Annotated in this window: 52 protein-coding genes and 3 tRNA genes (2 of these 55 running past the window's edge); 17 read left to right on the top strand and 38 right to left on the bottom strand. The window is 65.7% G+C overall.

Annotated features, from left to right (window positions below; translation table 11 throughout):
- Together U858_RS0109665 and U858_RS0109660 are read right to left on the bottom strand one after the other, a co-directional pair.
- Positions 1-941, bottom strand: partial view of a pyridoxal phosphate-dependent aminotransferase gene (locus U858_RS0109665; RefSeq protein ID WP_369797650.1) — the 5' portion only. Its footprint begins 265 nt before the window's first position; only the first 941 of its 1,206 coding nucleotides appear in the window; it begins with the start codon at positions 939-941; the stop codon falls past the left edge of the window.
- A gap of 35 nt (positions 942-976) precedes the next feature.
- Positions 977-1,771, bottom strand: a complete 795-nt coding sequence (locus U858_RS0109660) for an HpcH/HpaI aldolase/citrate lyase family protein (protein WP_025136954.1) — start codon at positions 1,769-1,771, stop codon at positions 977-979.
- A 158-nt stretch (positions 1,772-1,929) separates the two neighbouring features.
- On the opposite strand from U858_RS0109660, the gene U858_RS0109655 reads away from it, so the two are divergent.
- Positions 1,930-2,409 carry an Lrp/AsnC family transcriptional regulator gene (locus U858_RS0109655; protein ID WP_025136953.1) on the top strand — a complete coding sequence of 160 codons (480 nt, stop codon included), beginning with the start codon at positions 1,930-1,932 and terminating at the stop codon, positions 2,407-2,409.
- A 94-nt stretch (positions 2,410-2,503) separates the two neighbouring features.
- Here U858_RS0109655 and U858_RS0109650 read toward each other — a convergent pair whose 3' ends face one another.
- Positions 2,504-3,103, bottom strand: coding sequence for a nitroreductase family protein (locus U858_RS0109650; RefSeq protein WP_025136952.1), 600 nt, complete (start codon positions 3,101-3,103; stop codon positions 2,504-2,506).
- Between the two features lie 307 nt (positions 3,104-3,410).
- On the opposite strand from U858_RS0109650, the gene U858_RS0109645 reads away from it, so the two are divergent.
- The gene (locus U858_RS0109645) at positions 3,411-3,716 is read left to right on the top strand and encodes a hypothetical protein (RefSeq protein ID WP_025136951.1); all 306 of its coding nucleotides are present in this window, start codon (positions 3,411-3,413) and stop codon (positions 3,714-3,716) included.
- A gap of 69 nt (positions 3,717-3,785) precedes the next feature.
- Here U858_RS0109645 and U858_RS0109640 read toward each other — a convergent pair whose 3' ends face one another.
- From U858_RS0109640 to U858_RS0109600, 9 genes are all read right to left on the bottom strand, one after another.
- Positions 3,786-4,787, bottom strand: coding sequence for a hypothetical protein (locus U858_RS0109640; protein ID WP_157838792.1), 1,002 nt, complete (start codon positions 4,785-4,787; stop codon positions 3,786-3,788).
- 203 nt (positions 4,788-4,990) lie between these two features.
- Positions 4,991-5,075 (bottom strand) — tRNA-Leu (locus U858_RS0109635).
- Positions 5,076-5,178: 103 nt separating this feature from the next.
- Positions 5,179-6,168 carry a tripartite tricarboxylate transporter substrate binding protein gene (locus U858_RS0109630; RefSeq protein WP_025136949.1) on the bottom strand — a complete coding sequence of 330 codons (990 nt, stop codon included), beginning with the start codon at positions 6,166-6,168 and terminating at the stop codon, positions 5,179-5,181.
- A 133-nt stretch (positions 6,169-6,301) separates the two neighbouring features.
- Positions 6,302-7,477, bottom strand: coding sequence for an alpha-hydroxy acid oxidase (locus U858_RS0109625; RefSeq protein ID WP_025136948.1), 1,176 nt, complete (start codon positions 7,475-7,477; stop codon positions 6,302-6,304).
- Complete coding sequence (locus tag U858_RS0109620) at positions 7,474-8,871, bottom strand: VOC family protein (protein WP_025136947.1); 1,398 nt, start codon at positions 8,869-8,871, stop codon at positions 7,474-7,476. The genes U858_RS0109625 and U858_RS0109620 overlap by 4 nt, the downstream gene beginning before the upstream one ends.
- Before the next feature lie 80 nt (positions 8,872-8,951).
- A complete protein-coding gene (locus U858_RS0109615; RefSeq protein ID WP_025136946.1) occupies positions 8,952-9,893 on the bottom strand; it encodes a LysR substrate-binding domain-containing protein in 942 nt (313 codons plus the stop codon).
- Positions 9,894-10,046: 153 nt separating this feature from the next.
- Entirely contained in the window at positions 10,047-10,532 is a 486-nt protein-coding gene (gene secG, locus U858_RS0109610; RefSeq protein ID WP_025136945.1) for a preprotein translocase subunit SecG, read from the bottom strand.
- 21 nt (positions 10,533-10,553) lie between these two features.
- Positions 10,554-11,300: a triose-phosphate isomerase gene (tpiA, locus tag U858_RS0109605; RefSeq protein ID WP_025136944.1), complete on the bottom strand. Its 747-nt coding sequence runs from the start codon at positions 11,298-11,300 to the stop codon at positions 10,554-10,556.
- Positions 11,301-11,428: 128 nt separating this feature from the next.
- Positions 11,429-12,406, bottom strand: a complete 978-nt coding sequence (locus tag U858_RS0109600; protein WP_025136943.1) for an NAD(P)H-quinone oxidoreductase — start codon at positions 12,404-12,406, stop codon at positions 11,429-11,431.
- Between the two features lie 121 nt (positions 12,407-12,527).
- On the opposite strand from U858_RS0109600, the gene U858_RS0109595 reads away from it, so the two are divergent.
- Both U858_RS0109595 and U858_RS0109590 read left to right on the top strand, forming a co-directional pair.
- Positions 12,528-12,617: transfer RNA gene (locus U858_RS0109595), tRNA-Ser, on the top strand.
- A 178-nt stretch (positions 12,618-12,795) separates the two neighbouring features.
- Positions 12,796-13,428 (top strand): class I SAM-dependent methyltransferase, encoded by a 633-nt coding sequence (locus U858_RS0109590; protein WP_025136942.1) that lies wholly within the window; start codon positions 12,796-12,798, stop codon positions 13,426-13,428.
- Here U858_RS0109590 and U858_RS0109585 read toward each other — a convergent pair.
- The 4 genes from U858_RS0109585 to U858_RS0109570 form a co-directional block, all read right to left on the bottom strand.
- Entirely contained in the window at positions 13,395-14,330 is a 936-nt protein-coding gene (locus U858_RS0109585) for a hydroxymethylglutaryl-CoA lyase (RefSeq protein ID WP_025136941.1), read from the bottom strand. The genes U858_RS0109590 and U858_RS0109585 overlap by 34 nt on opposite strands.
- A gap of 28 nt (positions 14,331-14,358) precedes the next feature.
- Positions 14,359-15,318, bottom strand: coding sequence for a tripartite tricarboxylate transporter substrate binding protein (locus U858_RS0109580; protein WP_025136940.1), 960 nt, complete (start codon positions 15,316-15,318; stop codon positions 14,359-14,361).
- Between the two features lie 72 nt (positions 15,319-15,390).
- A complete protein-coding gene (locus U858_RS0109575) occupies positions 15,391-16,611 on the bottom strand; it encodes a CaiB/BaiF CoA-transferase family protein (RefSeq protein ID WP_042884664.1) in 1,221 nt (406 codons plus the stop codon).
- A gap of 195 nt (positions 16,612-16,806) precedes the next feature.
- Positions 16,807-17,727 carry a LysR family transcriptional regulator gene (locus tag U858_RS0109570; RefSeq protein ID WP_025136938.1) on the bottom strand — a complete coding sequence of 307 codons (921 nt, stop codon included), beginning with the start codon at positions 17,725-17,727 and terminating at the stop codon, positions 16,807-16,809.
- A gap of 288 nt (positions 17,728-18,015) precedes the next feature.
- Here U858_RS0109570 and U858_RS0109565 point away from each other — a divergent pair, with 288 nt between their 5' ends.
- Positions 18,016-18,948, top strand: a complete 933-nt coding sequence (locus tag U858_RS0109565; RefSeq protein ID WP_232786521.1) for an RDD family protein — start codon at positions 18,016-18,018, stop codon at positions 18,946-18,948.
- A 59-nt stretch (positions 18,949-19,007) separates the two neighbouring features.
- On the top strand, positions 19,008-20,543 hold the full coding sequence (locus tag U858_RS0109560; protein ID WP_025136936.1) for a tetratricopeptide repeat protein: 1,536 nt from the start codon (positions 19,008-19,010) through the stop codon (positions 20,541-20,543).
- 32 nt (positions 20,544-20,575) lie between these two features.
- On the opposite strand, the gene U858_RS0109555 is transcribed toward U858_RS0109560, so the two are convergent.
- Positions 20,576-21,499, bottom strand: coding sequence for a LysR family transcriptional regulator (locus tag U858_RS0109555; protein WP_025136935.1), 924 nt, complete (start codon positions 21,497-21,499; stop codon positions 20,576-20,578).
- A gap of 80 nt (positions 21,500-21,579) precedes the next feature.
- Between U858_RS0109555 and U858_RS0109550 the strand changes: the two genes are divergently transcribed.
- The 4 genes from U858_RS0109550 to U858_RS0109535 all read left to right on the top strand — a co-directional run bounded on the left by U858_RS0109550 (position 21,580) and on the right by U858_RS0109535 (position 25,006).
- Positions 21,580-22,503, top strand: a complete 924-nt coding sequence (locus tag U858_RS0109550; RefSeq protein WP_025136934.1) for a carbon-nitrogen hydrolase family protein — start codon at positions 21,580-21,582, stop codon at positions 22,501-22,503.
- A 576-nt stretch (positions 22,504-23,079) separates the two neighbouring features.
- Positions 23,080-23,634, top strand: a complete 555-nt coding sequence (locus U858_RS0109545) for a hypothetical protein (RefSeq protein WP_025136933.1) — start codon at positions 23,080-23,082, stop codon at positions 23,632-23,634.
- Positions 23,635-23,649: 15 nt separating this feature from the next.
- On the top strand, positions 23,650-24,237 hold the full coding sequence (locus U858_RS0109540) for a hypothetical protein (RefSeq protein WP_029953685.1): 588 nt from the start codon (positions 23,650-23,652) through the stop codon (positions 24,235-24,237).
- 154 nt (positions 24,238-24,391) lie between these two features.
- The gene (locus tag U858_RS0109535) at positions 24,392-25,006 is read left to right on the top strand and encodes a PIN domain-containing protein (protein ID WP_029953684.1); all 615 of its coding nucleotides are present in this window, start codon (positions 24,392-24,394) and stop codon (positions 25,004-25,006) included.
- Positions 25,007-25,020: 14 nt separating this feature from the next.
- Here the strand turns inward: U858_RS0109535 and U858_RS0109530 are convergent, their stop codons facing one another.
- The 4 genes from U858_RS0109530 to rpsO form a co-directional block, all read right to left on the bottom strand.
- The gene (locus U858_RS0109530; RefSeq protein WP_025136930.1) at positions 25,021-26,238 is read right to left on the bottom strand and encodes a threonine ammonia-lyase; all 1,218 of its coding nucleotides are present in this window, start codon (positions 26,236-26,238) and stop codon (positions 25,021-25,023) included.
- A gap of 15 nt (positions 26,239-26,253) precedes the next feature.
- Complete coding sequence (locus U858_RS0109525) at positions 26,254-26,988, bottom strand: hypothetical protein (RefSeq protein WP_025136929.1); 735 nt, start codon at positions 26,986-26,988, stop codon at positions 26,254-26,256.
- Positions 26,989-27,196: 208 nt separating this feature from the next.
- Positions 27,197-29,359: a polyribonucleotide nucleotidyltransferase gene (gene pnp, locus U858_RS0109520; RefSeq protein WP_025136928.1), complete on the bottom strand. Its 2,163-nt coding sequence runs from the start codon at positions 29,357-29,359 to the stop codon at positions 27,197-27,199.
- A gap of 90 nt (positions 29,360-29,449) precedes the next feature.
- Positions 29,450-29,719 carry a 30S ribosomal protein S15 gene (gene rpsO / locus U858_RS0109515; RefSeq protein WP_006223612.1) on the bottom strand — a complete coding sequence of 90 codons (270 nt, stop codon included), beginning with the start codon at positions 29,717-29,719 and terminating at the stop codon, positions 29,450-29,452.
- Positions 29,720-29,990: 271 nt separating this feature from the next.
- On the opposite strand from rpsO, the gene U858_RS0109510 reads away from it, so the two are divergent.
- Positions 29,991-30,509 carry a hypothetical protein gene (locus U858_RS0109510; RefSeq protein WP_025136927.1) on the top strand — a complete coding sequence of 173 codons (519 nt, stop codon included), beginning with the start codon at positions 29,991-29,993 and terminating at the stop codon, positions 30,507-30,509.
- A 67-nt stretch (positions 30,510-30,576) separates the two neighbouring features.
- Here U858_RS0109510 and pssA read toward each other — a convergent pair whose 3' ends face one another.
- The 4 genes from pssA to U858_RS0109490 all read right to left on the bottom strand — a co-directional run bounded on the left by pssA (position 30,577) and on the right by U858_RS0109490 (position 34,894).
- Entirely contained in the window at positions 30,577-31,350 is a 774-nt protein-coding gene (gene pssA / locus U858_RS0109505; RefSeq protein ID WP_025136926.1) for a CDP-diacylglycerol--serine O-phosphatidyltransferase, read from the bottom strand.
- A gap of 181 nt (positions 31,351-31,531) precedes the next feature.
- Positions 31,532-32,548 (bottom strand): ketol-acid reductoisomerase, encoded by a 1,017-nt coding sequence (gene ilvC / locus U858_RS0109500; protein ID WP_025136925.1) that lies wholly within the window; start codon positions 32,546-32,548, stop codon positions 31,532-31,534.
- A gap of 74 nt (positions 32,549-32,622) precedes the next feature.
- Positions 32,623-33,114: an acetolactate synthase small subunit gene (gene ilvN / locus U858_RS0109495; RefSeq protein WP_006217868.1), complete on the bottom strand. Its 492-nt coding sequence runs from the start codon at positions 33,112-33,114 to the stop codon at positions 32,623-32,625.
- A 10-nt stretch (positions 33,115-33,124) separates the two neighbouring features.
- Positions 33,125-34,894, bottom strand: a complete 1,770-nt coding sequence (locus U858_RS0109490; RefSeq protein ID WP_255358781.1) for an acetolactate synthase 3 catalytic subunit — start codon at positions 34,892-34,894, stop codon at positions 33,125-33,127.
- Between the two features lie 520 nt (positions 34,895-35,414).
- On the opposite strand from U858_RS0109490, the gene U858_RS0109485 reads away from it, so the two are divergent.
- Positions 35,415-37,637, top strand: coding sequence for an FUSC family membrane protein (locus tag U858_RS0109485; protein WP_025136923.1), 2,223 nt, complete (start codon positions 35,415-35,417; stop codon positions 37,635-37,637).
- Between the two features lie 73 nt (positions 37,638-37,710).
- Here U858_RS0109485 and yaaA read toward each other — a convergent pair whose 3' ends face one another.
- From yaaA to U858_RS0109470, 3 genes are all read right to left on the bottom strand, one after another.
- Entirely contained in the window at positions 37,711-38,481 is a 771-nt protein-coding gene (gene yaaA / locus U858_RS0109480; protein ID WP_025136922.1) for a peroxide stress protein YaaA, read from the bottom strand.
- A 14-nt stretch (positions 38,482-38,495) separates the two neighbouring features.
- Positions 38,496-39,278, bottom strand: a complete 783-nt coding sequence (locus tag U858_RS0109475; RefSeq protein ID WP_025136921.1) for a 3-hydroxybutyrate dehydrogenase — start codon at positions 39,276-39,278, stop codon at positions 38,496-38,498.
- A gap of 149 nt (positions 39,279-39,427) precedes the next feature.
- Positions 39,428-40,699: a cation:proton antiporter gene (locus U858_RS0109470; RefSeq protein WP_025136920.1), complete on the bottom strand. Its 1,272-nt coding sequence runs from the start codon at positions 40,697-40,699 to the stop codon at positions 39,428-39,430.
- 251 nt (positions 40,700-40,950) lie between these two features.
- On the opposite strand from U858_RS0109470, the gene U858_RS0109465 reads away from it, so the two are divergent.
- Positions 40,951-41,041, top strand: a tRNA-Ser gene (locus U858_RS0109465).
- Between the two features lie 75 nt (positions 41,042-41,116).
- On the opposite strand, the gene U858_RS0109460 is transcribed toward U858_RS0109465, so the two are convergent.
- From U858_RS0109460 to U858_RS0109445, 4 genes are all read right to left on the bottom strand, one after another.
- Complete coding sequence (locus tag U858_RS0109460; RefSeq protein WP_025136919.1) at positions 41,117-42,745, bottom strand: methyl-accepting chemotaxis protein; 1,629 nt, start codon at positions 42,743-42,745, stop codon at positions 41,117-41,119.
- Positions 42,746-43,130: 385 nt separating this feature from the next.
- Entirely contained in the window at positions 43,131-44,108 is a 978-nt protein-coding gene (locus tag U858_RS0109455) for a tripartite tricarboxylate transporter substrate binding protein (protein WP_025136918.1), read from the bottom strand.
- 118 nt (positions 44,109-44,226) lie between these two features.
- The gene (locus tag U858_RS0109450; RefSeq protein WP_025136917.1) at positions 44,227-45,135 is read right to left on the bottom strand and encodes a dihydrodipicolinate synthase family protein; all 909 of its coding nucleotides are present in this window, start codon (positions 45,133-45,135) and stop codon (positions 44,227-44,229) included.
- A gap of 14 nt (positions 45,136-45,149) precedes the next feature.
- Complete coding sequence (locus U858_RS0109445) at positions 45,150-46,277, bottom strand: mandelate racemase/muconate lactonizing enzyme family protein (protein ID WP_025136916.1); 1,128 nt, start codon at positions 46,275-46,277, stop codon at positions 45,150-45,152.
- A 157-nt stretch (positions 46,278-46,434) separates the two neighbouring features.
- On the opposite strand from U858_RS0109445, the gene U858_RS0109440 reads away from it, so the two are divergent.
- Positions 46,435-47,298 carry a LysR family transcriptional regulator gene (locus tag U858_RS0109440; protein WP_025136915.1) on the top strand — a complete coding sequence of 288 codons (864 nt, stop codon included), beginning with the start codon at positions 46,435-46,437 and terminating at the stop codon, positions 47,296-47,298.
- Here the strand turns inward: U858_RS0109440 and U858_RS0109435 are convergent.
- A complete protein-coding gene (locus tag U858_RS0109435) occupies positions 47,295-48,494 on the bottom strand; it encodes an amidohydrolase family protein (RefSeq protein ID WP_025136914.1) in 1,200 nt (399 codons plus the stop codon). The two genes, U858_RS0109440 and U858_RS0109435, sit on opposite strands and share 4 nt — an antisense overlap.
- Before the next feature lie 55 nt (positions 48,495-48,549).
- Positions 48,550-48,750 carry a hypothetical protein gene (locus U858_RS33635; RefSeq protein WP_042884660.1) on the bottom strand — a complete coding sequence of 67 codons (201 nt, stop codon included), beginning with the start codon at positions 48,748-48,750 and terminating at the stop codon, positions 48,550-48,552.
- 190 nt (positions 48,751-48,940) lie between these two features.
- Here U858_RS33635 and U858_RS0109425 point away from each other — a divergent pair, with 190 nt between their 5' ends.
- Positions 48,941-49,444: a PmgT domain-containing protein gene (locus U858_RS0109425; protein ID WP_025136913.1), complete on the top strand. Its 504-nt coding sequence runs from the start codon at positions 48,941-48,943 to the stop codon at positions 49,442-49,444.
- 304 nt (positions 49,445-49,748) lie between these two features.
- The gene (locus U858_RS0109420; protein ID WP_025136912.1) at positions 49,749-50,090 is read left to right on the top strand and encodes a virulence factor; all 342 of its coding nucleotides are present in this window, start codon (positions 49,749-49,751) and stop codon (positions 50,088-50,090) included.
- Between the two features lie 253 nt (positions 50,091-50,343).
- On the opposite strand, the gene U858_RS34745 is transcribed toward U858_RS0109420, so the two are convergent.
- The 4 genes from U858_RS34745 to U858_RS0109405 form a co-directional block, all read right to left on the bottom strand.
- Positions 50,344-50,592 carry a hypothetical protein gene (locus tag U858_RS34745; protein ID WP_081821581.1) on the bottom strand — a complete coding sequence of 83 codons (249 nt, stop codon included), beginning with the start codon at positions 50,590-50,592 and terminating at the stop codon, positions 50,344-50,346.
- A 298-nt stretch (positions 50,593-50,890) separates the two neighbouring features.
- On the bottom strand, positions 50,891-52,237 hold the full coding sequence (gene serS / locus U858_RS0109415; RefSeq protein ID WP_025136911.1) for a serine--tRNA ligase: 1,347 nt from the start codon (positions 52,235-52,237) through the stop codon (positions 50,891-50,893).
- Between the two features lie 42 nt (positions 52,238-52,279).
- Entirely contained in the window at positions 52,280-53,620 is a 1,341-nt protein-coding gene (locus U858_RS0109410; protein ID WP_025136910.1) for a replication-associated recombination protein A, read from the bottom strand.
- 159 nt (positions 53,621-53,779) lie between these two features.
- Entirely contained in the window at positions 53,780-54,571 is a 792-nt protein-coding gene (locus U858_RS0109405; protein WP_025136909.1) for a deaminated glutathione amidase, read from the bottom strand.
- A gap of 186 nt (positions 54,572-54,757) precedes the next feature.
- Here U858_RS0109405 and U858_RS0109400 point away from each other — a divergent pair, with 186 nt between their 5' ends.
- Positions 54,758-55,855: the 5' portion of an amino acid deaminase gene (locus U858_RS0109400; RefSeq protein WP_025136908.1), read on the top strand. It continues 171 nt past the right edge of the window; 1,098 of the gene's 1,269 nt are visible here — the first part of the coding sequence; its start codon is at positions 54,758-54,760; its stop codon lies beyond the right edge, outside the window.

The following is a 55,855-nucleotide window of genomic DNA, read 5'->3' as shown; positions in this document are numbered from 1 at the left end:
AGGCGCGAGGCCAGGTGGTCGCGCGCGGTGCGCAGGCGCGCCACGGTCCGCGCGATGACCGGCTCGCCCTGCTCCAGCGCGCACTGCGCGGCGGTCTGCACGAAGCCGGGGGTGCAGGTGTTGCTGTATTCGATCAGCTTGCCGATCTCGGACAAGAGCGCGCGCGGCACCGTCAGCCAGCCGATGCGCCATCCCGTCATCAGCCAGGCCTTGGAAAAGGAATTGCAGCTGACGACCCGGTCATCGGGTTCGGCGATGTCCAGGAACGTGGGCGCCGCCGCGCCGTCGTAGTAATAGCGCTCGTAGACGTCGTCGGCGATGATCCAGATGCCGTGCTTGCGGCAGTGCGCCAGCACTGTGCGCTGCTCGTCGGCGGACAGCACCCAGCCGGTGGGATTGTTCGGCGAATTCACCAGCAGTGCGCGCACGTCGGGCGTCAGGGCGCGCAGCAGCGCGTCCAGGTCCAGGCGCCAGCCGGATTCGGCAAACTCCAGCGCCACCGTGGTGACGCGGGCGCCCAGCACCTTCGGCATTTCCACCAGATTGGGCCACAGCGGCGTCACCGCCACGACGTGGTCGCCATGGCCCACCAGCGCCTGCACGGCCGTCATCAGCGCCGACGTGCCCGAGCTGGTCACCGCGATGTTGTCGACCTCGCGGCGGCCGTGCAGCCGGCTGACGTAGGCCGCCAGGCTTTCGCGCAAGGCCGGCGTGCCCAGGGTCTGCACGTAGAAGGTCTGGCCGGAGGCAATGTGCGCGATGGCGGCATCGCGGAAGGCCTGCGGCGTCTGCTCGTCCGGTTCGCCGAACCAGAAGGGCAGTACGTCGGGCTTGCCCAGCCCGGCATTGGCGACCTCGCGGATCTGCGAAGACCGCAGGCTGCGAACGGCGTTGCGGGCACCCAGGAAGTGATCGGGGGAAAGCGTATCTGTGTTCATCATGGACTCTGCCAGGAAGATGAGTCGTCAGCGGCCGCTCAGGCGCACGCTGCCGCGAATTGCGCCCGGGCTTGCCGGGCACCGCGCGCCAGCCAGGCCACGTCGGAATGCAGCGCAATGAACTGCACCCCGCGCTGGCGGTAGCGAGCCGCTTCCTCGGCGCTGTTGGCGAAAATGCCGACGGCCTTGCCATGGGTTCGTGCCGCCTGCATCACGGCATCCACGGCGTCGACCACGGCGGCGTGCGTCATGTCGCCCAGGTACCCCAGGCTGGCCGCCAGGTCGGCAGTGCCGATGAACAGGCAATCTGCGCCCGGCAGCGCGGCAATGGCGTCGATATTGCGTACCGCCTCTGCCGACTCGATCTGCAGAATCGCGCAGGCCTGCCCGTTGGCCTGGGCCACGTAACCCGGGTCCTGCCCATAACGCCCCGCCCGCACCAGCCCGGCCACGCCTCGCAGGCCGCCGTTGCCATTGGACGGAAAGCGCATCGACGCAATCGCACGGCGCGCGTCGTCCACGGTGTCCACGTTGGGAAACACGATGGTCTGCGCGCCGCAATCCATGGCGCGCTTGACCAGCACCGGATCGTTGGCCGTCACCCGCACGGCGGCATGCGTCGTCGCGCCCTGCGCCCGGGCGGCGTCCACCGCTCGCAACTGCGCCGTGGTGCTGTCGACGTCATTGGGCGCGTGCTCCATATCGACCACCAGCCAATCAAAACCGCAGTGGGCGATGGCTTCGGCGACGGCCGGGCTGGCCAGGGTCAGCCAGCACCCTTCAGTGGGCGTGAGCGCCAGCAGGGCTAGGCGAATGGGGTTGGGATGGTTCACAGCGGCTCCTCTTGATCGATCTTTTTTCAGGGGTTGCAAACCCCGTTCAAGTTCGACAAAGATATCCGCGATCCGGCGAAGAAATTTCGTAATTTTTGGCCGGCCTGTGTAAAAATTTAGAATGAAATAGCCGTCTATACAGATTTCTTGGATAAATCATGCAAAGCAAGAATTTCGACCCGACAGACATGCAGATCCTGGCTGCTTTGCAGGCCGATGGGCGCCTGTCCAGCGCCGAATTGGCCGAGCGCGTTTCCCTCACGCCGTCGCCCTGCTGGCGGCGGGTGAAACGGCTGGAAGACGATGGCGTCATCCGCGGCTACCGGGCCGATGTCGACGTCAAGAAGCTGGGATTTGGCGTAACCGCCTTCGTCTGGATTTCGCTGGACAAGAAAGGCGCCGAGCACGTCCGGGCATTCGAGGACGCCATCCGCACCATTCCCGAAGTGCTGACCTGCCACTGCGTCTCGGGCCGCTACGACCACCAACTGACCGTGATCGCCCGCGACCTGGACACCTTCGGCGACCTGACGCGCTACGTGCTGGGCGCGCTGCCGGGCGTGAAAGAGGTCTACACCTCGTTCGTGCTGAAGGAAGTCAAAGGCGCCGGACAAGCGGTTTCTCTGCCGCTGGCCTGACAGACAACGAAAGCAAAAAACCCGCAGGGCCCGAGCCGGGCCATGCGGGTTTCAGCGTTGTTGCCGAGCGGCTAGCGCCCGGCAAGCAGCGGGATCAGCCAAACACGCGGAAGCGCTCGGCGTCGTCCATGAAGGCCTTTTCGCCGAAGCCATTTTCGTTCGAACCGAACGGCATCTGCGCGCGCAGCTTCCAGTAGGCCGGCACATTCCACTCGCGCGCCACGGCGGCGTCGATCAGCGGGTTGTAGTGCTGCAGGCTGGCGCCGACACCGGCATTGGCCAGGGCGGTCCAGGCCGACAGCTGGGCCATGCCGCCCGCTTGTTCCGACCACACCGGGAAGTTGTCGGCGTACAGCGCAAACTTCTCTTGCAGGCCGCGCACCACGTCCTGGTCTTCGAAGAACAGCACGGTGCCCACACCCGCGGCAAAGCTCTTGAGCTTGGCTTCGGTCTTGTCAAAGCCTTCGGCCGGCGCCACCTTGCGCACTTCTTCAATGGCCAGGTTCCAGAGCTTTTCGCTTTCGGCGCCGAACAGGATCACCGCGCGCGAGCTTTGCGAGTTGAACGAAGACGGGCTGTGCTTGATCGCGTCCTGGATCAAGGTCGTCAGTTCCTCTTTCGAGGCGGTCAGGCTGCGGCCCAGCGAATACTGCGTGCGGCGCTTCTTCAGTGCGTCGATATATGCGTTGCTCATGAGGATATGCCTTTCGACTAGTAGATAGAGGGGTTGCGAGTGAACAAATTCTACTGGCCGCAGAAGACGCCGACCACCCGCAAAGCGCACTTTTTCCCGGAACAAACTGTTCCAGTTTTAGAGCGAATGGCCGGATGACGCTTCGATTGCGCGTCAGTGCACCACTCAGGCATCACACCGCCGGCAAACGCACAAAACCTGGCCACGCCCTGTGATCAAGCGTTGCCACGGTGGTATCCCCCACCCCGACGGCAGCAACCGTGAAATGGTGTCAGACTGCGCTTTTGCGCCCCCAGGGATCCGATCCATGCTCAAAGACCGCACGTTTCAGATAGGACTGGCCTTGTTTGCCGTCGTCGCCGGCACCCTGGTCTATTTGCTGTGGCCCAAAAACACCGGCTACCCGTCAATCGGCGGTGGCGGCTACGACTTGTCCGGCTTTGTCTACACGCTGTCTCTGCTGGCGTTCAGCGGCCTGTGGACGCTGGTGACCGTGATGGTGGCCTTGAGCCGGCGCGATGCCTTGGCGGCCAAGCGCTGGAACGGATGGGCCGCAGTCGGTGCCGCGACCTTCGTGATAGCGGCCGTGGCGTTTGGCCACAACCTGCGGTAGGAAGGCCTCGCCGCGACCACGCAGCGATCCATCATTACCCCAACCTTTTCAACGCCCCTGGCAACACCGTTACCGCGAGCACATCTCGGCCCGATGTTTGGCGATATAGGCCTGGGCCTGCGCCCACATATCGTTGTGCGCGTCGACCGACACGTTGGCAACGTCATCGGACGCGAGGTCGCCAAAATAGTAGGCGATCTTGCGCCCAGCCAATTCTTCCTCGGTCAACGTGGACAATTCAGATTCTTCCACCCGGCCCCTGCGCTGATACGCCTTCAACGCATGGTTCGCCTGGCTCAATTTCTGATTGAATACCTCTTGGGCCATGGCGTGAAACCACGCTTGGGGCACAGCGGAAAAATAGGACTGAAACACGGGATTGGCCGACCGATCCAGCCAATAGGCCACGTCGTACCACTGTGAAAGCTGGTCGGGGGTCAAAGGAATATCGGTTTCCAATGATTCGAAGAGCGCGGCCTTGGCCGCATCGACTTGCGCGATCGCCTTGACGACGGAATCCAGTTGCCCCTCTTGAACGAGGGTTTTCTTCATCGCCATCAGCACCGCCACATTTTGCTGACCCTCGACCGGATCCACGGATTCCGTGAAGTATTGCTGCAACATTCCAAGCACATCGCGGGCATTGCGCAGCGGTGCGGTCTCGGCGCTCGTCATCCAACGTAACGAGCCCCGGTATTCAGCCTCTGACATCTGGTCGATCGCCCATAAAGCCCCCGTATTGACCATTGCATTGGCCGGACCTGGACGCTGAAGATAACGGTAATAGGCGCCGCCGACCGTCTCGACGTAAGCGCGATAGGTCGGGTCCAGCAGCCGCTCTGCGCCAGGCTTGGCGCAGCCCGAAAACACCACCGCGCGCCTCAGTTGGGGCTCTGCCTGAATCAGAACGATATAGCGCTCGCGCCAGGCTTCATAGACGGACGGCGGACGCTTTTGCGCATCCAGGAATTGCTGTTGCCGCGGCGTGATGGCGGGCGTCGCGGCTTGCGTCAGCAACGGCCACGCAAGCGCCAACAGCGCGGCGCTGAACCACTTGATGTGCATCCTCATTCTTATTGTCCTGACGCCCCAATTCCGACAAACGCGGCAGTGTAGGCCTGATTCACGCTATCCAATCGCTGGAAATAACCCCTTTCGCAGCGGGCCGCCTGACTACGAAAGCAAAAAGCCCGCTGAAACTTGCGTTTCAGCGGGCTTTATTTGCGACCTGCTCGGCTGCAGCCTTCAAGGCTGCGACCTGCACGAGGAATTCTTGGTGCCGACGGCGAGACTCGAACTCGCACAGCTTTCGCCACTACCCCCTCAAGATAGCGTGTCTACCAATTTCACCACGTCGGCAAATCTGACCAGAAAAGACGTGCTTTCCTGGAAAGTCGAACATTCTAACACGCAAATCGGCAATCTTGGCAACCGGGCCTGATCCAGCCCGGTACGCCCAGGATCAATTGATCTGCAGGTTCGTCGCCTTGACGACTTCGCCCCACTTCTTCGTTTCGCTTTCCATGAAGGCCTTGAACGCTTGCGGCGTGTTGGGCGGCGGGGGCATCAGGAAGCCGTTGGTCTGGTAGTTGGCGGCCAGGGCGGCATCCGACGTCAGCGCCTTGTTGATGGCGGCGTTCACCTTCTGCACGATTTCCGGCGGGGTGCCGGCGGGCGCGAACAGGCCGAACCAGGCGGCCACGTCAAAGCCCGGCACGCCGGATTCGGCGATGGTGGGGATTTCCGGCGCGAACGGCACGCGGCTGGCGGTGGTGACGGCCAGGCCGGTCAGCTTGCCGGCGCGCACGTGCGGCAACAGCGGCGGCAGGTTGTCGAAGATCGAATCGACCTGCCCGCCCAGCAGGTCGGCCACCGCCGGGCCGCTGCCGCGATAAGGCACGTGCAGGATGTCGATGCCGGCCTTCATCTTGAACAGCTCGCAGCCCAGGTGCGCGGACGAGCCGTTGCCGGGCGACGCGCAGGTCAGCTTGCCGGGGTTCTTCTTGGCGTAGGCGATGTATTCCTGCACCGACTTGACCGGCACGTTGGCGTTCACGGCCAGGATGTTGGGCACCACGTTCAAGAGTGCAACGGCGTCCAGGTCCTTGAGCGCGTCGTACGACATTTTCGAATACAGCGACTGGTTGATCGCCGTGGAAATCGACCCGACGAACAGGGTGTAGCCATCGGCCGGCGCACGGGCGACGGTTTCGGCGCCGATGTTGCTGTTGGCGCCCGGCTTGTTCTCCACCACGAAGGTCTGGCCGAATTCCTTGCCCAGCACGTCCGCGATCATGCGGGCGCTGATGTCGGTGGTGCCGCCCGGGGCGTAGCCAACGACCAGCCGGACGGGCTTGGACGGGTAATTGCCTGCCTGGGCATGTACCTGCCCGGTCATGGCGCACGCGAGCACGGCGGCAACGCCGGCCAGCTTGGTATAGATTTTTTTCATGTCTCCTCCTGTCGATGAAAAGGGATCGGCGCGCACGCAGCGGCGCGCCTGTTTTTTGTTTTTTCGGAACCACCCTGCCCCGTCAACGAGGCGCTGCGCCTTACGCTCAACGCCTCGTCTGGCGAGGAACCGCTTAGGCCGGGCAGGCCACGCGCATCGGCGCAATCAGGTCGGATGTGACGTCCGCCAGCGTGCGGCAGCCAAGCAGCGCCATGTTGGTCGAGATTTCGCTGCGGAATATCTCGGTCACCTTGCGGATTCCGGCATGGCCGCCAACCGCCGCGCCGAACAGCTGGGGCCGGCCGGTAAAGACCAGCGTAGCCCCCAGCGCCACGGCCTTGAGCACGTCGCTGCCGCGACGAAAACCGCCGTCCACCATGACCGGAAAACCTGCCGGCACGGCCGCGACGACATCGGGCAGCGCCTGCAAGGGCGAAATGCAGCCGTCCAGCTGGCGTCCGCCGTGGTTGGAAACGATCACCGCGTCGGCGCCGACCTCGTGCGCCAGGCGGGCGTCATCGGCGTGCATCACGCCTTTCAGGATCAGCTTGCCTGGCCAGTTCTGGCGGATCCAGCGGATATGGTCCCACGACAGCTTGTCGCGTTCGCCGCGAAAACCGTTGGGCGGGTCCTGGGTAATGGGCGGGCCGATGTCTTCATACAGATTCGAGAACCGCGGCACGCCGCTGCCCAGCAGCGTGCGCATGAAGACGTTCAGGCTCCAGCGCGGATGCCGCATGCCGTCCAGCACCACGCTCGCGCTGAGCTTGAAGGGCACGGTGAAGGCCAGCTTCTGCAGGTTCTCGCGGTTGGCGCCCACGCAGGTGTCGATGGTGACCACCAGCACGGGAATCTCGGCGCGGCGCAGGCGGTCCAGCAGTTTGCCGATGCGGTCGATGTTGCCCGGCAGATAGGCCTGGTACCAGCAACGCTTGCCCGTAGCCTCCTGCAGCCGTTCCAGCGGCACGCTGGACGCGCCGCTGATGATGAAGGGAATCTGCGCGTCCTGGGCGGCGCGGGCCAGCGCCAGGTCGCATTCATGCATGACGATGGCCGAAAACCCGGTGGGCGCAAACCCCACGGGCATGGCGTAGCGCTCGCCGAACAGACTCACCTGGCTGCTGCGCTGGTCCACCACGCGCAGGCCACGCGGGCGAAAGCCGATGTCGCTCGGGGCGCGCACGCTCTCTTGCAGCGACGCGCTGTCTTCCGTGCCGCCGCAGACGTAGCCTTCGACGCAGCGCGGCATGATGCGCCGCGCTTCGCGTTCGAAGTCCCGCACCGACAGGCAGCGATCCAATCGGCTCATGCGGCCACCGGCGTACCGGCGTGCGCGCCCAGCGCTTGCAGGCAAGCGGCCAGCGAGCGGTCCTGGGTGTCCTGGTACAGCGCCAGTTCGTCCTGCACCGCGGCGCCCAGCGCCTGTTCGAACGCCGTCTGGCTGGCGTTCTGCGCGTATTCGGCTTGGGCCTTGTCACCCAGGTTCGACTGGAAGATGCCCGCGGCGCTGACCGGCAGGAAGTCTTCGTACACCAGCGGTTCGAAACGGATGTAGCCCTGGTCGATCAGCGTGCGCAGGTCGCTGTCCGGCGCCGCGCCTTTCTTGCCGGTCAGGAAATAGCGGAAGTACGCCAGGCCCTGGTCATGCAGTTGCGCGTAGTCGTCCGGGAACGTCGCAAAACAGTCCTGCAGGTTCTGCATGTAGGCATCGGCATTGCTGTCGTTGGGCGCGCCGCTGATGCGGCTGCGCGCCAGGTCCAGCAATTGGTCGTACAGGGCCCGGCCCTTGCGGGTCAGGGCCACGCCGCGCTGCTCGATCTCGCCGAAACGGGCGGTGTGGCTGCCCACGGCCGCCTTGCCGTCGGCGCCGGCAAACCAGACCGATTCCTCCAGCGCCTTGAAGCTGGTCTGGCGCAGCAGGATCGGGCACTTGCGCGGCGGCGGGCCTTCGATGACGGCCTTGGCCGACACGCCGCGGCGCGGCATCTCGGCCTGGGCCTCGTCGATATCCAGCGTGCGCGGAGTCAGGTGATTGATGTGCGGGCCCTTGAAAGCCACCACGTCGGCGATCAGGCGATGCAGGCCATGCAGTTCGCGGTAGTCGTCCAGGCTGACGGTGGCCTCGCTGTGCCAGCGGAACGTATGCAGGGCCTCGGCCACGAATTCGCGGGCGTCGGCGTCGTTCAGGCCGCCCTGCGTTTCGAACTGGCCGGCCAGTTCCAGCGCGCGGACCGTGAAGATCTGGCGCGCGGCCAGGATGCGGGCGGCCTTTTCGCGCAGGGCTGCGTCGTCAATCAGTTCCAGGCGCAGCAGCGACGTGAAGACGCGGAACGGGCTGGTCTGCAGCGCGGCTTCGTGGGTCGCCCGAAACGCCGTGGAATGCACCGGCACGCCGGCCGGCGACAGGTCGTAGTAACCCACCGGCTGCATGCCCATCACGGCAAACACGCGGCGCATGTTGGACAGTTCTTCCGCCGTCCCCACGCGGATGGCGCCATGGCGTTCGATGTCCAGGCGCTCGATCTCGCCAGTGCGTGCCAGTTGCGCGGCCAGGTCCGGCTGTTCGGCCAGGGTCTTGGCGTTGACGTCGGCCACCAGGTCCAGCAGGGTGTCGTACAGGGGCACTTCCGACTTGTACATGTCGGACATGGCGCGGGAGAACCAGGCGCGGATCTGATCCGGATTGACGAAATTCTGACTCATGGCGGACTCGGCACATCGATAAACAAGATGGCCCGCATGAAATCATGCCCGGCGGGGGCAATCAAATGAAAAAAATCGGCTTAATCAGTCCGTTTTTTCATGGATCGCGCTCGCCGGGCGTCGGCCGCGCGCTTTTGCTCGGCCTCGCCTTCGACCCAGGCGACGAATTGCTTGATCTTTGGCACTTCGGCCGAATGCTCGGAATACGCCACGAAATAGGCGCCGTCGCTGGGCTGCACATAGCCCCAGGGAATCACCAGCTTGCCGGCCTGCAGCTCTTCTTCGGCGAGCAGCCTGGGCGTCAGGGCGATGCCGCAGCCGCCTTCGGCGGCGCGCACGCACATGTAGAACGTGTCAAAGCGCGGGCCGTGGTAGCTGCGGTCCGACTGGAACTGCTGGTGCGAGAAATAGTCGTGCCAGGCTTCCGGGCGCGAGGCGCACTGGATCAGCACCTGCTGGCTCAGCGCATCCAGGCTGGCCGCCTGGTTGCCGGGCAAAAAACCGGGCGCACAGACGGGCACGACTTCGGCCCCGAACAGCTCGCGGCACTGGGCGCCAGGCAGGGTGCCGTGGCCGAAAAAGAACGAAATATCGATCTTGGCCTGCATCAGGTCGAACGGCCGGGTCTCGCTGCGCACCTTCACCTGGATGTCCGGATGCGCGGTCATGAAGCGCTGCAACCGCGGGATCAGCCAGCGCGAACCGAAGGTCGGCTGGGTGCCGATGGTCAGCACCTGAGTTTCGCTGCCGTAGGTCAGGATGTAGCGCGAGGACATGTCGACCTGGTTCAGGATGGCCCTGACCTCGGACTGGTACAACGCCCCCGCCGGCGTCAATTGCAGGCGCCGGCGCACCCGCAGGAACAGCGGGTTGCGCAGCAGCGCTTCAAGTTGCGCGATCTGCTTGCTGATCGCGCTCTGGGTCATGTGCAGTTCTTCGGCGGCGCGCGTGACGCTCATGTGCCGCGCTACCGCCTCGAAACATTGCAGCGCCATCATCGATGGCATCAAACGCTTTTCCATGGGGCCGATCCGGATATTCCTGGCACGGCAGGCTGACCGGGAAAGTGGCCAGCCGCCGCGCCTGGCGCATTATCGCAGGCGGCGCGGCCGCCCAGGTTTGCCGCGCCCATGAAAAAAGCCGGCTTGCGCCGGCTTTTTTCCCCTACGAAAGACTTACTTCGCAGGCGTTTCGGCGGGCTTGTCGCCGGCCGCGGGGGCCGACGGCACCGACGCGTCGGGCTTGGCGGCCGGAGCCGGCGCCGAAGCGGCGCCCGGGACCGACGAAGCACCCGGCACCGAAGCGCCACCCGGCACGGACGACGCACCCGGCGTGGCGGGTGCGGCGCCCGGCACTTGCGGCACCGAACGGTCGGCCGGGAAGCTTTGCATCACACCGCTGTCGACCGCGGTGGCACCCGTGCCCTTGTGGCTGACATAGGCCAGGCCAGCGGTGGACGCGAAGAAGACCACGGCGGCCCACTTGGTGGCGCGCGACAGGAAGTTGGCCGCGCCAGTGGCGCCGAACAGGCTGCCCGACGAGCCGCTACCGAAAGCGGACCCCATGTCGGCGCCTTTGCCCTGCTGCAGCAGGACCAGCACGATGATAGCCAGCGCCGAAATCACTTGGACGGCCAGCAGAAGTTTGAGCATCAAGGGCATTACAGACTCCGGAACGGAAACTTAGATGGCGGCGATTCGCAAAAATTCTTCGGCCACGAGCGACGCGCCGCCGACCAGGGCTCCGTCGATATCAGTCATGGCGAACAAACTGGCGGCATTGGCAGCTTTGACGCTGCCGCCGTACAAAACTTGCACCTGGGCCGCGCCCAGCGCGGCCAGGGCGGCGCGGATGGCGCCGTGGACTTCCTGCGCCTGCTCGGGGCTGGCGGTGCGGCCGGTGCCGATGGCCCAGACGGGCTCGTACGCCAGCACCATGCGCGAGACGGCCTCGGCGCCCAGGGCCAGCACGGGCTTGAGCTGGCGCTCGATGACGGCCAGCGTGTTGCCGGCTTCGCGGTCGGCCAGGGACTCGCCCACGCAGACCACCGGGGTCAGGCCGGCTGCCAGGGCAGCGCGGGCCTTGTCGGCGACGATCTGGTCGGTTTCACCGTGCAGCACGCGGCGCTCGGAGTGGCCGGCCAGCGCGTAGCGGCAGCCGAATTCCTTGAGCATGGGGCCGGAGACTTCGCCGGTGTAGGCGCCCTTGTCGTGCGCGCTGACGTCTTGTGCGCCCCAGGACACGGCGCTGCCGGTCAGGGCCGATGCGGCCTGGGCCAGGTACGGAAACGGAACGCAGACGCCGATTTCGCAGTGGCTCGCGGCATCCGCGGCGCGCAGCTCGGTCAGCAACGCAGCGTTCTCAGCCAGGTTGCCGTGCATCTTCCAGTTGCCCAGCACGAGGCGGGCGCGGTTTTCGACTGAAGTCATGGCGCAAATGTCAGAGTGGATGAACCCGCGGGAAAAGCACACGCCCACGGGCTGGCCTGGAAATAATTCCAGGCGAAACCCGAGATTGTATCCTGTTGCGCGGCGCTGCGCCGGACGCCGCGCGTTTCTTACATCGTCAGGATGATTTTGCCGATGTTCTCGCCGCTTTCCATCATGGCGTGGGCCTGGGCGGCCTGGGCCAGCGGGAAGGTGGCGTGGACGATGGGCTTGATGGCGCCCTGCTCGAGCAGGGGCCAGGCGTGCTGGCGCAGCGCCTGGGCGATGGCGCCCTTGAAATCGACGGGTCGGGGACGCAACGTCGAGCCCGTGATGGTCAGGCGGCGGCGCATGACCTGGCTGGTGTCCACATTGGCCTGGGCCCCGCCCAGCTGGGCGATGATGACGATGCGGCCGTCATCGGCCAGGCACTGCATGTCGCGGGCGATGTAGTCGCCGGCCACCATGTCCAGGATCACGTCGACGCCGCGGCCGCCGGTGGCGTCCTTCACTTCCTTGACGAAGTCCTGGGTCTTGTAATTGATGCCCAGGGTGGCGCCCAGGGCTTCGACGGCGCGGGCGCGGTCGTCGCTGCCCACCGTGGCGTACACCTTGTGGCCCAGCGCGCGCGCCAGCTGGATGGCCGTGGTACCGATGCCGCTGGCGCCGCCATGCACCAGCAAAGTCTCGCCAGCCGACAGGCGGCCGCGGTCAAATACGTTGCTCCAGACGGTGAAGTAGGTTTCCGGCAGGCCGGCGGCTTCGATGTCGGACAAGCCCTTGGGAATGGGCAGGCACTGGGCGGCAGGCGCGACACAGTATTCGGCGTAACCGCCGCCGGCCACCAGGGCGCAGACCTTGTCGCCCACCGAGAAACCGCTGCCGGCCAGGTCGCCGCCGACGATTTCACCGGCCACTTCCAGGCCCGGCAGGTCGGACGCCCCGGGCGGCGGGGCGTAGTTGCCCTTGCGCTGGAACACGTCGGGGCGGTTCACGCCCGCGGCGCTGACTTTGATCAGGACTTCACCCTTGCCGGCTTCGGGCGTGGGGCGTTCAACGGGGACCAGGACCTCGGGGCCGCCCGGACGGGAGATTTCTACAGCGTGCATCGCGTGCCTCCTTCGCAGCAAATAGATTATTATTGCGCCCTTTACGGCAGGTCGCGTTTTCAACGGGCAGAGTGTTTGCCTGGCGGCCGGATCGCCGCAGCAGCAGGTCATGGCAACACCAGGAAGCGTGGCAGAGTGGTCGATTGCACCGGTCTTGAAAACCGGCAAGGGGTTAAACCCTTCGTGGGTTCGAATCCCACCGCTTCCGCCACCCCCCTCCCCCATCTCCCGGGTGCGAGGCGTGCAGGCAAACTTGCACTTCATCAGGCTGTTTTTTGTTAACAGCTGAACAACTCCTGAACGAAACGGAATTCGTCTAAGATCGGCGCATTCCGGGCGGCAGCGGTGGCAAGTCCGGCAAAAAAACCGGCGATACAGCCAGGTTGACCATGCCCAAACTGAAAGACGCATTGAAGTCAGGATTGTTTCGCCTGTCTCCCGCGCTGGCGGCGCGCTGCGGCGTGCAATTTCCCTTGCGGGCGCCCAATCGGGCATTCCTCGAACAGCAGGTATTCGGCTACCTGAACCACCTGGCCGACGGCCCGCAAGGCCCCGGACGCTGCCTGTTCCTGGGCATGGGCGAATACACCTGGCATTACCCCCGCCTGCTCAAGCCGCAATTCCATTCCCTGGACATGGACCCCGCGCAGGCTCGCTACGGCGTGCCCGGCCGGCACCTGACGGGCAGCGCCACCGAGATGGCGGCGTTCTACGAACCTGGCTTTTTCGATGTGGTGGTGGCCAACGGCCTGATCGGCTATGGCCTGAACGACCCGGCCGGCTACGAACGCATGCTGCAGCAGTGCCACGCGGTGCTCAAGCCCGGCGGCCTGCTGGTGCTGGGCTACAACGACACGCCCGAACGCGCGCCGTTCCCGGTGCATATCGACGCCTTGGGGCTGTTCACGCCCTTCGTGCCGCCGATCCCCAGGGTGGATCAGCCGCGCCACCCCATGCGCGACAAATACCACCACGTGTTCATCTTCGGTCAGCGGCGCGAAGCCGAGGCAATGGCCGCGTAGGTTTTCGGTATTCCCGCCGCCGCCACGCCGCTGCGCAAGGTTTCCTCGGGCAACGACGTCGCCAGCAGGTCACGCGCGGCCAGCAGTTGGCTCAGATCCACGCCGGTCCGGTAGCCCATGCTTTCCAGCATGAACACCAGGTCTTCGGTGACGATGTTGCCCGACGCGCCCGGCGCGAACGGGCAACCACCCAGGCCGCCCAGGCAGGCGTCGAACGCGCGGATGCCCTCGTCCAGCCCGGCCAGCGCATTGGCCAGCCCCAGCCCCATGGTGTCGTGCAGATGCAGCTTGACCAAACGCGCGCCGATGGCGTCCTGCGCGGCCCGCACGGCATCGCGCACCAGCGCCGGGTGGGCATAGCCCACCGTGTCGGCCAGCGCGATCTCGTCGGCGCCCGCGCGCGCCACCGCGGCGGCCACCTGCGCCACCCGCCGCACCGGCACCGCGCCTTCCATCGAACAGCCAAAGGCCGTGGCGACGGCCGCATCCACCCGCACCGGCCGCGGCTGCGCCCGCAGCCAATCGACAATGGCCGCCACCGCCTGCACCTGCGCATCCGTGCCCTTGCCGACGTTGGCGTGGCTGTGCGTGTCGCTGACCGACACCGGAATGGCGATCACGTGGGCGCCCGCCTCGTACGCCGCGATGGCGCCCTTCAGGTTGCAGGCCAGCGCGCACACGGTCACGCCGTCCAGGCCCAGCGTTTCAGGCAGCACCTGGGCCGTATCGGCCATCTGCGGCACCAGCCGGGGCGAGACGAAGCTGCCCACCTCGATCTCGCGCAGGCCGGCCGCAGCCAACTGCCGTATCCAGCGCAGCTTGTCGGCAGCCGGCATCATGCCGCGCGCCATCTGCAACCCGTCGCGCGGGCCGACCTCGCACAGCCTGACTTCCTGATCCATGATGGTTTCCTTGTTCAATGCGCCGCGGCTATTGCTGCACCACAATGCCAGCCGCGGCGATGGTCTGGCGGGCCTTGCCGATATCCGACCGAATCAGCGCGGCGAACTGGTCTGCGGACACGGGATCGGTCTCCAGCCCTTGCGATGCCAGCGCATCCTGCACGTCCTTGCGCGCCAGCAGCTTGTTGAAATCGGCGTTCAGCCGCGCCACCACGTCGGCGGGCGTCTTGGCCGGGGCCAGCACGCCGTAGTAGGTCACCACGCTGAAATCCTTGTAGCCCAGCTCGGCCACCGTGGGCACGTCGGGCAGCGCCGGGTTGCGCTTGGGCGAAGTCACGGCCAATGCGCGCACCTTGCCCGCCTTGATCAACGACGCCGCCGACGAGATCGACGACCCGGCGAACTGCAGGTGTCCGCCCATCAGGTCGGCCAAGGCCGGCGCCGACCCTTTGTAGGGCACGTGCTGCATCTTGAAGCCGGCTTCGTGCTGCAGCATCTCCATGGCGATGTGCACGCCCCCGCCCGTGCCGGACGTGCCGTACGACATCTTGTTGGGGTCCTTCCTGGCGGCCTCGATCACCTCGGGCAGCGTCTTGTAGGGCGAACTCTCGGAAACCAGCAGCACCATCGGCGTGGTCGCCACCAGCGCCACCGGCGCCAGGTCCTTGACCGGGTCGTACGCCACCTTCATCAGCAGCGGAATCAAGGTGACGTTGTCGGACTGCCCGATCACCAGGTCATAGCCCTGGGCAGGCGCGCGGGCCGCTTCGGCCAGGCCCAGCGCCGTACCCGCGCCCGGCTTGTTCTCGGGCACCACGGCCCAGCCGTTCAGTTCGTGCAGCTTGTTGCTCATCAACCGCCCGATATAGTCGGTGCCGCCGCCCGGTGTCGACGGAATGATGATGCGGATGGGTTTGTTGGGATAGTCCTGCGCGTGCGCCGCGCATGCGACGGCCAGGCTGGCCACCGCCAAGAGTTTGCGGATCATCGGATAGTCTCCTCTTTGATGGATGTCTTGGCGGTCTGCGCCGCCTCGACGGGGACAGGTTCTACGACCTGTTCATCGGCCTTCGCAACGGATGATTCCCGCCGTGTGCAGGGCCTCGATGCGCGCGGCATCCAGGCCCAGCCCCCGCAGGATGGCTTCGGTATGGCGGCCCTGTGCGGGCGGATCGGAACGCTTGCCCGCCTTCTGCCCATCGAACTCGATGGGCAAGGCGGCGGCCGAGATCTGGCCGCCGTCCGGCAAGGCCGTGGCCAGCAGCGCGCCCCCGGCGTTCAGGTGTTCGTCCTGCAGCAGGTCGTGCGGCTGGCGGATGGGGCCGTACGACAGGTTCGCCGCCTCCAACGCGGCGCACAGCGCGTCGGTCTTCCAGGTCTTCAGGATTTCACCCACGCCAGGCACCAGCCACGAGCGCGCCGCCTCGCGGTCCACGGCGGTGGCCAGGCGCGGGTCGGCGGCCCATTCGGGCGGCAGGAATTTCTGCGCGAAATTGCGCCATTGCGCATCGCCCACCACGGCCACGAAGACCCGCCCATCGGCCGTCTCGAACACGTCGTACACGCCCCATGGCGGCTTGCGCTCGGCGCCGAAAGGCTTGGGTGCCGTGCCGGTCAGCTGGAACTGCGCGATGAACTGCGCCACCAGCAACAGGTTGTTTTCGAACAGGCCCGAACGCACATGGCGGCCGCGCCCGGTGGCATGGCGATCGTGCAGCGCGGCCAGCGCGCCCACCACGCCGAAGGTGCCACCCAGGATGTCGTTGACCGACGCCGCCACGCGCTGCGGCGTATCGGCGCCGCCGTTGATGTAGGCCAGCCCGCCCATCATCTGCACCACCTCGTCCAGCGCGGTGCGATGCTTGTAGGGTCCCGACAGGAAGCCCTTGAGCGACACGTAGATCAGCCCGGGGTTCTCGGCCGACAGGCTCTCGTAGTCCAGCCCGTACTGCGCCAGGCTGCCGTCGCGAAAGTTCTCCACCACCATGTCCGCCTGCAGCGCCAGCTGGCGCGCCAGTGCCTGCCCTTCGGCGGACTTCAGATCGATGGACAGGCTCTGCTTGTTGCGGTTGAAGACCGGAAAGTAGCCGCTGCCCGAGCCCTTCAGGCGGCGCGTGCGGTCGCCGTCGATGGGTTCCACCTTGATCACTTCGGCGCCCAGGTCCGCCAGCGCCAGGCCGGCCGCGGGCCCCATGATCATGTGGGACAGCTCCAGCACCTTGATGCCGCGCAGGGGCAGTTCGCTGCTGTCCATGAAGGGTGAAGCCGGTGCTGCTGTCATCAACGTTTCCTCTCGCCGTGGACTGAGGCCGCGGGGCATGCCCAGGGGCCGGTACGCAGCCATCATCGCGACCGGCGCAGGTTCGGAAAAGCGGTCTTTCAGCACCGGGGCATTCTCGTTTGGGAACGTCCGGGTTAGCCCTAGGCCGTGGGGGCAAGGTATCTTGCGGCGCCGCACAGTTCGGCGCACCACAAGCTAAGGCTTGGGCACGGCCCCCAGATGGGCCAGCAGCGCACGTGCCGCGGGCGGCAAGGCGTCCAGTTCGCGCACCGCAATGCACAACGGCGTGCCGGACCAGGGGCCGGACAAGGCGATGAAGCGGATGTCCTGGCTGGCATGGCGCGGCTTCAGATACATGGGCACCACCGCCACGCCCATGCCGCGCGCCACCAGGTTGCAGATGGTCTCGTGCGAACTCACGCGCGCACTGATGCGGCGGCTGACGCCGGCCTCTTGCGCGGCGCGCTCGAACACCGCGCTGATGCCGTTGTCGCGGTTCAGCTCGATCAACTCATACGGCAGCAACTGGGCATAGTCCAGGATCTCGCTGTCGGCCAGCAGATGCCGCGCGGGCACCACGGCCGCCAGTTCGCAATAGCCGCAGGGAAACACCTGCAGGCCGTCGTGGCCGAAGTCCGACCCTACCGCCACGTCGGCGCGCCCTTCCAGCACTTCCTGGAAGACCTGCTGCGTGGTGCTTTCCTCCAGCGCGATCTCGATCTGCGGATAGGCCCGGCGAAACGACTGGATCTGCGCCGGCAGGTCGCCCGACAGCGCCGCCACGCTGGCCGCCAGCCGGATACGGCCGCGCACGCCGGTGGCAAAGCCCGCCATCTCGCGGTGCATGCGGTCCATCTGCTGCAGCAGCAGCCGGGCATGGCCCGCCAACCCCTGTCCCGCCGGCGTGGCCTGCACGCCCTTCACGCCGCGCGCCAGCAACGGCACGCCAAATGCTTCTTCCATCTCGATCATGCGTTTGCTGACCGCCGACGGCACGATGTTCTCGCGCGCCGCGGCGCGGGCCAGGCTGCCCTCTTCCAGCGCCGCCAGGAACAGGCGCAGGGAAACCGGGTCGATGTCGCGGGGATGGGTCGGGGCGGGTGTGGGACGCTTCATGGCGGGAAGTGTCCCGCGTTGGCGGCGCGGACAGGGATCGGGGTTTTCCCCAGCCGGCTGCGCCCGGGTCCGATACACTGCGCGTGGCCGTCGCCTCGCGGGACGCCGGACCGGCTGTCGCTCGCTCGGCAGCCCGACACCCACAACCAGAACAAGACTCCGACCATGCAGTGCCCCCAATGCAATTGGCAGAACCCGGCCTCTCATACCCAATGCTTCAGTTGCCGTGCACCGTTGCCGGTACCGACGGCGCCCCCTGCGGCCACCAAAGCCACCTATGCCAAAGCCGTGCCGCCCTTTCCCGGCATCTGGCCCCGGCTGATGGCCAGCGTGGTGGATGCGGCCACGATGATCACGGCCATGTTCGCGTTCTCGTCGGCCGCCTCGCTCAGCTATGAAGCGCTGCTGGGCCAACCGCGCCCCGGGGTCGTGCCGCTGCTGGCCGGGCTGATCGGCTTGCTGCTGCCGGCCCTGATGGACGCCTGGGGCGCGGGTTCGCCCGGCAAGCGGCTGTTCAAGCAACGCGTGGTGACGCGCAGCGGACAAAGCCCCGGCCTGCTTCGATCTATCTGGCGGCACCTGATGAAGTTTCCGTTGAACCTGGCGCTGCCCGGCCTGTTCCATCACATCCAGCAAGCCATCTTCGGCGATCGCGCCATGCACAACTGGGCAGCCGGTACCTTTGTGGTGTCCAGCCAGGCCGATCCGCGAGCGGTACAGGCCGCGCTGGGACAGGCGCGGTCGGTCACCGGGTTCGGCAAGTTCCTGCTGTTCGCCGCGGGCGCGGCGGCGCTGGTGCTGGGCGGCTTCGTGCTGGCTGCACTGACCCTGGGCAAGCAAGAGGCCGACAGCCCGCTGGCGGCCGACGTGCGGCGGCTGGACCTGGTATCGGACCCGGTCAGGATGCTGGCGGAAAACCATTACCGCAGCGCCGGCCGCTACGCCGCGACCTTGCAGGAACTGGGCGTGACGCGCGAATCGCTGGCCGCCAACGGTTTCTCGAACCTGGAACTGAATCCGGTGAACGGCGTGCTGCGCTTCACCATCGCCGGCCCGGCCAGCGCGGACGGCGAACCGACCCTGGCCGGCAAGCACCTGGTCTATCTGCCTGAACTTCGCACCGAGCGCAAAGGCGGCGGCATCCGCCGCTGGCAATGCGGCAGCGATGACATCGCCGCCGCCGACCGTCCCTACAAATGCCGCCACGCCGCGGCGCCCTGATCGCGCACGCCTCGCCCCTCCCTGACGCGCCTGGCGGCGCGTCGCCCCAGGAATTCCGCATGTCCAACCTGATCGAATCCATCCTGCGCGCCGACGACGGCGACGACCACCCGCAGATGCTCGCGCTGTGCGAACAAGCGGTGCGCGAACAGCCCAACGTCGCCCTGACGTGGGCCCTGCGCGGCCGCTGCCACGACAAGCGGGGCGCCACCGTTGAACGCGATGCCGACCTGGCGCGTGCGCTGGCGCTGGACCCACACTGCGCCGACGCCCTGCGCGTACGCGCCACGTCCCTCTACGACGACGGCGACCACGAAGCGGCCTGGCGCATCCTGCGTGACGCCCGCCAACGCGCGCCCTCGCACTACGGCCTGCTGATGGCCGAGGCCTATGTGCTGATCAACGATGAAAGGCTGCAGGACGCCATCGACGGCTGGACCCGCGCGATCCAGCAACGGCCGCAGGCCGGGGCGCCGCACTGCTACATCGCATCCAACCTGGCCAATGCCGGCCGCCATACCGAGGCCGTGCCCTACTTCGAGCGCGCCGTCGCGCTCGCCCCCGGCAATGGCCGCTTCATGTACGACGCCGGCAACACCTATCGCCGCCTGGGCGACCTGGACAAGGCCATCGCGATATTCGACCGGTCGCGCGCCATCCTGGGCGAACAGAACGCCATCCAGCACAACCGGGCGTCCTGCCTGCAGGCCATGGGCCGCCACGCCGATGCCGTCGAGGAATGGACCAGCCTGCTGCGCCGCGAGCCCGACTGGGATTGGCCGCTGGAGGGCAAGGCCCGCTCGCTGCACCGGCTGGGCCGCGCCGACGAGGCCAGGCCGTTGTGGCAGCGACTGGACGCGCTATCGGACAACGGCTGGGAAGGCCGCAAGGAACAGGCCCGCGAGTATGTGCGCAGCGGTGAACCCGAACTGGCCGAACAGGCACTGGGCGATCTGGATCCCCTGTCCAGCGGCGATGCCCAGCTGCTGTTCGTGGCCGGCAACGCGCAGCGCGACCAACGCCAGTGGGAACAAGCGCTGGCCTATTACCTGCAAGGCTATGAACTGGCGCCGAACAACGACTTTCTGCCCGGCAACGCGGCCGACATGCTCGTCCGCCTGGAACGCCACCGCGAAGCCCTGCCCTTGTCGGAAGTCGCCATCACGCTGGACCCGGATTGGGTGAAATGGCGCCGTGTGCGCATCGATGCGCTGATCGGGCTGGAACGCGGCGCCGAGGCCGCGGCCGACGGCGAACGCGCCCTGCAGCGCTGGCCCGACAACAGCATGCTACAGGCCGACTATGTCAACGCCCTGATCGCCGCCCGCCGCCACGACGACGCGCTGGCGGCCTGCGACCGCCTGGTCGCGATGGACCCGGAATATCGCGACTGGGCCTTGTATTCGCGCGGCGAGATCTACGGCGCCATGAAACGCCACGCCGAATCCGCAGCCGCCTTTCGCCAGGCAGCGGTGGCCTATCAGCAGAACGGCAAGCCGCAATATCAGGAACTGTCGCTGGAAAACGCGCGGGCGGCGGACCAGGCAGCCACCGCGTCGCGCGGCCTGCTGGGACGTCTGTTCGGCCGAAAATGAGCGAGACGGGTGGCGCTCTGCTTGCGCCCGTCTCATAGCCAGTCGTAGTTTTCCAACAGGCCTAGCAGACAACGCCGGGCGATGGCCACGGCTTCATCCCGCAACGCGTCGGCGCGCCAGCCCATTTCAATGGCATAGCCCGGCATGGCGATGGGGCACGGCAGCCGCCGCAGCCCCGTCACCGCCGCCAGGCCGCGCGCCGCGTGGGCCGGCAAGGTTGCCAGGGCGTCGCTGCCTTGCATCAGGAAGGGCAACGCCGCGAAATGCGTGGTCGCCGCCAACACCCGCCGCGTCTGCCCCATGCCGTGCAGCACCTCATCCACCACGCCGATGAAGCCGCCGGACGACACCAGTACGTGCGGACGCCGCGTAAACGCCTCGACGGACAAGGCCTTCTCGCCCGGCGCCAGGCTGGCCCCATCCACCAGGCAGGCATAGCCGCCCTGCCCGACCGTCACCCGTTGCAGGGCCGGCGCGATCAGGCCACCGGACGCAATCACCAGGTCGACCTCGCGCGCCATCAGCATGTCGGCCGCCAGCCGACTATGCGTCTGCCGAAAGATCAGACGCAATCCGGGCGCGGCCTGTGCCAGCGCAGTGATCGCGGCGTGGCCCAGCGCAATCTCGAAATCGTCCGACAGCCCCAGCGTCACCGAGCGCCCGGCGAACCCCGCCGCGCCCGGCCGGGCCAGCGACAGGCTCTGGCGGCACTTGTCCAGCGCCTCGCCGATGATCGGCCGCAGTTCGCGCGCCCGCAGGCTGGGCGACAGGCCGCGGCCGGTACGCACAAACAGCGGGTCCGCATACAACGTGCGCAGCCGTGCCAGCGCCGCGCTTACGGCCGATTGCGTCACGCCCAGCCGCAACGCCGCGCGGCCCGCGCCGCCCTCGTCATAGATCGCCTCGAATACCTTGAGCAGGTTCAGGTCGGTCGATTCGATATCAATCTGGCTCATATCATTTATCTTCAAGCGGGATTGATTGATTTTAGGCTCGCCCCGACACTGGTGGCATCCCCCCACGCCAAGGAACCCGCATGACCGCCCAGACCGTCGCTGCACTGCAAATCGGCGCTTCACCCGAAGGCAAAGAGAAAACCCTCGAACAGATCCTGGCCTTCGAGGCCGACATCGCCGCGTCCGGCGCGGTACTGGTCGTGCTACCAGAGGCCCTCCTGGGCGGCTACCCCAAGGGCGAGATCTTCGGCACCCGCCTGGGCTATCGCCTGCCCGAAGGCCGCGAGGCCTACGCCCGCTATTACGAAAACGCCATCGACGTGCCCGGCCCCGAAACCGACGCCCTGGCCGCCCTGTCGCAACGCACCGGCGCCAGCCTGGTGATCGGCGTCATCGAGCGCGCCGGCAGCACGCTGTACTGCACCGCCCTGTATTTCGACCCCGCCAAGGGCCTGGTCGCCAAGCACCGCAAGCTGATGCCCACCGGCACCGAACGCCTGATCTGGGGCCAGGGCGACGGCTCCACCCTGCCCGTGCTGGATACCGCCGCCGGCCGCATCGGCGGCGCCATCTGCTGGGAAAACCACATGCCGCTGCTGCGCACCGCCATGTACGCGAAAGGCGTGCAGATCTGGTGCGCCCCCACGGTCGACGAACGCGACATCTGGCAATGCTCGATGCGGCACATCGCCCACGAAGGCCGCTGCTTCGTCATCAGCGCCTGCCAGGTCCAGCCCTCGCCGGCCGAGTTGGGACTGGACGTGCCGGGCTGGGACCCCAAGCGCCCCCTCATCAACGGCGGCTCGCTCATCGTCGGCCCGCTGGGTGACGTGCTGGCCGGCCCCTTGCACGGCCAAACCGGTCTCTTGACCGCCCAGGTCGACGTCGACGAACTGGTGCGCGCCCGCTACGACTTCGATGTGGTTGGCCACTATGCGCGGCCCGACGTGTTCAGTCTCAGCGTCGACGAGCGGCCTCGTCAATCCGTGCAGTTCATTGCGTGATTTTTCCTGGCGTGCGCACGCCAGAGCGGAACCGCCGGTCCCAAGTGGTATAGTCACGCCCGCCGGATATCGCCCGCGTCCAGAGGACGCGCAACATATCCCATTGCCTCCCCACTCTGGGGCCGCAATGCCCGAGTGGTGAAATTGGTAGACACAAGGGACTTGAACTAATTTGAGCCCTTTGGAGGAAACTCCAAAGGTGTAGCCCGTCAAACTCGGCGAATGCCCTGGACCTGTTCCGAGCCAACGCCGAGCCAAGCCCGGTTTGAAAGAACCGGGAAGGTGTAGAGAGCAGACGGCGGGCACCTAAGGCCACAAGGCTATGGTGAAGGCGTGCTCCAGACCACGAACAGCGCTTGCGCGCTGGCGGCGAAAGCCGAAGTGGTAAGAAAATCCCTCGGCCGCAAGGCCGTACCGGTTCGATTCCGGTCTCGGGCACCACCCCTGATCATCGCGCTATCCCATTTGATGGATTCCCGCCTCCGTGCGACCGCCTCAGGGTTTTCCCTTAAAGTAACTAAAAGATTAAAAGTGTTAGATTCACCGCCTTATTCCATAACAGGCTAGTGAATTGACATGAAGAAGACTCTGTCCGCCGCGTTGCTCTGCGGTGCGCTCAGCGGTTGCGCCTCGCTGGTGGCGCCCACCTACCAGGCCTCGATGGACAATGTCACCGCCCTGAAGAAAGGCGAACCTTTCTCAGCCAAGGTCGGGGAAGTGAAAAGCGAGAAGCAGAAGGGCAATGCCAATCCCATCTCGCTGCGTGGCGCCCGCTTGCGCTCGCCGTACGACAACTCTTATAGCGGCTACCTGGCCGAAGCGCTCAAGCAGGAATTGAGCCTGGCAAATCGCTACTCCGACAGCGCCGACGTCGAAATCTCCGGCGTGCTGCTGCAGAACAACCTGGATGCGGGTCTGGCGACGGGCATCGGCAAGATCGAAGCCCGCTTCATCGTGACGAAGGCCGGGCAGATCAAGTACGACCAGATCAAATCGGCGCAGACGGAATGGTCGTCGGCTTTCGCCGCCATGGTCGCGCTGCCCAAGGCCGTCGAGGAATACCAGCCTCTGGTCGCAAAGCTGCTGAACAACCTTTTCTCTGATCAGTCCTTCCTCAACGCCCTCAAATAACCAAGCTACAGCATCATGATCAAAAGTCTGCGTTTCGCTGCCCTCGCCCTGGTCGTCGCGGTTGCCTCGGGCTGCGCCCACAAGATCGGCGTATCCCCCGACCTCGCCAAACTGACGCCCGCCGCCGATACCCGCATCGACGCCAAGGTGGCGTACTACATCTCCGAGGCTGACCTGAACAAGGAAGTCACGACGCCCGGCGGCGGCGGCGACAAGGTCAGCTACAAGCCCTACAAGGACATCGAGACCGCGTTCTACAAGATGCTCACGAACGTCTTCAAGGACGTCACCAAGCTGAAGACGCCGCAACCCACCGCCAACGACAGCGTCGATTACGTCCTGATCCCGGTCGTGACGACCGAGTCGTCTTCGAGCAGCTTGTTCACGTGGCCGCCCACCAAGTTCAAGACGGAGCTGAGCACCACGGTCAACGACGCCGCCAACCAGAAAGTCACGACCATTACCACGGTCGGTGACGGCGAAGCCGAATTCAGCGAATTCAAGCGCGATTTTGGCCTGGCCGGACGCCGCTCAACGCAGTCCGTGCTGCAAAAGACGCAGGAAGCGCTGCTCGGCGCGCCAGAATTCGCCTCCCGGCGCTGACCCTTGTGCCCTGCACGGCGGCCGCGCCGCTGAGCAGGGCTGACGCAGGCCGGGGAAAAAACCATTATTCTTCTGCCTCGACCTTCCTGACTCCCGACCGCGGCGCAGGCCCAGCGCCGCGGCGCCGGCCCCGCCGCCGGCAACCCGCCCGATCTTGACCTCTCCCAGCGCCCCTCCCCCCTTCATCGTCCTGGACGCCTGCGTCCTCATGTCCGGCATCCTGCGGCGCCTGCTGTTGCGCCTGGCCGATGCCGGCGTGTTCGCGCCCGTCTGGACAGAGCGCATCGGCGAGGAATGGCGCCGCAATGCCTCGCGCATCTGGGACATTCCGCCGGAAGTGCTGGATGAATTCTGGGCCGAGATGAACACGCGCTTTCCAACGGCCAACGAGGCCGACACGCAGGTCTACGAGGCCTCGCTGCGCTACAGCGACCCCAAGGACTTTCACGTCATCGCCGCCGGATTGGCGCGGCGCGCGCGTTGCGGCCTGGCCAAGACGCCTGCCGTGCAGGTGCTGACCTGGAACCTGAAGGACTTCAATCGTTCGGAATTGCGCCGCCAGGGGCTGGACGTGTACAACCCGGATCGCATGCTGGCGCAGTGGTGGCAGGACGACGCCGGCCGCATGCGCGAGGCGATCGCGCAGATCCCGGCGGACTACATCGCGCTGGGACGCGAACCCGAACCGCTGGGCACGACGCTGCACCGCGAGCGCCTGTATCGTCTGAAGAACCAGGTGGGGCGCGACCCCGAGCTGGGCGGCGGCTGAAACGCCGCACCGCGTCAGTGGTCGTGATTGCTGGCCGCAAAGCCCGCCGCATTCAGGATATCGATCACTTCCTGGATATGCTCGGGTCCGCGCGTCTGCAGCACGAAGTCCACTTCCACGTTGCGCACCGGCAATGACGTGAACGCGCGCTGGTGATGCACTTCGGTGATGTTGGCCTGCGCGTCGGCGATCAGCTTGGTCGCGTGCGCCAGCGCGCCGGGCAGGTCGCGTAGATCCACGCGGATGCGGGCCAGGCGGCCCGCGCGCACCATGCCGCGTTCGATCAGTTCGCCCAGCATCAGGGGGTCGATGTTGCCGCCCGTCAGCACCAGGCCGATGCGCTTGCCCTTGAATTGTTCGCTGCCCGCTTCCTGCGCGCGCAGCAGCGCCGCCAGGCCGGCCGCGCCGGCGCCTTCGACCACGGTCTTTTCAATTTCCAGCAGCACCACGATGGCGTGCTCGATGTCGGCCTCGCTGACCAGCTCGATCTGGTCGACCAGCTTGGCCACGATAGGCTGTGTCAGCGCGCCGGGCGACTTCACGGCGATGCCTTCGGCAATGGTGTACTGGCCCTGCGGCATGGACACGCCCTTGACCGCCGCGTACATGGCCGGGAAGCGTTCGGTCTGCACGCCGATGATCTCGATGCCCGGCTTGAGCGCCTTGGCCGCGGTGGCGATGCCCGAGATCAAGCCGCCGCCGCCAATCGCGATGACCAGCGTGTCCAGTTGCGGCTGGTCTTCCAGCATTTCCAGGGCTACGGTGCCCTGCCCCGAAATGACGGCTTCGTCGTCATACGGATGGATCATGATCAGCCCGCGCTGCTGGGCCAGCTCGTAGCCATGCGCCTTGGCGTCATCGAAGGTATCGCCCGCCAGCACGACCTCGGCGCCGAAGCGGCGCGTGTTGGCGACCTTGACGGTGGGCGTGAAGCGCGGCATCACGATCACGGCGGGCACGCCCATGCGCTGCGCGTGGTAGGCCACACCCTGCGCATGGTTGCCGGCCGACACGGCGATGACGCCCGCACGGCGCTCGTCTTCGGACAAGGTCAGCATGCGGTTCAGCGCGCCGCGCTCCTTGAAGCTGGCGGTGAACTGCAGGTTCTCGAATTTCAGCCAGATTTCGGCGCCGAAAATGTCGGACAGGGTCCGCGACAGCGTGAACGGGGTCTTGAGCACCTGGCCACGCAGGTTCTCGCGGGCGGTCTGGATGGAAGCGATATCGATCACGATGGAAAATCCCGTTTAGCGCACTGGCAGGAAATTGAACAGCAACAGGCCTTGCGCATAGTTGATGCCAATGCGCCGTGAGTTCTCGCCCAGCAGATTGGCGATCAGGTCGAGGCGGCCGATGATGGCGCCGAACTCGCGTTCGAAACTGAGGTTGGTGGCCGTCTGCGACATCTCGTTGGCCAGCAGCAAAGGCTCGCCCTGGTTGTTGCGACGCGACGCCAGCAGCCAGGCCGCCGCCTCGACGTTCCGTGCGGCATTGTAGACCCGCTGCCCGTCCAGCGCGTCGGTGGCATACAGCCGGGTCTTACCGTTGTGGGCGGCGATGATGGTGTCGGCCAGGCCGTAGATGAAGGCCCCCACCCGGTCCCCGGAATAGTTGGGGTCCAGCGACACCGCCAGGATCTGAATGTCGTGCAGGCCCGCCAGGTCGGCTGGCGGAATGCGCACTTCGATGGCATGTTTGACCCGCGACACCGCGGTCGCATGGTCCGGCGCGCCCGTCTTGCGCCATTCGCGCGGATTGCGGCGGTACAGCTTGTCCAGCAGGCTGTACAGGCTGGCCAGGTTATCGCGCACTTCCAGCGTGACGGTACGATTGAAATCGGTCTGGACCAGCTGGTCCGCCGACATGGTTTCGCCCTTGGGGGATCCCTGCCCGGGGCCCGGGCTGGACATGCAGCCTGTCAGCAACGCGGCGCCCAGCAATGCGAGCGCCGCGCCCGCCCAGGGTCCTTGCCATCGCGTCATGCCCGATCCATCCCGATCCCCCTGTCTGGCGCCTTGCCGGCCTGTTGCCGGCGTCGGCGCTCGTCTCGTACGCGCAAGACTTTACCGTAAGGCGCGCGAAGATGGGAGATGCCGGAGATACCAAGACGAAAGAAGATGAATCAAGCTGGCGACCGGCAATAAAAAACGGCGCCTCGCGGCGCCGTTCTCGACAAGCTTGCAGCAGGCCTTATTCGGCTTGCGGCTCGGCTTGCGGGGCAGCTTCGGGTGCGGCAGCGGGTTGCTGCTGCTCGATGCCGCCGATGGCCTTGATGGACAGGCGCAGGCGGCCCTTGTCGTCGGCCTCGATGACCTTGACGCGGACTTGCTGGCCGACCTTCAGCACATCGTTGATGTTCGCGATGCGGTAGTTGGCGATTTCCGAGATGTGCAGCAGGCCGTCGCGGCCCGGCAGCACTTGCACGATGGCGCCGAAGTCCAGCAGACGCAGGACCGAGCCTTCGTAGATCTGGCCCACTTCGACGTCGGCAGTCAGCTCGACGATGCGGCGCTGGGCTTCTTTGGCCTGCGCTTCGTCGACGCTGGCGATCACGATCGTGCCGTCGTCGGAGATGTCGATCTGGGTGCCGGTTTCTTCGGTCAGCGCGCGGATGGTAGCGCCGCCCTTGCCGATCACGTCACGGATCTTCTCGGGGTTGATCTTGATGGTCAGCATGCGCGGAGCGAAAGCCGACAGCTCGCCACGCGAACCGTCCAGCGCTTCCTTCATCTTGCCCAGGATGTGCAGGCGGCCTTCGCGGGCTTGCGCCAGCGCCACTTGCATGATTTCCTTGGTGATGCCCTGGATCTTGATGTCCATCTGCAGTGCGGTGACGCCGTTTTCGGTGCCCGCGACCTTGAAGTCCATGTCGCCCAGGTGATCTTCGTCACCCAGAATGTCGGTCAGCACGGCGAACTTGCCGCCGTCCAGGATCAGGCCCATGGCCACGCCGGCCACGTGATCCTTGACCGGCACGCCGGCGTCCATCATGGCCAGCGAGCCGCCGCAGACCGAAGCCATCGACGACGAGCCGTTGGACTCGGTGATTTCCGAGACGATGCGGATGGTGTACTGGAAGTCTTCCGGGGCCGGCAGCAGCGGAATCAGCGAGCGCTTGGCCAGGCGGCCGTGGCCGATTTCGCGGCGCTTGGGCACACCGATGCGGCCCGTTTCGCCGGTGGCGAACGGAGGCATGTTGTAGTGCATCATGAAGCGGTCACGGTACTCGCCCATGAGCGCGTCGATGATCTGTTCATCTTGCTTGGTGCCCAGCGTGGCCACGACCAGCGCCTGGGTTTCACCACGGGTGAACAGGGCGCTACCGTGTGCGCGGGGCAGCACGCCCAGACGCACGCTGATCGGACGCACGGTGCGGGTGTCGCGACCGTCGATACGCGGTTCGCCGTTCAGGATCTGGCCGCGGACGATGGCCGATTCCAGCGAGAACATGATGTTGTCGACGGTGACGGCGTCAGGCAGCGACTCGCCCTTTTCAGCAGCGGCGGCGGCCAGCTTGGCCGACACGTCGGCCGACACTTCACGCAGCTTGGCGGTGCGAGCCTGCTTTTCGCGGATCTGGTAGGCGGCGTTCAGGCCTTCCTGGGCAGCCGAGGTCACGGCGGCGATCAGGGCGTCGTCCTTGGCAGGCGCTTGCCAGTCCCAATCGGGCTTGCCGGCGTCCTTCACGAGTTCGTGAATGGCGTTGATCACGGCCTGCATCTGCTCGTGGCCGTAGACCACGCCGCCCAGCATGATTTCTTCGGACAGCTGTTGGGCTTCCGATTCCACCATCAGCACGGCGTTTTCGGTACCGGCAACCACCAGGTCCAGCTTCGAGGACTTCAGCTGCGAGGCGGTGGGGTTCAGCGCGTATTGGCCGTCGATGTAGCCCACACGGGCGGCACCGATGGGGCCATTGAACGGGATGCCCGAGATGGCCAGCGCGGCCGAGGCGCCGATCATGGCGGCGATGTCGGGATCGATTTCAGGATTGACCGACAGCGTGTGGATGACCACCTGGACTTCGTTGTAGAAGTCTTCGGGGAACAGCGGACGCAGGGGACGGTCGATCAGGCGGGAGGTCAGCGTTTCCTTTTCGGACGGCTTGCCTTCGCGCTTGAAGAAACCACCGGGGATACGGCCCGCGGCGTAGGTCTTTTCAATGTAGTCGACGGTCAGCGGGAAAAACGTTTGACCCGGCTTGGCCTTCTTGGAAGCCACGACAGTGGCCAGGACGACGGTGTCCTCGATCGACACCACAACGGCGCCGGAGGCCTGGCGAGCGATCTCGCCAGTTTCCAGGACGACCGTATGCTGGCCGTATTGGAACGATTTTGTCACTTTGTTGAACATGACGATTATTCCTTACAAATGAAAAACCGTGGCCGTCGCGACATACGTCGCACCGACCACGGTTGCGTCATGGGGAGCCAGCCCCGTCGATCACTTACGCAGACCGAGTTTTTCGATCAGTGCGCGGTACGAATCGGGATTGCGGCCCTTGAGATAGTCGAGCAGCTTGCGGCGACGGCTGACCATACGCAGCAGACCGCGGCGCGAGTGATGGTCCTTCATGTGTTCTTTGAAGTGACCGGTCAGTTCGTTGATACGGGCGGTGAGCAGAGCCACCTGAACTTCGGGGGAGCCGGTATCGCCTTGAGCGCGTTGGAACTGCGCAACGATATCGGATTTCTTGATGTCAGCTACAGACATTGATGACCTCTTCGGACATGCGACAGGGCCGAGGCGCCCTGACGTGGTTTGGAAAAATTCGCGGCTGGCCAAGCTTTTAATTGCGTTCTCACTGCAGCTTGCCGGCGCAAAGCATCGTGCACAGTCACCTTGCAAAACTGCCACGCAAAGTCGATGCACGCGATAAAGCTCGATGATTATAGCTGATTCGCTAGAATTACCCCAGTGGCGGCGCAAGGCCTCCTGTCCAGCGACCGCCCCCGCCCCTGCCGGCGGCAAGAGGAGCAACAATATGTCAAAACGTTACAACTTTGCCCGCATCACCCTGGCCGCTGCCGCCCTGGCCAGCCTGGCTGCCTGCGCCAATCTTGCCCAGGTCGCCCCCGGCACGCCCCTGGCCGACGTGCAGGCCCAGTTCGGCACCCCCAACTTCGAATGTCCGCAGGCCGGCGGCGGGCGCCGCGTCATCTGGACGCAACAGCCCATGGGCCAGTACGCCTGGGGCGCCAACGTCGGCACCGACGGCCGCGTCGACCGCGTCCTGCCGCTCCTGACCGACGCCCACTTCAAGGTGCTGGAACAGGGCCAGTGGGGACCAGACCGCGTGCGCTGCGAATTCGGCCCGCCCGCCCGCATCGAAGAAGCCGGCCTGGGCGAAAAGCGAGAAGTCGTGTGGTCCTACCGCTACAAGGAAAACGGCGTCTGGAATTCGCTGATGTACGTGTACATGGGCCGCGACGGCAACGCCATGACCCACTTCCACCCGGGGCCGGACCCGATGTACGACGATGACCGCTTCATGTGGCGCTGACCCGTCATTGATCCCCCCATGAAAAACCCGCCGGAAGGCGGGTTTTTCATTCGTAGCGGCGTGCGGATCAGGACGACTGGCTGCGGCGTTCCTGTTGCAGGCGGCGCGCGCGGTTCCAGCGCCAGGCCCAGATGACCCAGCCCGAAAAACCGTAAAGCACGAACAGGCCGAACAGCACCACTGGGGGATCGCTGGACACGAACACGAACACCGCCACCACCAGCAAGATGCCCCAGAACGGCACGCTACGGCCCAGCGCAAAGCTCTTACCGCTGAAGAACGGCGCATTCGACACCATGGTGATGCCGGCGTACATGGTCAGCGTGAACGCCACCCAGGCCATCACGCTGTCATGGATGGGCAGCTTGTTGTCCACGGCCAGCCAGACAAAGCCGGCCACCAGCGCCGCCGCCGCCGGGCTGGGCAGCCCCTGGAAGTAGCGCTTGTCGACCACGGCAATATTGGTATTGAAGCGCGCCAGGCGCAGCGCGGCGCCCGCCACGTACACGAACGCGGCCAGCCAGCCCCAGCGGCCCAGGTCGTTCAATATCCATTCGTACATGACCAGCGCTGGCGCAACGCCAAACGAGGTCATGTCCGACAGCGAGTCATACTGTTCGCCGAACGCGGACTGCGTATTGGTCAGGCGAGCCACCCGGCCGTCCATGCCGTCCAGCACCATGGCCACGAAAATGGCGATGGCGGCGACCTCGAAGCGGTTGTTCATGGCCTGCACCACGGCATAGAACCCCGCGAACAAGGCCGCGGTGGTAAATGCATTGGGCAGCAGGTAAATGCTTCGGTGGCGGTTCTCGGAATCGCGCATGGAAAAATTGGGCATAGTCTCAATTACTTACGACAGACATTGAAAGGTTAACTCATCTAGCCGACAAGCGGGCCGCAGCAAGGGCCATGCCTGGCTCGATAAGTCCCCCAACCCCGAAAATAAAAGCGGCATGCCCTCGCAGGCATGCCGCTTCGACCCGTGCGCGCGGGGCCAAAGCCCCGCGCAGATGCCACGATCAGTTCTTGGACTTGTCCACCAGCTTGTTGGCGGCGATCCAGGGCATCATGGCGCGCAGCTTGCCGCCCACTTGCTCGATCTGCGATTCCGCGTTGATGCGGCGGCGCGAGGTCAGCGTCGGGGCGCCGGCGGCGTTTTCCAGGATGAAGCGCTTGGCGTATTCGCCGTTCTGGATGTCCGTCAGGCACTGGCGCATGGCCTTGCGGGTGTCGTCGGTGACGATCTTCGGGCCCGTTTCGTACTCGCCGAATTCGGCGTTGTTCGAAATCGAGTAGTTCATGTTGGCGATGCCGCCTTCGTAGATCAGGTCGACGATCAGCTTCAGTTCGTGCAGGCACTCGAAGTACGCCATTTCGGGCGCGTAGCCGGCGTCCACCAGCGTGTCGAAACCGGCCTTGATCAGTTCGACGGTACCGCCGCACAGCACGGCCTGTTCGCCGAACAGGTCGGTTTCGGTTTCTTCGCGGAAGTTGGTCTCGATGATGCCGGCACGGCCGCCACCGTTGGCGCTGGCGTACGACAGGGCCACGTCACGGGCGGCGCCCGACTTGTCCTGGTACACGGCCACCAGGTGGGGCACGCCGCCACCTTGCTTGTACGTGTTGCGCACCGTGTGGCCGGGGGCCTTCGGGGCGATCATGATGACGTCGATGTCTTCGCGCGGCACGACCTGGCCGTAGTGCACGTTGAAACCGTGGGCGAAAGCCAGCGCGGCGCCAGCCTTGATGTTGGCGTGCACTTCCTTGTTGTAGACCGAAGCGATGTTCTCGTCGGGCAGCAGCATCATGACGATGTCGGCCGTCTTGACGGCGTCAGCCACTTCCTTGACTTCCAGGCCGGCGTTGGCGGCCTTGTTCCACGAGGCGCCGCCCTTGCGCAGGCCGACGATGACCTTCACGCCCGATTCATGCAGGTTCTGCGCGTGCGCGTGACCTTGCGAACCGTAGCCGATGATGGCAACGGTCTTGCCTTTGATGAGGGAGAGATCGCAGTCTTTGTCGTAGAAAACTTTCATGTTGTGCTCCAGATTCCAGTATTTGGATATTCGATGGGTTCAGATGTAGGGTGCGGCTTGGCCTGGAAGGCCGGTCAAATCTTCAAAATCCGTTCACCGCGGCCGATGCCGGACACGCCGGTGCGTACGGTTTCAAGGATGGCACTGCGGTCCAGGGCTTCCAGGAAGGCCTGTACTTTTTCCTGCACCCCGGTCAATTCGATGGTGTAGGACTTGTCGGTCACGTCGATGATGCGGCCGCGGAAGATATCGGCCATGCGCTTCATCTCTTCGCGTTCCTTGCCGACTGCGCGCACCTTCACGAGCATCAGCTCGCGCTCGATGTGGGCGCCTTCGGTCAGGTCCACGACCTTGACCACGTCAACCAGGCGGTTCAAATGCTTGGTGATCTGCTCGATGACTTCATCCGAGCCGGTCGTGACGATGGTCATGCGCGACAGCGTGGCGTCTTCGGTCGGCGCCACGGTCAGGGTCTCGATGTTGTAGCCCCGCGCGGAGAACAGGCCCACCACGCGCGACAGCGCGCCGGGTTCGTTCTCGAGGAGGACGGAAATCACGTGCTTCATGGGGGCCTCCTTACAGGTCTTCAGAGCCAAGCAGCATTTCGGTCAGCCCGCGGCCGGCCTTGACCATCGGCCACACGTTTTCGGTGCGATCGGTGATGAAGTCCAGGAAGACCAGGCGGTCCTTGTGCTTCTTGAAGGCTTCGCGCAGCGCCGGCTCGACATCCGCCGGGCGTTCGATGCGCAGACCCACGTGGCCATAGGCCTCGGCGACCTTGACGAAGTCGGGCAGCGAATCCATGTACGACTCGGAATAGCGCGAGCCGTAGTCGATCTGCTGCCACTGCCGGACCATGCCCAGGAAGCGGTTGTTCAGGCAGACGATCTTGGGCGTCAGGCGGTACTGGGCGCAGGTCGACAGTTCCTGGATGTTCATCTGGATCGACGCTTCGCCGGTGATGACGGCAATGTCATGCCCCGGATTGGCCATCTGCACGCCCATGGCGTACGGCAGGCCCACGCCCATCGTGCCCAGGCCGCCGGAATTGATCCAGCGGCGCGGCTTGTCGAACTTGTAGTACTGCGCCGCCCACATCTGGTGCTGGCCCACGTCGGACGTGACGAAGGCGTCGCCGCCGGTCACTTCCCAGAGCTTTTCCACCACGTACTGCGGCTTGATGACTTCGTCCGAGTTGGCGAACTTCAGGCATTCCTTGCCGCGCCAGGTCTCGACCTGCTCCCACCACTTGGTGATGGACGCCGGCTTGTGTTCGGCGGCGGCGACCTCGTACTGGGCGCTCAGGTCGGCCAGCACATCCTTGACGTTGCCGACGATCGGGACGTCCACGCGCACGCGCTTGGAAATCGACGACGGGTCGATATCGATATGGATGATCTTGCGGGCGTTCTGCGCAAAGTGCTTGGGGTTGCCGATCACGCGGTCATCGAAGCGGGCGCCGATGGCCAGCAGCACGTCGCAGTGCTGCATCGCCATGTTGGCCTCGTACGTGCCGTGCATGCCGGGCATGCCCACGAACTGGCCGCTGCTGGCGGGGTAGCCGCCCAGACCCATCAGGGTGCTGGTGCAGGGCGCGCCCAACTGCGACACGAGCTTGTTCAGCTCGGGCGCGGCGTTCGACAGGATGACCCCGCCGCCGGTGTAGATCATCGGCCGCTCGGCGGCCAGCAGCATCTGCACGGCTTTCTTGATCTGCCCCTGGTGGCCCTTGTTGACGGGCGCGTAGGAACGCATCGAGATCTCGCCCTTGGGCGGGGTGTACTTGCACTGCGCGACGGTGATGTCCTTGGGGATATCCACCAGCACCGGGCCGGGACGGCCGGTACGCGCGATGTAGAACGCGCGGCGCATGGTTTCGGCCAGGTCCTTGACGTCACGCACCAGGAAGTTGTGCTTGACGCAGGGACGCGTGATGCCGACGGTGTCGCATTCCTGGAAGGCGTCCTCGCCGATGGCCGCAGTAGGCACTTGCCCGCTGATGATGACCATGGGGATGGAATCCATATAGGCGGTGGCAATGCCGGTGACGGCATTGGTCACGCCCGGCCCGCTGGTCACCAGGCAGACGCCGACCTTTTGCGACGAGCGCGAATAGGCATCGGCGGCGTGCACGGCGGCTTGCTCGTGACGAACCAGGATATGCTGAAATTTGTCTTGCTTGAAGATCGCGTCGTAGATGTAAAGCACTGCGCCGCCGGGGTAGCCGAAAACGTGTTCCACGCCTTCATCGGCCAGGCAGCGCACGACGATATCGGCGCCATTCAGTTCCATGTTGTATTTCCTTTCAGTACCGGCCCTGCAACCCTGACTGCTGCCCGCCCGGATACGGCGGCAACGGAACCCATACCGGCTACGACAACATGATCCGGCGCTTAGCGGCTCACGGAGCCACGCCACCCGGACACCTTGCCGACCCGGCACACGCTCGACAGAACGCAGTGCAAACGCCCCTGGGGGACGCTGGAGGTCGAAATGGAAGCCTTGGCAACACACGCTTGTGGCGCGGCCAACGGCAGGTGTAACTGCTGCAGGATGGCTGGGAGGTGACCCTGACCATCCGCCTCAACGCGCCGGTTTCGGATAGGCAGACCGGCGCAAGTGGAGCAATTTACCGCGTTGCGGCAAAGGTAGCAAATCGACGGTTTTCGGACCGTTGCGAGAAGGTTGCAGGGAAACTCCGTAACCATCTGACCCCAAAATGGACGACCCCCACGCCGCGCACGCTTCGCATGCTTGCTGCCCCCCAAGGGGGCTCTTTTCCCTTGGGGCGGCCCGGCGGGAAAAGCACTGCCGCTGATGCGGATCTATATACTTGTTTGGTCTTTCGCAATCGAACACGCGCCCCATGGATCTGCGCATTGCCAGCATTCGCCGCTTCCTCTACAGCCACTACTTCTTCGGCGGAGTGCGGCAGGGGGTGGGCATGCTGTTGCCGGTGCTGGTGCTGGGCGGGCTGTTCGGCCACTACACCACCGGCCTGGTCGCCACGTTCGGCGCGCAGTGCCTGGCCATCATCGACCAGCCCGGCGGCCCGCAGCGGCACCGCACCAACGAAATGCTGGGCGGCGCGGCGCTGGGCACGCTGACCGTCATCATCACCGGACTGGCCTCGACCCACCCCGTGCTGATCTGGCTGGTGGTCATTGCGCAGTGCTTCGTCTATTCCATGTTTACCGTGTTCGGCAAGCGCGGCGGCCTGATCGGCTTTGCCGGCCTGCTGCTGATGACGCTGACCATGCATTCGCCGCTCGAACCGCACGAGGTCCTGGCGCATGCCGCTGCCACCCTGGGCGGGGCGCTGTTCTACGTCGTCTTCAGCCTGGGGTTCTCGCGCCTGTTCTGGCTGCGCGAGGAACAACAGGCCATGTCGGTGGCGCTGTTCGCCACGGCCGACTACGTCGCCGCGCGCGCCGCCTTCTATGACGAAACCGCCGACCTGGACGAGGCCTACCGCAACCTGATCCAGCGCCAGTCGGTCATGACCGAAAAGCACCAGGCCGCGCGCGACATGGTGCTGCGCGCCCTGCCCCGCGGCAAGGGCATGGGCGACCGCCAGCGCGTGATGATCTGGAACATGTTCGTGGACATGCTGCAGCTGCTCGACACGCTGGTGGCCACGCACACCGACTACGCCGCGTTGCGCCGCGCGCTGGCCGGCAATGACTGCCTGATGTTCATGCGCGACGCGCTGGTGAAGATGTCGCTGGAACTGAACCGCATCGCGCTGGACGTGTCGCGCGGGCGCAAGGTGCAGTACCGCAGCAGCGCCAAGGCAGAATTGCGCGCCATCGAATACGAGATCGAACAGCTCAAGCAGCAGGGCCTGGGCGAACGCGAACCGGAAATGCTGGCCCTGATCGTGCAAGTGCTGCGGCGCCTGCGCAATTCCGCCCGCATCGTCGACCGCCTGGCCGACCACACCGCCGCCTCGCCACACGCCAAGCCCACCGATGTGCTGCGCATCAACAAGTCGCTGACCCGCTTCATCTCGCGCCAGGAATTCCGCTTCGGGCTGCTGACCAGCAACCTGCGGCTGGACTCGCCGCACTTTCGTTATGCGCTGCGCGTCACGGCCGCCGCCGCCATCGCCATGACGCTGGCCAGCCGCTGGCTGTCGCCCGCGTTCTCGGCGCACAACTACTGGATCATGCTGACCATCGTCATCATCATGAAGCCGGGCTTCGCGCTGACCCGCCAGCGCAACGGCTGGCGCCTGATGGGCACGCTGATCGGCTGCATCTGCGCCCTGCTGCTGTTCAACGTCACCGACCGGGCCGAACTGCTGTTCGCCGTGCTGCTGGCCGCCTGCATCATGGGCAACAGCCTGGTGCAGCTGAACTACATGGCCAGCGCCATCTTCAACACGCTCTTCGTGGTGCTCGTGTTCCACTTCGTCTCGCCCGGCACAGTGTCGATGGCGGTGATCGGTGAACGCGCCATCGACACGCTGCTGGGCTGCGCGCTGGCGCTGGTGTGCAGCTACATCCTGCCCTGGTGGGAAGCGCGCTACCTCAAGCCGCTGGCCGCGGCCGCCACGCGCGCCAACCGCGAATACCTGATGGCCGGCCTGCGCTACGTCGAAGCCATGCAGGCCAACGGCGCGCCGGTCGGGGCCAGCGCCGACGAGATTCCGGCCGTCACCGACGCCGACCTGGCCTGGCGGCTGGCGCGCAAGAACGTGCACATTGCGTTCAGCAATTTCGCCGAGGCCTTCTACCGCATGATGAGCGAGCCGAAATCGCACCAGGTCAGCGTGCCCGAACTGAACAACCTGCTGATCCAGAATCACGTGCTGGCCTCGCAGATCACCGCGGCCATCCCCATCCTGGCGGCCCTGCCCGCCACCCCCGAGGCCGTGCAGCAGGCGCTGACCGGCATGGTCGACCTGCTGGACGAAAACCGCGCCCAGCCGCCGTCCAACCTGCCCACCCAGTTCGACACCGAAGGCGAACAGGCGGCGCTGGTGTATCCGGTCAAGCAGATGCTGAAGGCGGCGCACATGATTCGCCAGGAACTCCACGCCCTGGCGGACCCGCAGCATGCGCCGCCGGTAGCAGCGCCGGCTTGAGATCAGGCTTCGCAGAAAACAAAACGCCGGCCTCGCAAGAGGCCGGCGCTTTTTTTACTGGGCTCGCACCCGCTCAGACCTTGCGGCGGAACACCAGCTTGTCCTCGGTGGAGGCCGAGGCGTCGAACTTGTAGCCTTCCAGGTCGAAACCATGCAGGCCTTCGGGCTTGGCGACCTTGTGCTGGATCGCGTAGCGCGCCATCAGGCCGCGCGCCCGCTTGGCATGGAAGCTGATGATCTTCCAGGCGCCGTTCTTCCAGTCCTGGAACACGCACTGCACCACGCGGGCCTTGAGCGCCTTCAGGTCGACCGACTTGAAGTATTCCTCGGACGCCAGGTTGACGATCACCGGTGCCTTCTGGCCGGCCTGCCGCTCGTTCAGGTAGTCGGCGATGCCGCTGCCCCAGTACTCGTACAGGTTCTTGCCCTTGGGCGTTGCCAGCCGCGTGCCCATTTCCAGGCGATACGGCTGCATCAGGTCCAACGGACGCAGCACACCGTACAGGCCGCTCAGGATGGCCACGTGCTCTTGCGCCCAGTCCAGCTGCTTGGCCGACAGGGTCGAGGCCTCCAGCCCTTCGTAGACATCGCCATTGAAGGCCAGCACGGCCTGGCGCGAATTGGCCTGCGTGAACGTGCGCTTCCAGTGCGCATAACGCTGCACGTTCAGCTCGGACAGGGCCGGGCTCAGGCTCATCAGGTCGGAGATATCGTCGGCGCTCTTGGTCTTGAGCACCTTGATCAGGCCGGCGGCCTGGTCCACGAACAACGGCTGGGTATGGGTCTCGACGTGCACGGGCGAGTCATAGTCCAGCTTCTTGGCGGGGGAAAGCAAAAACAGCATTCGAAGTTCCTTTATCAGCGCGCCGTCCAGCCGCCATCGACGGAAACGGTCGTACCAGTGATTTGCGCGGCAGCGTCGGACGCCAGGAAAACGGCGGTGCCGCCCAATTGCTCGGGCGTGACGAACTGCAGCGACGGCTGCTTTTCGCTGAGCAGGTCGCGGGCGGCGGTTTCCTGGTCGACGCCATTCTTTTCGGCCAGCGCCGAGATCTGCTTTTCAACCAGGGGCGTACGCACCCAGCCCGGGCAGATGGCGTTGGCGGTGATGCCTTGCCCGGCGGTTTCCAGGGCCGTCACCTTGGTGAAGCCCACCACGCCGTGCTTGGCGGCCACGTAGGCCGACTTGTTGGCCGAGGCCACCAGGCCATGCGCCGACGCGATGTTGATGATGCGGCCGAAGCCCTGCTTTTTCATGTGCGGCAGGGCCGCTGCGGTGCCGTGGAACACGGCCGACAGGTTCAGCGCCAGGATGGCGTCCCACTTGTCGGCGGGAAAATCCTCGATCAGCGCGGTGTGCTGGATGCCGGCGTTGTTGACCAGGATGTCGATGCGGCCGGCCTGGCGCACGGCGTTGTCGATCAGGCCGCGCACGGCATCGCCCTTGGACAGGTCGGCGCCGTCGTACAGCACCTTGACGCCATGCTGGGCCGCCAGGGCCGCGCGCAGCTTCTCGATTTCGGCGGCATCGCCAAAGCCGTTCAGGACGATATCGGCGCCTTGCTGGGCCAGGGCCGTGGCGATACCCAGGCCGATCCCGCTGGTGGAACCGGTGACGACTGCGACTTTTCCTTTGAGCATAGATATTCTCCTGTGGCGGGGCGCGGAATGCGGGCGGCGGCCGAAACGCGCCGGCCGGCGCCGCGGGCGAAACACGGGCTGAAAAAACAGCGTCAAGTGTAGCTGCCCGGCAAGGTGCCAATCATGCCATGCCCCCACGGCCCGCGGGGTCAAGCGGCGGGTTTGTCCGGTTGCGGCCGAGCCGGCTGCGCGCCCTGCCCTGCCGGCGGCGGCTCGGCGCCGGGCGGCGGCGAACCAGGCTCGGATTCGGATTCGGCCGCAGGTTCCACGACCGGCAGATCCGCCATGCCGCCCAGCCGCTCGGGCACGCGTTCGAGCAGCTTGATGAGAATGGGCACCACGCCCATCGATATCGCCACCACCACGGCCAGCACGTCGCGCTGGTCCAGGTCCATCAGGTGGTTGCTCCAGGCCTCGTTGAAGATCGCGAAACTGAATTCGCCGCCCTGCGCCAGCACCATGGCGAACAGCAGGCGGTGATACCGCGGCAGCCCCAGGAAGCGGGCGAAGGCGTAGAGCACCCCCGCCTTGACCAGCAGCAGCGCCGTCACGCCGGCCAGGATGAAGGCCCAGTGGTCCGCCACTACGTGCAGGTTCACGGACATGCCGATGGCCACGAAGAACAGCCCCAGCAGCAGGCCCTTGAAGGGATCGATGGCCCGTTCCAGTTCGTCGCGGTAGCGCGACTCGGCCATCAGCACGCCGACCAGGAATCCGCCCAGGCCCGCCGACAGCCCCGCATAGTTGAACAGCTGGGCCGTGCCGATCACCATCAGCAGCGCCGCCGCCGTGAACAGTTCGTTCACCTGGGCCTTGGCGGCCCAGCCCAACAGGCGCAGCCGATAGGCCACGGCCACCACTGCCACCGCGATCAGGGCTTCCTTGAAGGACGGTTCGGACGCGCTGCCCGCCCCCAGCAGGCCGGCCGCGACCAGCATGGGAATCGCCGCCATGTCCTGGAACAGCAGCACCCCCAGCGCCGACCGGCCCATCGGGGTGCGCGTCAGCCCGCGTTCGTCCAGCAGCCTCAGGGCCACGGCGGTCGACGACAAGGCCAGCGACAGCCCGCACAGCACGGCCGCCTGCCACTCCATGCCCGCCAGGTGGCGCAGCGCCGCGCCGAACACCAGCCCCAGCAGCAGGCCGCACGCCAGCATCTGCAGCGACCCCAGCGCGAACACCTCGCGGCGCATGGCCCACAGCCGCCTGGGCGCCAGTTCCAGGCCGATGATGAACAGCATCATCACCACGCCCCACTGCGACACATTGACCATGTCGCCCACGTCGGTCACCAGCTTCAGGCACGACGGCCCCACCAGTACCCCGGCCAACAGGTAGCCTGGGATGGCCCCCAACCCCAGCCGCTGGGTCAAGGGCACGCACAGGACGGCGGCGAGCAACAGGATGAGGATCAGGTTCATCGGGGCCAGGCGACGGGGACGAGACAGTCCGATTCTGCGCAAAGAATGCCCGCCGCGAAAGCCGATGAAACTCCCTGTAGCCGACGAAACCGAGGGGCTTTACACAAATTATTTTTTTGCTGTAGAATTGCGGGCTTCGCTGCTCCGACAACGCAGATTCTTCCGACCAGGGATCTGATTGTGAAAGGAAACGCGCTGATGGCCTAAACCCCATTTGCGCAAGACCAGACGCCGTTACGGAATCCAGCCACGGAGAGGTGGCAGAGTGGTCGAATGTACCTGACTCGAAATCAGGCGTACGGTATCCCCGTACCGTGGGTTCGAATCCCACCCTCTCCGCCAGTATTCCAAAAAGGCCAATCCCTCGGGATTGGCCTTTTTCTTTCTCAGCCCAACGCCCGCAGGCGCTGGACAGACTCAGTACGCCGCGATTCGCAGCGCGGGGCCCGACGGGTGGTCGGTCGACCCCGTGGAAGCCAAAGCTGGCCGACCCGCCACCTGGCTGCCGCCCGGCAGCTTGAACGCGCTGACGGCTCGCGTGAGTTCCGCCGCCTGGTCCTGCATGGAACCTGCCGCCGCGGCGGCCTCTTCCACCAGCGCGGCATTCTGCTGCGTCACCTCGTCCATTTGAGACACGGCGCGGTTGACCTGCTCGATGCCGTCGGCCTGCTCGGCAGAGGCCGCGGCGATCTCGCCCATGATGTCGGTCACGCGCTGCACCGAACTCACGATTTCCTGCATCGTCGCCCCTGCCCGCTCCGCGCTGCCCGAGCCCTGGCGAATCTTCGAAACCGTGTCTTCGATCAGGACCTTGATTTCCTTGGCCGCCTGCGCGCTGCGCTGCGCCAGGGTGCGAACCTCGGCCGCGACCACGGCAAAGCCCTTGCCTTGCTCGCCGGCCCGCGCCGCTTCCACCGCGGCGTTCAAGGCCAGGATGTTGGTCTGGAAGGCAATGCCATCGATCACGGAAACGATATCGGCGATCTTGACCGAGCTGGCCGAGATCGCGCTCATCGTGCTGACGACCTCGGAGACGGTGGCGCCGCCCCGAGATGCCGTGTCCGACGCCGCCGCGGCAAGCTGGTTCGCCTGCTTGGCGCTGTCGGCATTCTGCTTCACGGTGGACGACAGCTCTTCCATGGACGCGGCGGTCTCTTCCAGCGACGCCGCCTGCTGCTCCGTACGGGAAGACAGATCGGTATTGCCCGCCGCGATTTCACCGGAGGCGGACGCGATGCTGTCGACACCGGTGCGGATCCTGGCGACGGTGCCCACCAACGTGGCATTCATGGATTGCAGCGCCAGCATCAGCTGGCCGATCTCGTCGCGCGAGGTCACGCTGATGGCGCTGGTCAGATCGTTGGCGGCCACCGTGCGCGCCACGCGCACCGCCTGGGACAACGGCCGGGTAATGCCGCGCGTCAGCAAGACCGCCAGCAGCAAGCCGCTGACGACCGCGATGGACCCGATGGCGATCATCCAGAAATTGGCTACCCCATAAGCGCTCTCGATCTCGGCGCCCTGGGCATCGATGTCGGCACGCTGCAGATTGGACAGCTTCGTGATCTGGTCGATGAACTGGCGCGTGGCCGGCAGGAACTCCTGCGTGAAGATCTTGTTGGCAGCCTCGACATTGCCTTCCTGCTTGGCCTTGAAGATGCCATCGCGCGTACGCAGGTATTCCGCCCGCGATTTGCCGATGCCTTCCCAGAGCTGCCGCTCTTCGGCGCTTTCGATCATCGGCTCGATCTTCTGCTGCAACGCTGACGAATTGCGCGTGGACGTGGCGGCCTCTTCCGCGAAGAAGCCAGCCAGGCTGGCGTCGGCGCTCTTGGCGATCGCGGTGGTGCGGGTAACGCCCGTCTGGATATTGCGGGCCCAATCGTTGATCAGGCGCTCTTTGATCAGCGACCGCTGCGTGACGGTCTCGACCGATGCGTTGATGTTGGCCAGGCTCACCAGCCCCACGATGCACATCGTGAGAATCATGGCCAGCAAGACGGCAAATCCACCCGCCAGGCGGGTTCCAAGCTTCAAGTTATTCATACTGCCTCCAGCTACCACCCAGGCAGGATCGAAGGCGTGTTCCGGCGGTTGCAGTGGCATCGCATGAAACTGCGCTGCCAATGTCGACCAGATGCCCGCAAGCCCTGGATGGTCCGCCCCTAAATAGTAGTCATCATGCGTCAAGGAAAATGCCGCCGGAGAGTTCGAATTCGAGGGCTCTCGCGAGGGTCCCGATGATGCTAGCAGTCCAGATTTCGCCGACATCCGGCGAAATGCAGACCTATTTGACGGAAGTTCCCCTGTTTGCCTCATCCGCCCCGGCGGGCGAGCGCCCATCTTGCATCCGCCGGCCTGCCCGCACGTTGACGGCGCGCAAGAAAAAGGCGGCCCGACGGGCCGCCTTGCTCATCGATGCCGCGCCCGCTCAACCTTCGGCCACGATCTTCGCGTCCTGGATGGTCTTGGCGTATTTGCGCTGTTCGTCGCGCATGAAATCGGCAAAGCGCTGCACGCTGCCGCCGCCATCCTCGGCCCCGACCTGCACCAGCCTTTCCTGCACATCGGCCATGGCCAGCACCCGGTCGATGTCCTGATTCATGCGCTGGACCATGGCGGCGGGCATCTTGGCCGGGCCGACCATGCCGAACCAGATACTGGCTTCGAACCCGGGATAGCCTTGCTCGGCCACGGTGGGCACGTTGGGCTGGCTTTTGGAGCGCTGCTGCAAGGTCTGCGCCAGCGCCATCACCTTGCCCGACTGGATCAGCGGCGTGGCGGTGGTCATGCCTTCGAAGCAATACTGCACATGACCGCCCATCAGGTCGTTCATCAACGGCGCCGACCCCTTGTAGGGCACATGCAGCACATCGATGTTGGCGCGCGCCTTGAAGATTTCCAGCGCCAGGTGCTGGGCCGAACCGCTGCCCGCGGACCCGAAGATGATCTTGCCCGGCTGGGCCCGGCACAACGCCACCAGGTCCGGCAGAGTCTTGGCGGGCTGGTCCGCGCCGCCGATCAGCAGCGTGGGGGTCTTGCCCACCAGTGCGATGGGCGAGAAATCCCGCTCGGCGGAATAGCCCAGCTTGGGCTGCAGGCCCGGCGCGATGCCGTGGCTGTTCACGTGGGCCATCAGCAGCGTGTTGCCGTCGCCTTGCTGGCGCGCCACCTGCTCGGCCGCGATGATGCCGGCCGCGCCCGCGCGGTTTTCGACGATCACCGGAATACCCCACATCACGCCCAGTTTCTGGCCCAACAGGCGCGCCAGCACGTCCGTGCCCCCGCCCGCCGGAAACCCCACCACGATCTTGACGGGGCCGGGCGGCAAATCCTGCGCCCGCGCCGACGGCAGGACGAGCGCCGCCCCCAGCGCCGCGGCGCCGGTAATGAAATGCCTACGTTGCATGCTTGTCTCCTCGCGCGCCGGGTTCATGCCCGGCGACTGTTTAAGTAAGCCCTGCTTGCCGCCCGCCAGGCCAGCCGCGATGCGGCGTGCCTCTCGAGCGGCTTGTCCTGCCTGTGACTTAAACCACCGGCGCCGCCAGGCGCTGTGCCAGCTGCGCCGCCTGCGCGTCGGTCAGCTCCACCAGCGGCGGCCGCACCGTTGCCCACACAGGATCGTTGCGCCGCTGCGCGATCGCGGCCTTCATGGCCGGAATCATCGGATACGCCTGGAAAATGGCGCGGGTTTCATTCAACGCGCGTTGCCGGTCTTCGGCACCGGCCTCCTTCCATGAGCGGTACAGCGCCACGATGGGACCGGCGTTGACATTGCCGGTGGCGGTGATGCAGCCGGCGCCGCCCGCCCGCATCGTCTCCAGCAACACGGTTTCGGTGCCCGCGAACACGTCAAAGCCACGCGGCTGGAAGTCGCGCAGCATGGCCTGGGTATTGGCCCAGTCGCCCGAGCTGTCCTTGATGCCGGCGACGATGCCGGGAAATTCGCCCAACAGGCGGTCGATCAGCCCCAGGCTGATGGGCACGCCCGACACCGGCGGGATGTGATACAGATAGATGCGCAGGCGCTCGTCGGCCACCCGCTCGATCACGTGTGCAAACGCGCGGAACAGGCCTTCGTCGCTGACGCCCTTGTAGTAGAAAGGCGGCAGCATCAGCACCCCGCCGCAGCCGGCGTTGACCGCGTGGCGGGTCAGCTCCACCGCGTCGGGCAGCGCGCACGCGCCGGTGCCCGGCATCATGCGCGCGGCCGGCAGGCCCGCATCCAGCAAGGCATCGAGCAGGTGGCGCTTTTCGGCCACGCTGAGCGAATTCGCCTCGGAGTTCGTACCGAAGATTGCCAGCCCCGCGCCCTGCTCCAGCAGGCCGCGGCAGTGCCCGACAAAGCGCGGCGCGCTGGGCGACAGGTCTGCGTTGAATGGCGTAAGGACCGGGGAATACACGCCTTGCGGACGGTCCGCGGCTTGGGTGCTCATGAATGCTCTCCTCGTCAGCGGCCGATGCGGGTCCACTTGCCGTAACGCTCGACCATGCGTTCGTCGAAACCGAATCCCAGGCCGGGTTCCTGGTGCAGCACCACGCGGCCTTCCTTATGGGTCAGTTGACGGTCCACCAGCTTGCGGAAATTCAGGACCTGATCGTCCCAGAAAAACTCAACATAGCGCGCATTGGGCGTGGCGGCCACCAGCGGCGCGTGCACATCGTGGAACCAGTGCGGGCACACCACCACGCCATAGCTGGCGGCCGTGGCGGCGATGCGCTTCCATTCGGTAATGCCGCCGCACACCGCCGCATCGGTCTGCAGGATGCCGGCAGCCCCCTTGTCCAGCAGTTCCTTGTGGTACCAGCGGCCATAGCCGATCTCGGCCGTGGCGATGGGCAGGTGCGTCAGGCGCGCCAGCTTGGCGTGGCTGTCGATGTCGTCCGGGCCGAACGGCTCTTCGATGAAATACGGTTCGTATTGCTCGAAGCGGCGGATGTACTGCATGGCCTGGGTCACGTCCTGCCAGGCGTTGTTGCAGTCCATCATCAGTTCCACGTCCGGCCCCACGGCTTCGCGCGCGGCCTTCAGGCGCGCTTCTTCTTCGCGCGGCGACAGGCGGCCCGTCTTCATCTTGACGGCCTTGAAGCCCTTGGCGACATAGCTGGCCATTTCCTCGCCCAGGTGCTGCGGCGTCTTGCCGTCCAGGTAGTAGCCGCCGCTGGCATAGGCCGGCACGGTTTCAAGTTCCATCGCGCCCAGGAATTTGTGCAGCGGCAGGCCGGCGCTCTTGGCGTTCAGGTCCCACAGGGCGATGTCCAGCGCGCTGAGCGCGCGCATCACCGTGCCCTGGCGCCCTTGCAGCAGCGCTTCCTGGTACATGGCCTGCCACAGGCCTTCGACCGCGTGCGAATCGCGGCCCAGCAGCACGGGCGCCAGCAGGCTCTGCACCGCGGCTTCGAAGATCGCGCCCCCGGCGCTGCCGACGTAGCAAAAGCCGATGCCCTCCACCCCATCGGCGCTGCGGACCTTGACCAGGCCGTAATGGCGGGTGGAGACGGTGCGGTTCGAGAACGAAGTGACCTTGTCCAAGGGCACCGCGGCGGCGCAAACGTCGATGGATTCAATGATGGGCACGGCTGGCTCCTGATAAGGGAATAGTGCGGGTTACGCCGCCGGCGCGCTTTGCGCCGGCGCAACGCTGAACCGCATTCTTGCCCTCTGCAAAGAAACAAACAATTATCTTGAACCATCTTTAGAATATGGAAAAAACATCTTTCAAGAGCGTGTGCCGATGGATTCGAGATTTCTGCAGACCTATGTACACGTGGTGGAGCTGGGTTCCATCGCGCAGGCGGCCCGCCACCAGGGCCTGACGCCTGCCACGGTTCAGCAGCGGCTGCGCGCGCTGGAAGCGGACATGGGCAGCGCACTCATCGCCCGGTCGGGCCGCACCGTCAAGCCCACCGCGGCCGGCACCCGCATCCTGGAACGCGCCCGCAACGTGCTGCGTGACCTGCGCGACCTGCGTTCGGCCGCCACCGAATCGGACCTGCCCGCCGGCCCGCTGCGCCTGGGCGCCACGCCCACCGCCCTGACCGGCATCATGCCGCCCGTGCTGCGCACCTGGGCGGCGCGCCATCCGCATATCGAGATCTACATCGAACCGGCGCCCACCACCCTGCTCTACAGCAAGGTGCTGGCCGGCGAACTGGACGGCGCGCTGCTGGTGCACCCCATGTTCACGCTGCCGAAATCCTGTGTCTGGCGCGACCTGCGGCGCGAGCCGCTGGTGCTGGTGACGCCGGTGGACATGGTGGTGGACGACCCGCTGGCCGTGATCGCGCGCGAACCCTATATCCGCTACGACCGCAGCGTGGTGGGCGGCCGCATGGCCGATGACTACCTGCGCGCCCGCAACCTGCGCCCGCAGGTACGGTTCGAGCTGGACGGCATCGATTCCATCGCCAAGCTGGTATCGGAAGGATTGGGCGTGGCGCTGTTGCCCGATTGGGCCACCACGGGCGCATCGACCGCGCCCGTCAAGCGGTGGCCGCTGCCCGCGCCCTGCCCCACGCGCACGGTCGGCGCGATCTGGCCGCGTTCGGGCGTGCGCTCGGAATTGATGCGGGCGTTCGTAGAACTGGCCGAACGCTAGGCCGCCGCGTCGCCTAACAATTGGCCATGGCGCGCCACGACGCGGCCGCCTGACACCACCAGACGGCGCGGCGCGCGTTGCGCCACAGCTTCGGCCACACCGCTGGCCTGCACCAGCACCAGGTCGGCGCGCGCGCCCGGCGTCAGTCCGTAGTCGGCAAAGCCACAGGCGCGGGCCGCGCTGGCGCTGACGCAATCAAACGCCCATTGCACTTCGTCGTCGCGGCGCAGGTCGTTGCGCAGGCCGATCATCATGGCGCGCGCCAGCATGTCGGGGCTGCCATAGGGCGTCCAGGTATCGCGGATGCCGTCGTTGCCGCCAAAGATCGTGACGCCGGCCTCGCGACAGGCGCGCACTGCCGGCACGGGACGCGACGGCGGCGCCGTGGTCAGCACGGCCACGTCCAGCGTGGCCATGCGCTTGAGCAGGCCGTCCAGACGCTTGGCATCGACCCCGCCCAGACAGAATGCATGGCTGATGACGACCCGGCCGGCCAGGCCCAGGGCCTGCGTGCGATCCAGGATCAGGTCGAGCGTGAAGGCGCCCAGGTCGCCGGGCTCGTGCAGATGGATATCGATGGGTTTGCCATGCTTGTCGGCCAGCCCGAACAGCACGTCCAGCGACTGCGCCGGGTCGCGGTCGATGGCGGACGGGTCCAGCCCGCCCAGCACGTCGGCGCCTTGCGCCAGCGCCTCGTCCAGCAACGCCGCGGTGCCGGGCCGGATCAACAGACCCGACTGCGGAAACGCCACGGTCTGGATTTCCACCAGTCCGGCCAGCGCCTGGCGGGTCTGGTGCACGCCGTCCAGATGGCGCAGCCCGGCATCGGTATCGACGTCGACATGGCTGCGGATTCGGGTCGTGCCTTCGCGCAGGAAGGCCAGCGCCAGGGCCCGCGAATGCGCGGCAGCATCATGGCCACTGGTGGCGCGCCAGGCACGTTCATTGTCGATGCGGTCGGTCAGGGCTGGCCCCACCTGGTTTACGTACCAGGGCGAATCCCAGGTGGTCTTGTCCAGATGGGTATGCCCTTCCACCAGGCCGGGCAGGAGCAATGCGCCTTCACCGGACTCTCGCGGCACCTCGGCAGGCGCTTGCAGGTTGGGGCCGATGCGTTCGATACGGCCGCGGCTTACCAGCACGTCGGCCGCGGTGCCGTCAGGCAGGCGAACGTTGTTCAACAACAGGTCAGTCATGGAAGCGTCCTTGACGCGCAGTGCAGGCGATGCGCGGCGCCAGGGCCGCGCCGGCTCAGGCTTGCTGCGGCGGTTCGATCCAGAAGAAACGCTGTCCCTGGCGAATCATGTCGGCCACGCCTTCGGCGCCCAGGCGATAGTCGGTACCCATGAGCGTGGCGCCGCCGTCTTCATGGATATGGATGACGGCCAGCGGGTCGGAGGCCATGGTGTACCAGTAGTAACCGGGCTTGAGATCATGCAGGTCTGTGTTCATGGTTCGAGTATACAAACAACGCCCGGGCGTATTCAAAAAGACACACAATTAACCCTTTGCCTGACATGGCGGCGACGACGCGTCATACTGTTCGTGCGAGGCTTCATAAAGCCCGCCATGTTGGCACGCGTCGACTCGGCCGCAGCATCATTAGCGCGCAAGCGTTGATCGTGAGGGGAACAGCGAGCGTATGAAAAGGCAGGCACTTCAATTCAGCGAGCCGCTCAAGCAAGCCATCCTGGACGGCTATAAGGTGCAAACCCGGCGCATCGTCAAACCGCAGCCCACCAAGCTCACCACCGCCTGGTATGCGGATGCATCCGATTCCGGGAAATGGGTCGCCATGGGGCCCGCCAAGGACGGCTCGGCAGAACTGCGCAAGACCTCGCCATGGGTCAGTTGCCCGTATGGAAAATCGGGCGAGAGCATTATCCTCACCGACGAATTGGGCAAACCGTTCGCCACCGCGGTCGTGGTCGGCGTACGCATCCAGCGCCTGCAGAAACTGTCGGACGCCGACGCCCGCGCCGAAGGCACGCAAGCGCTCTATCAATCGTCCGCGCTCTTGCCCGGGGTGCCATTGCAAACAGCGTTTGCCTTGACCTGGTGCGAACGCTACGGCGCTCATGCCTGGGCCGCCAATCCCTGGGTCTGGGTCGTGGAATTCCGCTGCCAGCAACCCGGCGAGGCCTGACCCGCCCCCAGGGCAGGCGTACCGGTGTTGTCATCACGGGAATCGCCACGCCCCGATGGTGACTGCCTGTAACCCCGCCTCGGGACGTCAAGGCATTCCACCGTATTTCAGTCGATTTCAACTGCGGGTTTACCAGAGCGGGACGGATCTGCGGCAACGCAACAAGCGGATCGCCAGGCGCGCGGCAACCGTTGCGGATTGTCGCTATTGAGGCAGGCCCGCTTACCCACGCAGAACCGAAAAGACCGAAAATGGTCCTAACGAATACTCAACTTTGCTGCGTCACGCAGTAGGCAGGTGCAACATGAAAAAATGGCTAATCGCAGGTGTGGGTGCAGCGGGTCTGCTGATCTCCAGCGTCGCGTTGGCTCGCGTGGACGTCGGGATCTCCATCGGCGTGCCCGGGGTGGTCTACCCGGCCCCGGTGTATGTCGCCCCCGCCCCCGTCTATGTGGCGCCGGCGCCGGTCTACGCGCCGCCGCCCCCGGTCTATTACCGTCCGGCGCCCGTCTACGTCGCGCCCCCGGTGGTGTACCCCGCCCCGGTCTACATCCGCGGCGGCGGCTACTGGCGCGGCCATGGCCACGGCTACTACCGCGGCCCCGGCCCGGGTTATTACCACGGCCGCGGCGACTGGCGCCGTTGATGCCTCGCCGGCAGGCCCTGCCGGCGTACCCTGCAAAACAAAGGCCACTCTAGCGAGTGGCCTTTTTTTCTGCGGGGCAATTTCCGGTACCCCGGAGAAAGCGTGTCAGGCTGCGGGAGCCTGGACGGGTTTGCCTGCCGAGACGACAGGCGGATGCTGCGGCGCCGGGGTGGGCTTGCCATCAGCCCAACGCGACGATTCCTGAACAAGATCGATCCAGCGGCGCGGCGCACTCGACGCCCGCCACCAGCCATTATGCGGACGCATGAGCAAACTCCGGTTCACCATTGAAACGCACACCATTGATTTCTTCAAACAATTGCCGGCTTTCCTGTTCTGCTTCGTGCAAGCTTGCGAACGGTACCTGTCCCGGTACCGTCCAGCATTTTTCCGGTGCGGTTCCGCCTACGCGGCGAGTCCATATCTGCACGCGGAAGCCCTGCTCGTCATCTTGAGCCACAGAGCATCTCACACGAAAATCTCCAATCATTCTTGAAGTCATGGACAACTCCTTGTTATATAAGTGAATGAAGCGTGTAGAACGCATGCGTATTGTGCCGTAACTATCTGGCCCTTTTATTGAAAATACACAATTGCTCACATCAAAATCAAGCACTCACGCGTTGAGCATAATCTCCCAACAAGTCAGAAATATGTCTCGATGATAGGCAGCCGGGGTTATTCGCTCCATCCGCCTTGTGGCGTATGGCGCGCGTCGGGACAAGTCATTCATTGCCAGCGGCAATAAAAAAACGGAGCCGAGGCTCCGTTTTTTTATTCTGCAAATACCTCGACAGGCGTCAGGGCTTCAATACCGTCAGGCCGCCCATGTACGGCTGCAGCGCTTCGGGCACCACGACGCTGCCATCGGCTTGCTGGTGGTTTTCGAGCACGGCCACCAGCGCGCGGCCCACGGCCAGGCCGGAACCGTTGAGCGTGTGCACGTATTCCGGCTTGCCCTGGGCGTTGCGGAAACGCGCCTGCATGCGGCGGGCCTGGAAGGTTTCGCAGTTGGACACCGACGAGATCTCGCGCCAGGTGTTCTGTGCCGGCAGCCAGACTTCCAGGTCGTACGTCTTGGCCGAGCCGAAACCCATGTCGCCGGTGCACAGCAGCACCACGCGGTACGGCAGGCCCAGCAGCTGCAACACGCGTTCGGCGTGACCGACCATGTCTTCGAGCGCTGCGTAGGACTGATCCGGTTGCGTGATCTGCACCATTTCGACCTTGTCGAACTGGTGCTGGCGGATCATGCCGCGGGTATCGCGGCCGCCGCTGCCGGCTTCGGAACGGAAGCACGGCGTGTGGGCGGTGAGCTTGAGCGGCAGGTCGGCGGCAGCCTGGATGGTGTCGCGCGCCACGCTGGTGAGCGTGATTTCCGAGGTGGAAATCAGGTATTGGTCTTCGCGCACGAAGGGTTTGCCGTGCTCGTCGACCTTGGGATCGTCGTCGCCGCCGCCCTTGGACACGGCGAACATGTCGTCCTTGAACTTGGGCAGCTGGCCGGTGCCGTACAGCGTCGAAGCGTTGACGATGTACGGCGTGTAGCACTCGGTGTAGCCGTGGGTGCCGGTCTGCAGGTCCAGCATGAACTGCGACAGGGCGCGGTGCAGGCGGGCGATGGGGCCGCGCATGAACGAGAAACGCGCGCCCGACAGCTTGGCGGCCATGTCAAAATCCAGGCCCAGCGGTTCGCCGATGGCCACGTGGTCGCGGGCCTCGAAGGCCAGCGGCTGCGGATTGCCGTCGGCGCCGGCAGCGGCGGGCAGCCAGCGGCGGACTTCGACGTTGTCGTCAGCCGATTCGCCCAGCGGCACGCTGGCGTGCGGCAGGTTCGGCACCGACATCAGCAGCTCGTTCAGCGGCTGCTGCAAGGAGGCCAGTTCCTCTTCCAGCTGCTTCAGGCGTTCGGGCACGGCCTGCGATTCCGCCATGACGGCGCTGGCGTCTTCGCCCTTGGCCTTGAGCTGACCGATCTGCTTGGCCAGCGCGTTGCGGCGGGCCTGCAGGGATTCGGTTTCGGTCTGGACGGCCTTGCGGCGAGATTCCAGCTCGTTGAACCGTTCCGTGTCGAAGGACACGCCACGGCTCTTGAGGCGGTCTACGACGGTTTGCAGGTCTTTGCGCAGCAGTATCGGGTCTAGCATAGTGGTGTCGGTGAGGTTGCGAGAAGCAACGGGCGGCGCCCGTTACCGTTTCTTGGCACGTTCTTCTGCGTCCAGCTGGCGCAGAAATGCCAACTTTTGCTGGATTTTAGCCTCCAGGCCGCGATCGGTCGGCCGATAGAAGGACGGATTGAGCCCATCGGGGAAATATTGCTCGGCCGCGGCGTAGCCATGGGGCTCGTCGTGGGCGTAGCGGTAGGCCTTGCCATGCCCCAGTTGCTTCATGAGCTTGGTGGGCGCATTGCGCAGGTGGATGGGCACCGGCGCGCTGCCGTGCTCGGCCGCGAACTTGCGGGCCTGGTTATAGGCGTTGTAGACGGCGTTGGACTTGGCCGCGCAGGCCATGTAGACCACCGCCTGGGCCAGCGCCAATTCGCCCTCGGGCGAACCCAGCCGTTCGTAGATGTCGGCGCCGTTCACGGCCAGGTCGGTGGCGCGCGGGTCGGCCAGGCCGATATCCTCGACCGCCATGCGCACCAGCCGTCGCGACAGGTATTTCGGGTCGGCGCCGCCGTCGATCATGCGGCAGAACCAGTACAGCGCGGCGTCGGGGTTGGAGCCGCGCACGGACTTGTGCAGCGCGCTGATCTGGTCGTAGAAGGCGTCGCCGCCCTTGTCGAAGCGCCGCAGGTTCTGCGACAGCGAGATTTCCAGCCACTCGGCATCGACCGTGTCGCGGCCGGCGGACTGGGCGGATTCGGCCACCACCTCCACGGCGCTGATGAGCCGACGCGCGTCGCCGTCGGCCCAGGCCGCGAGTTGTTCGCGCGCATCGGGTGCGATGTGGATCCTGGCGTCGTCTTCCAGGCCATCGTTGAGCGCTTCGGCGGCACGGTCGACCAGTTGCTGCAGTTCTTCGGCGGTGAGCGACTGCAGCACGTAGACGCGGGCGCGCGACAGCAATGCGGAATTGACCTCGAACGAGGGGTTTTCCGTGGTCGCGCCGATGAAGGTGAACAGGCCGCTTTCCACGTAGGGCAGGAAGGCGTCCTGCTGGGCCTTGTTGAAGCGGTGCACTTCGTCGACGAACAGGATGGTGCGGCGGCCCTGCCCTTGCGCCACCTGGGCCACCGTGACCGCTTCGCGGATGTCCTTGACTCCGCCCAGCACGGCCGAAATGGCGATGAATTGGGCGTCGAAGCCGTCGGCCATCAGGCGCGCCAGCGTGGTCTTGCCCACGCCGGGCGGCCCCCAGAAGATCATGGAGTGCGGGCGGCCGGATTCGAAGGCGACGCGCAGGGGCTTGTCGGGGCCCAGCAGGTGCGACTGGCCGACCACGTCGGCCAGCGAACGCGGGCGCAGGCGTTCGGCCAGGGGCACATAGGGCCGATGCGCAGGATCGGCCGCGAAGAGATCGTTGCTCATTGGCAGCAGATGGGGGAAGACGGCAAGGAAATCAAGCCAGTATTACACCATGCCGGACCGGTCGCCTGCCGCGGGCCGGGGGCTGGCCCTGCTGCCGATTTCAGCGTGGCGCTGCCCCTTGCCCAACCGCGCGGCCCGGCTTGCGGGCCGCGTCAGCCGTCAGGCCAGTTCAGGCGCCGCGAAACGGCGGTTGGCCAGCACCGGCAGCACCTTGCGGGCATGCGCCAGGCGCTCGGGGTCGATGTCCGCGAACACCAGGGCCGGCGCCTCGCCGGCCTGGGCCGTGACCACGCCCAAGGGGTCCACCACCATGCTGCAGCCGATATTGCGTTCGCCGCATTCGCCGGTGGCCGCGATGTAGCAGGTGTTTTCCAGCGCGCGGGCCGTGACCAGAACCTCCCAGTGCTTTTCCTTGAGCGGGCCGCGCACCCAGGCCGCCGGCAGCACCAGCAGGTCGGCGCCGTCCAGCGCCAGGCGGCGCGCCAGTTCCGGGAAGCGCACGTCGTAGCAGGTCATCAGGCCGATCTTCAGGCCGCCGAGTTCGAGCAGCGGCGGGATGTCGTTACCCGGCGTGACGTTGGTGGATTCCTTCATGGTGAAGGCGTCGTACAGATGCAGTTTGCGGTACTGCGACACGATGCGGCCGTCCTGGATCGTGACCAGCGTGTTCCAGACGCGGCCTTCGCCGGTGGGCACGTGCACGCACATCATGGTCGCCAGGTCCGAACCCCGGCTGGCCTCGAGCAGGCGCGTCATGAAGGGGCCGTCCAGCGGCTGGGCGGCCTTCAGGACGATCTGGGGATCGGTGATATCGCGCGCCAGGATGCCTTCGGGCAGCACCAGCAGGCCGGCGCCGCCCTCACGGGCGCGCCGCATGAGATCGACACAGACCTGGGCATTTTCTTCCCAGACGCGGCTGACGGCGAACTGGCCCAAAGCGACTTTCAGCATGACTCTTCCTTGTGTGGGGCGGCGGGCGCGCAGGCCCGCGAATTCCTCGGCGAATTGCCTATTGTCGCGCCAACCGGTCCGACCTGCCGCCTACGGGTAACTCCCAACTGCCGCTTGTAAATTCTTTTCACGATAATGAAAAAAAACGGATTTGCCGTAAATATTTTCCATAAACAGGCGCCCACCATGCCCCATTCCTCCTCCCCCGCAGCCCCTCTGGACGTCAACGGCAAAGGCCTGGGCGCCTTCCCCGAGGCCTGTACGACCGCCGACGTGGCGGCGCTGAACTGGAACCTGCTGGCCGAAGACGTCAGCCTGCCCGTGGCGGTGCTGTACGAGGCCCGGGTGCGGCACAACCTGCAATGGATGCAGCGCTTCATGGAAGCGTATCGCGTCAAGCTGGCGCCGCACGGCAAGACCACCATGAGCCCGGCGCTGTTCAAGCGCCAGATCGACAACGGCGCCTGGGGCATCACGCTGGCGACCGCCCCGCAGGTGGCCGCCGCCTATCAGCACGGCATCCGCCGGGTGCTGATGGCCAACCAGCTGGTCGGCCGCGCCAACATGGCCTTGATCGCCAAGCTGCTGCGCGACCCCGCCTTCACCTTTTTCTGCATCGTCGACTCTGCCGCCAACGCCGCCCAGCTGGGCCGCTATTTCGGCGAGCAAGGGCTGGTGCTGCCCGTGCTGATCGAACTGGGCCCCACGGGCGGGCGCACCGGCGTGCGCGACGACGCGCAACTGCAGGCCGTGGTCGACGAAATCGGCCGCTGGCCCGGCCTGGCCCTGGCCGGCATCGAAGTCTACGAAGGCGTGCTGCAGGAAGAGGCCGCCATCCGCGCGTTCCTGCGCCGTGCCACCGACGCGCTGCGTGGCCTGGCCACCGCCGGCCGCCTGCGCAAGCACGGCCCGGCGCTGATCTCCGGCGCCGGTTCGGCCTGGTTTGACGTGGTGGCCGAGGAATTCTCGCAGCTGGACATCGGCGCGCCGCTGGAAATCGTGCTGCGCCCGGGTTGCTACCTGTCCCATGACGTGGGCGTCTACCGCTCGGCGGCCGAACGCATCAACGCCCACAACCCCGTGGCCCACAGGATGGAGCCGGGCCTGCAGCCCGCGCTGCAAGTCTGGGCCTACGTGCAATCGCTGCCCGAGCCGGGCCGCGCCATCGTGGCCATGGGCAAGCGCGACGCGGCCTTCGACGCCGGCCTGCCGACGCCGTCACTGCACTACCGCCCCGGCCAGGCCGCCCCGCAAGGCGCGCCCGCGCAATGGAAGCTGACCGCC

Source organism: Achromobacter sp. DH1f (assembly GCF_000633435.1).
GTDB lineage: Bacteria > Pseudomonadota > Gammaproteobacteria > Burkholderiales > Burkholderiaceae_B > Achromobacter > Achromobacter deleyi.
The sequence above is the reverse complement of the archived record's forward strand: the minus strand, read 5'-3'. Positions and strand labels throughout refer to the sequence as shown.

What these genes read in the sequence shown, in the direction of transcription:
- U858_RS0109570 (WP_025136938.1), bottom strand. Translation starts at nt 17,727, where the DNA reads ATGAAGCGTCCCACACCCGCCCCGACCCATCCCCGCGACATCGACCCG.
- serS (WP_025136911.1), bottom strand. Translation starts at nt 52,237, where the DNA reads ATGCTAGACCCGATACTGCTGCGCAAAGACCTGCAAACCGTCGTAGAC.
- pnp (WP_025136928.1), bottom strand. Translation starts at nt 29,359, where the DNA reads ATGTTCAACAAAGTGACAAAATCGTTCCAATACGGCCAGCATACGGTC.
- U858_RS0109625 (WP_025136948.1), bottom strand. Translation starts at nt 7,477, where the DNA reads ATGAGCCGATTGGATCGCTGCCTGTCGGTGCGGGACTTCGAACGCGAA.
- U858_RS0109420 (WP_025136912.1), top strand. Translation starts at nt 49,749, where the DNA reads ATGAAAAAATGGCTAATCGCAGGTGTGGGTGCAGCGGGTCTGCTGATC.
- U858_RS0109590 (WP_025136942.1), top strand. Translation starts at nt 12,796, where the DNA reads ATGCCCAAACTGAAAGACGCATTGAAGTCAGGATTGTTTCGCCTGTCT.
- U858_RS0109585 (WP_025136941.1), bottom strand. Translation starts at nt 14,330, where the DNA reads ATGGATCAGGAAGTCAGGCTGTGCGAGGTCGGCCCGCGCGACGGGTTG.
- U858_RS0109620 (WP_025136947.1), bottom strand. Translation starts at nt 8,871, where the DNA reads ATGAGTCAGAATTTCGTCAATCCGGATCAGATCCGCGCCTGGTTCTCC.
- U858_RS33635 (WP_042884660.1), bottom strand. Translation starts at nt 48,750, where the DNA reads ATGAACACAGACCTGCATGATCTCAAGCCCGGTTACTACTGGTACACC.
- U858_RS0109435 (WP_025136914.1), bottom strand. Translation starts at nt 48,494, where the DNA reads ATGACTGACCTGTTGTTGAACAACGTTCGCCTGCCTGACGGCACCGCG.
- U858_RS0109655 (WP_025136953.1), top strand. Translation starts at nt 1,930, where the DNA reads ATGCAAAGCAAGAATTTCGACCCGACAGACATGCAGATCCTGGCTGCT.
- ilvC (WP_025136925.1), bottom strand. Translation starts at nt 32,548, where the DNA reads ATGAAAGTTTTCTACGACAAAGACTGCGATCTCTCCCTCATCAAAGGC.
- U858_RS0109540 (WP_029953685.1), top strand. Translation starts at nt 23,650, where the DNA reads ATGATCAAAAGTCTGCGTTTCGCTGCCCTCGCCCTGGTCGTCGCGGTT.
- U858_RS0109630 (WP_025136949.1), bottom strand. Translation starts at nt 6,168, where the DNA reads ATGAAAAAAATCTATACCAAGCTGGCCGGCGTTGCCGCCGTGCTCGCG.
- U858_RS0109470 (WP_025136920.1), bottom strand. Translation starts at nt 40,699, where the DNA reads ATGAACCTGATCCTCATCCTGTTGCTCGCCGCCGTCCTGTGCGTGCCC.
- U858_RS0109405 (WP_025136909.1), bottom strand. Translation starts at nt 54,571, where the DNA reads ATGCTGAAAGTCGCTTTGGGCCAGTTCGCCGTCAGCCGCGTCTGGGAA.
- tpiA (WP_025136944.1), bottom strand. Translation starts at nt 11,300, where the DNA reads ATGACTTCAGTCGAAAACCGCGCCCGCCTCGTGCTGGGCAACTGGAAG.
- U858_RS0109475 (WP_025136921.1), bottom strand. Translation starts at nt 39,278, where the DNA reads ATGCTCAAAGGAAAAGTCGCAGTCGTCACCGGTTCCACCAGCGGGATC.
- U858_RS0109650 (WP_025136952.1), bottom strand. Translation starts at nt 3,103, where the DNA reads ATGAGCAACGCATATATCGACGCACTGAAGAAGCGCCGCACGCAGTAT.
- U858_RS0109575 (WP_042884664.1), bottom strand. Translation starts at nt 16,611, where the DNA reads ATGACAGCAGCACCGGCTTCACCCTTCATGGACAGCAGCGAACTGCCC.
- secG (WP_025136945.1), bottom strand. Translation starts at nt 10,532, where the DNA reads ATGCCCTTGATGCTCAAACTTCTGCTGGCCGTCCAAGTGATTTCGGCG.
- pssA (WP_025136926.1), bottom strand. Translation starts at nt 31,350, where the DNA reads ATGCCCAATTTTTCCATGCGCGATTCCGAGAACCGCCACCGAAGCATT.
- U858_RS0109645 (WP_025136951.1), top strand. Translation starts at nt 3,411, where the DNA reads ATGCTCAAAGACCGCACGTTTCAGATAGGACTGGCCTTGTTTGCCGTC.
- U858_RS0109460 (WP_025136919.1), bottom strand. Translation starts at nt 42,745, where the DNA reads ATGAATAACTTGAAGCTTGGAACCCGCCTGGCGGGTGGATTTGCCGTC.
- U858_RS0109545 (WP_025136933.1), top strand. Translation starts at nt 23,080, where the DNA reads ATGAAGAAGACTCTGTCCGCCGCGTTGCTCTGCGGTGCGCTCAGCGGT.
- U858_RS0109425 (WP_025136913.1), top strand. Translation starts at nt 48,941, where the DNA reads ATGAAAAGGCAGGCACTTCAATTCAGCGAGCCGCTCAAGCAAGCCATC.
- U858_RS0109410 (WP_025136910.1), bottom strand. Translation starts at nt 53,620, where the DNA reads ATGAGCAACGATCTCTTCGCGGCCGATCCTGCGCATCGGCCCTATGTG.
- U858_RS0109640 (WP_157838792.1), bottom strand. Translation starts at nt 4,787, where the DNA reads ATGAGGATGCACATCAAGTGGTTCAGCGCCGCGCTGTTGGCGCTTGCG.
- U858_RS0109485 (WP_025136923.1), top strand. Translation starts at nt 35,415, where the DNA reads ATGGATCTGCGCATTGCCAGCATTCGCCGCTTCCTCTACAGCCACTAC.
- U858_RS0109580 (WP_025136940.1), bottom strand. Translation starts at nt 15,318, where the DNA reads ATGATCCGCAAACTCTTGGCGGTGGCCAGCCTGGCCGTCGCATGCGCG.
- U858_RS0109455 (WP_025136918.1), bottom strand. Translation starts at nt 44,108, where the DNA reads ATGCAACGTAGGCATTTCATTACCGGCGCCGCGGCGCTGGGGGCGGCG.
- U858_RS0109525 (WP_025136929.1), bottom strand. Translation starts at nt 26,988, where the DNA reads ATGACGCGATGGCAAGGACCCTGGGCGGGCGCGGCGCTCGCATTGCTG.
- ilvN (WP_006217868.1), bottom strand. Translation starts at nt 33,114, where the DNA reads ATGAAGCACGTGATTTCCGTCCTCCTCGAGAACGAACCCGGCGCGCTG.
- U858_RS0109440 (WP_025136915.1), top strand. Translation starts at nt 46,435, where the DNA reads ATGGATTCGAGATTTCTGCAGACCTATGTACACGTGGTGGAGCTGGGT.
- U858_RS0109600 (WP_025136943.1), bottom strand. Translation starts at nt 12,406, where the DNA reads ATGCACGCTGTAGAAATCTCCCGTCCGGGCGGCCCCGAGGTCCTGGTC.
- yaaA (WP_025136922.1), bottom strand. Translation starts at nt 38,481, where the DNA reads ATGCTGTTTTTGCTTTCCCCCGCCAAGAAGCTGGACTATGACTCGCCC.
- U858_RS0109560 (WP_025136936.1), top strand. Translation starts at nt 19,008, where the DNA reads ATGTCCAACCTGATCGAATCCATCCTGCGCGCCGACGACGGCGACGAC.
- U858_RS0109550 (WP_025136934.1), top strand. Translation starts at nt 21,580, where the DNA reads ATGACCGCCCAGACCGTCGCTGCACTGCAAATCGGCGCTTCACCCGAA.
- U858_RS34745 (WP_081821581.1), bottom strand. Translation starts at nt 50,592, where the DNA reads ATGACTTCAAGAATGATTGGAGATTTTCGTGTGAGATGCTCTGTGGCT.
- rpsO (WP_006223612.1), bottom strand. Translation starts at nt 29,719, where the DNA reads ATGTCTGTAGCTGACATCAAGAAATCCGATATCGTTGCGCAGTTCCAA.
- U858_RS0109510 (WP_025136927.1), top strand. Translation starts at nt 29,991, where the DNA reads ATGTCAAAACGTTACAACTTTGCCCGCATCACCCTGGCCGCTGCCGCC.
- U858_RS0109615 (WP_025136946.1), bottom strand. Translation starts at nt 9,893, where the DNA reads ATGGAAAAGCGTTTGATGCCATCGATGATGGCGCTGCAATGTTTCGAG.
- U858_RS0109555 (WP_025136935.1), bottom strand. Translation starts at nt 21,499, where the DNA reads ATGAGCCAGATTGATATCGAATCGACCGACCTGAACCTGCTCAAGGTA.
- U858_RS0109450 (WP_025136917.1), bottom strand. Translation starts at nt 45,135, where the DNA reads ATGAGCACCCAAGCCGCGGACCGTCCGCAAGGCGTGTATTCCCCGGTC.